Annotated in this window: 53 protein-coding genes (1 of these 53 running past the window's edge); 20 read left to right on the top strand and 33 right to left on the bottom strand. The window is 74.1% G+C overall.

Going from position 1 to position 57,671, the window contains the following annotated elements; genetic code table 11:
• The 3 genes in view from L6E12_RS20830 to L6E12_RS20820 are tightly spaced (at most 35 nt apart) and all read right to left on the bottom strand, a layout consistent with a single transcriptional unit that may run on beyond the window.
• On the bottom strand, positions 1-707 hold the 5' portion of the coding sequence (locus tag L6E12_RS20830) for an ABC transporter permease (RefSeq protein ID WP_236229621.1). Its footprint begins 10 nt before the window's first position; 707 of the gene's 717 nt are visible here — the first part of the coding sequence; its start codon is at positions 705-707; its stop codon lies off the left edge, out of view.
• A 35-nt stretch (positions 708-742) separates the two neighbouring features.
• Complete coding sequence (locus tag L6E12_RS20825) at positions 743-1,969, bottom strand: ABC transporter ATP-binding protein (RefSeq protein WP_236229598.1); 1,227 nt, start codon at positions 1,967-1,969, stop codon at positions 743-745.
• On the bottom strand, positions 1,962-2,609 hold the full coding sequence (locus tag L6E12_RS20820) for an ABC transporter permease (protein ID WP_236229597.1): 648 nt from the start codon (positions 2,607-2,609) through the stop codon (positions 1,962-1,964). Before L6E12_RS20820 ends, L6E12_RS20825 begins: the two co-directional genes overlap by 8 nt.
• A 145-nt stretch (positions 2,610-2,754) precedes the next feature.
• Here L6E12_RS20820 and L6E12_RS20815 point away from each other — a divergent pair, with 145 nt between their 5' ends.
• The gene (locus tag L6E12_RS20815; protein ID WP_236229596.1) at positions 2,755-7,320 is read left to right on the top strand and encodes an ATP-dependent helicase; all 4,566 of its coding nucleotides are present in this window, start codon (positions 2,755-2,757) and stop codon (positions 7,318-7,320) included.
• A 205-nt stretch (positions 7,321-7,525) separates the two neighbouring features.
• Here L6E12_RS20815 and L6E12_RS20810 read toward each other — a convergent pair whose 3' ends face one another.
• From L6E12_RS20810 to L6E12_RS20790, 5 genes are all read right to left on the bottom strand, one after another.
• Positions 7,526-8,440, bottom strand: a complete 915-nt coding sequence (locus L6E12_RS20810) for an SGNH/GDSL hydrolase family protein (RefSeq protein ID WP_236229595.1) — start codon at positions 8,438-8,440, stop codon at positions 7,526-7,528.
• Positions 8,441-8,688: 248 nt separating this feature from the next.
• Positions 8,689-9,426, bottom strand: coding sequence for a VOC family protein (locus L6E12_RS20805; protein WP_236229594.1), 738 nt, complete (start codon positions 9,424-9,426; stop codon positions 8,689-8,691).
• Between the two features lie 189 nt (positions 9,427-9,615).
• Positions 9,616-10,359, bottom strand: coding sequence for a VOC family protein (locus tag L6E12_RS20800; RefSeq protein ID WP_236229593.1), 744 nt, complete (start codon positions 10,357-10,359; stop codon positions 9,616-9,618).
• Between the two features lie 603 nt (positions 10,360-10,962).
• Entirely contained in the window at positions 10,963-11,730 is a 768-nt protein-coding gene (locus tag L6E12_RS20795; RefSeq protein WP_236229592.1) for a maleylpyruvate isomerase family mycothiol-dependent enzyme, read from the bottom strand.
• Positions 11,727-12,149: an SAV_6107 family HEPN domain-containing protein gene (locus L6E12_RS20790; protein ID WP_035280338.1), complete on the bottom strand. Its 423-nt coding sequence runs from the start codon at positions 12,147-12,149 to the stop codon at positions 11,727-11,729. Before L6E12_RS20790 ends, L6E12_RS20795 begins: the two co-directional genes overlap by 4 nt.
• Before the next feature lie 221 nt (positions 12,150-12,370).
• On the opposite strand from L6E12_RS20790, the gene L6E12_RS20785 reads away from it, so the two are divergent.
• Positions 12,371-12,892 carry a YbaK/EbsC family protein gene (locus L6E12_RS20785; protein WP_236229591.1) on the top strand — a complete coding sequence of 174 codons (522 nt, stop codon included), beginning with the start codon at positions 12,371-12,373 and terminating at the stop codon, positions 12,890-12,892.
• The gene (locus tag L6E12_RS20780; protein WP_236229590.1) at positions 12,889-13,458 is read left to right on the top strand and encodes a GNAT family N-acetyltransferase; all 570 of its coding nucleotides are present in this window, start codon (positions 12,889-12,891) and stop codon (positions 13,456-13,458) included. Before L6E12_RS20785 ends, L6E12_RS20780 begins: the two co-directional genes overlap by 4 nt.
• A 335-nt stretch (positions 13,459-13,793) precedes the next feature.
• On the opposite strand, the gene L6E12_RS20775 is transcribed toward L6E12_RS20780, so the two are convergent.
• Positions 13,794-15,467: a DUF885 domain-containing protein gene (locus tag L6E12_RS20775; protein WP_236229589.1), complete on the bottom strand. Its 1,674-nt coding sequence runs from the start codon at positions 15,465-15,467 to the stop codon at positions 13,794-13,796.
• A gap of 100 nt (positions 15,468-15,567) precedes the next feature.
• On the opposite strand from L6E12_RS20775, the gene L6E12_RS20770 reads away from it, so the two are divergent.
• Positions 15,568-16,263: a DUF3153 domain-containing protein gene (locus tag L6E12_RS20770; protein ID WP_236229588.1), complete on the top strand. Its 696-nt coding sequence runs from the start codon at positions 15,568-15,570 to the stop codon at positions 16,261-16,263.
• Between the two features lie 6 nt (positions 16,264-16,269).
• On the opposite strand, the gene L6E12_RS20765 is transcribed toward L6E12_RS20770, so the two are convergent.
• Positions 16,270-17,154, bottom strand: coding sequence for a methylenetetrahydrofolate reductase (locus L6E12_RS20765; protein WP_236229587.1), 885 nt, complete (start codon positions 17,152-17,154; stop codon positions 16,270-16,272).
• A 176-nt stretch (positions 17,155-17,330) separates the two neighbouring features.
• Between L6E12_RS20765 and L6E12_RS20760 the strand changes: the two genes are divergently transcribed.
• The 3 genes from L6E12_RS20760 to L6E12_RS20745 all read left to right on the top strand — a co-directional run bounded on the left by L6E12_RS20760 (position 17,331) and on the right by L6E12_RS20745 (position 21,421).
• A complete protein-coding gene (locus L6E12_RS20760; RefSeq protein WP_236229620.1) occupies positions 17,331-18,419 on the top strand; it encodes a polyprenyl synthetase family protein in 1,089 nt (362 codons plus the stop codon).
• A 2-nt stretch (positions 18,420-18,421) separates the two neighbouring features.
• A complete protein-coding gene (gene crtI, locus L6E12_RS20750) occupies positions 18,422-19,957 on the top strand; it encodes a phytoene desaturase family protein (protein ID WP_304523900.1) in 1,536 nt (511 codons plus the stop codon).
• A 63-nt stretch (positions 19,958-20,020) separates the two neighbouring features.
• Positions 20,021-21,421, top strand: coding sequence for a hypothetical protein (locus L6E12_RS20745; protein WP_236229586.1), 1,401 nt, complete (start codon positions 20,021-20,023; stop codon positions 21,419-21,421).
• 15 nt (positions 21,422-21,436) lie between these two features.
• Here the strand turns inward: L6E12_RS20745 and L6E12_RS20740 are convergent, their stop codons facing one another.
• Entirely contained in the window at positions 21,437-21,805 is a 369-nt protein-coding gene (locus tag L6E12_RS20740) for an Rv2175c family DNA-binding protein (RefSeq protein WP_236229585.1), read from the bottom strand.
• A gap of 98 nt (positions 21,806-21,903) precedes the next feature.
• Between L6E12_RS20740 and L6E12_RS20735 the strand changes: the two genes are divergently transcribed.
• A complete protein-coding gene (locus L6E12_RS20735) occupies positions 21,904-24,276 on the top strand; it encodes a PASTA domain-containing protein (protein ID WP_308075101.1) in 2,373 nt (790 codons plus the stop codon).
• Positions 24,277-24,345: 69 nt separating this feature from the next.
• Here L6E12_RS20735 and L6E12_RS20730 read toward each other — a convergent pair whose 3' ends face one another.
• Complete coding sequence (locus tag L6E12_RS20730) at positions 24,346-25,734, bottom strand: class II 3-deoxy-7-phosphoheptulonate synthase (RefSeq protein ID WP_236229584.1); 1,389 nt, start codon at positions 25,732-25,734, stop codon at positions 24,346-24,348.
• Between the two features lie 141 nt (positions 25,735-25,875).
• On the opposite strand from L6E12_RS20730, the gene L6E12_RS20725 reads away from it, so the two are divergent.
• Entirely contained in the window at positions 25,876-26,889 is a 1,014-nt protein-coding gene (locus L6E12_RS20725) for a DUF2891 domain-containing protein (protein WP_236229583.1), read from the top strand.
• On the opposite strand, the gene L6E12_RS20720 is transcribed toward L6E12_RS20725, so the two are convergent.
• The 5 genes from L6E12_RS20720 to L6E12_RS20700 form a co-directional block, all read right to left on the bottom strand.
• On the bottom strand, positions 26,890-29,490 hold the full coding sequence (locus L6E12_RS20720; RefSeq protein ID WP_236229582.1) for an NACHT domain-containing NTPase: 2,601 nt from the start codon (positions 29,488-29,490) through the stop codon (positions 26,890-26,892). It abuts the gene before it with no gap.
• Positions 29,491-29,524: 34 nt separating this feature from the next.
• Positions 29,525-30,346 carry an aminoglycoside phosphotransferase family protein gene (locus L6E12_RS20715; RefSeq protein ID WP_236229581.1) on the bottom strand — a complete coding sequence of 274 codons (822 nt, stop codon included), beginning with the start codon at positions 30,344-30,346 and terminating at the stop codon, positions 29,525-29,527.
• A gap of 70 nt (positions 30,347-30,416) precedes the next feature.
• Positions 30,417-31,781 carry an amidase family protein gene (locus L6E12_RS20710; RefSeq protein ID WP_236229580.1) on the bottom strand — a complete coding sequence of 455 codons (1,365 nt, stop codon included), beginning with the start codon at positions 31,779-31,781 and terminating at the stop codon, positions 30,417-30,419.
• Positions 31,782-31,811: 30 nt separating this feature from the next.
• On the bottom strand, positions 31,812-32,306 hold the full coding sequence (locus tag L6E12_RS20705; protein ID WP_236229579.1) for a TspO/MBR family protein: 495 nt from the start codon (positions 32,304-32,306) through the stop codon (positions 31,812-31,814).
• 93 nt (positions 32,307-32,399) lie between these two features.
• Positions 32,400-33,425 (bottom strand): 6-phosphofructokinase, encoded by a 1,026-nt coding sequence (locus tag L6E12_RS20700; RefSeq protein WP_236229578.1) that lies wholly within the window; start codon positions 33,423-33,425, stop codon positions 32,400-32,402.
• Positions 33,426-33,800: 375 nt separating this feature from the next.
• Between L6E12_RS20700 and L6E12_RS20695 the strand changes: the two genes are divergently transcribed.
• Both L6E12_RS20695 and L6E12_RS20690 read left to right on the top strand, forming a co-directional pair.
• Positions 33,801-34,928: a hypothetical protein gene (locus L6E12_RS20695; protein WP_236229577.1), complete on the top strand. Its 1,128-nt coding sequence runs from the start codon at positions 33,801-33,803 to the stop codon at positions 34,926-34,928.
• A 165-nt stretch (positions 34,929-35,093) separates the two neighbouring features.
• Entirely contained in the window at positions 35,094-36,515 is a 1,422-nt protein-coding gene (locus L6E12_RS20690; RefSeq protein WP_236229576.1) for a PepSY domain-containing protein, read from the top strand.
• Positions 36,516-36,574: 59 nt separating this feature from the next.
• On the opposite strand, the gene L6E12_RS20685 is transcribed toward L6E12_RS20690, so the two are convergent.
• Complete coding sequence (locus L6E12_RS20685; RefSeq protein WP_236229575.1) at positions 36,575-37,075, bottom strand: polyadenylate-specific 3'-exoribonuclease AS; 501 nt, start codon at positions 37,073-37,075, stop codon at positions 36,575-36,577.
• A gap of 13 nt (positions 37,076-37,088) precedes the next feature.
• Positions 37,089-37,832: a 1-acyl-sn-glycerol-3-phosphate acyltransferase gene (locus L6E12_RS20680; RefSeq protein WP_236229574.1), complete on the bottom strand. Its 744-nt coding sequence runs from the start codon at positions 37,830-37,832 to the stop codon at positions 37,089-37,091.
• Positions 37,833-38,069: 237 nt separating this feature from the next.
• On the opposite strand from L6E12_RS20680, the gene L6E12_RS20675 reads away from it, so the two are divergent.
• The 3 genes from L6E12_RS20675 (at position 38,070) to L6E12_RS20665 (ending at position 39,685) form a co-directional block, all read left to right on the top strand.
• A complete protein-coding gene (locus L6E12_RS20675) occupies positions 38,070-38,837 on the top strand; it encodes a carboxylesterase (RefSeq protein ID WP_236229573.1) in 768 nt (255 codons plus the stop codon).
• A complete protein-coding gene (locus L6E12_RS20670; protein ID WP_236229572.1) occupies positions 38,834-39,307 on the top strand; it encodes a hypothetical protein in 474 nt (157 codons plus the stop codon). The genes L6E12_RS20675 and L6E12_RS20670 overlap by 4 nt, the downstream gene beginning before the upstream one ends.
• A 189-nt stretch (positions 39,308-39,496) precedes the next feature.
• Positions 39,497-39,685, top strand: coding sequence for a hypothetical protein (locus tag L6E12_RS20665; protein ID WP_236229571.1), 189 nt, complete (start codon positions 39,497-39,499; stop codon positions 39,683-39,685).
• Positions 39,686-39,824: 139 nt separating this feature from the next.
• On the opposite strand, the gene L6E12_RS20660 is transcribed toward L6E12_RS20665, so the two are convergent.
• The 7 genes from L6E12_RS20660 to L6E12_RS20630 all read right to left on the bottom strand — a co-directional run bounded on the left by L6E12_RS20660 (position 39,825) and on the right by L6E12_RS20630 (position 45,308).
• Positions 39,825-40,718: an IS982 family transposase gene (locus L6E12_RS20660; RefSeq protein ID WP_236229570.1), complete on the bottom strand. Its 894-nt coding sequence runs from the start codon at positions 40,716-40,718 to the stop codon at positions 39,825-39,827.
• A gap of 411 nt (positions 40,719-41,129) precedes the next feature.
• Positions 41,130-42,071: an ROK family protein gene (locus L6E12_RS20655; RefSeq protein WP_236229569.1), complete on the bottom strand. Its 942-nt coding sequence runs from the start codon at positions 42,069-42,071 to the stop codon at positions 41,130-41,132.
• Positions 42,068-42,448 (bottom strand): hypothetical protein, encoded by a 381-nt coding sequence (locus L6E12_RS20650; protein ID WP_236229568.1) that lies wholly within the window; start codon positions 42,446-42,448, stop codon positions 42,068-42,070. The genes L6E12_RS20655 and L6E12_RS20650 overlap by 4 nt, the downstream gene beginning before the upstream one ends.
• Positions 42,445-43,629, bottom strand: a complete 1,185-nt coding sequence (locus tag L6E12_RS20645; protein WP_236229567.1) for an ArsA family ATPase — start codon at positions 43,627-43,629, stop codon at positions 42,445-42,447. The genes L6E12_RS20650 and L6E12_RS20645 overlap by 4 nt, the downstream gene beginning before the upstream one ends.
• Positions 43,630-43,639: 10 nt before the next feature.
• Positions 43,640-44,077 (bottom strand): SRPBCC family protein, encoded by a 438-nt coding sequence (locus L6E12_RS20640; protein WP_236229566.1) that lies wholly within the window; start codon positions 44,075-44,077, stop codon positions 43,640-43,642.
• A 52-nt stretch (positions 44,078-44,129) separates the two neighbouring features.
• Positions 44,130-44,918, bottom strand: coding sequence for a metallophosphoesterase (locus tag L6E12_RS20635; RefSeq protein WP_236229565.1), 789 nt, complete (start codon positions 44,916-44,918; stop codon positions 44,130-44,132).
• Between the two features lie 9 nt (positions 44,919-44,927).
• A complete protein-coding gene (locus tag L6E12_RS20630; protein WP_236229564.1) occupies positions 44,928-45,308 on the bottom strand; it encodes a polyketide cyclase / dehydrase and lipid transport in 381 nt (126 codons plus the stop codon).
• A gap of 96 nt (positions 45,309-45,404) precedes the next feature.
• Here L6E12_RS20630 and L6E12_RS20625 point away from each other — a divergent pair, with 96 nt between their 5' ends.
• From L6E12_RS20625 to L6E12_RS20605, 5 genes are all read left to right on the top strand, one after another.
• A complete protein-coding gene (locus tag L6E12_RS20625; RefSeq protein ID WP_236229563.1) occupies positions 45,405-47,225 on the top strand; it encodes a long-chain fatty acid--CoA ligase in 1,821 nt (606 codons plus the stop codon).
• A gap of 121 nt (positions 47,226-47,346) precedes the next feature.
• Positions 47,347-47,775, top strand: coding sequence for a type VII secretion target (locus tag L6E12_RS20620; protein WP_236229562.1), 429 nt, complete (start codon positions 47,347-47,349; stop codon positions 47,773-47,775).
• A 9-nt stretch (positions 47,776-47,784) separates the two neighbouring features.
• Positions 47,785-48,870, top strand: coding sequence for a CHAP domain-containing protein (locus L6E12_RS20615; protein ID WP_236229561.1), 1,086 nt, complete (start codon positions 47,785-47,787; stop codon positions 48,868-48,870).
• Positions 48,867-49,154 carry a YbaB/EbfC family DNA-binding protein gene (locus L6E12_RS20610; RefSeq protein ID WP_236229560.1) on the top strand — a complete coding sequence of 96 codons (288 nt, stop codon included), beginning with the start codon at positions 48,867-48,869 and terminating at the stop codon, positions 49,152-49,154. The genes L6E12_RS20615 and L6E12_RS20610 overlap by 4 nt, the downstream gene beginning before the upstream one ends.
• Positions 49,151-49,585: a hypothetical protein gene (locus L6E12_RS20605; protein WP_236229559.1), complete on the top strand. Its 435-nt coding sequence runs from the start codon at positions 49,151-49,153 to the stop codon at positions 49,583-49,585. Before L6E12_RS20610 ends, L6E12_RS20605 begins: the two co-directional genes overlap by 4 nt.
• Positions 49,586-49,618: 33 nt before the next feature.
• On the opposite strand, the gene L6E12_RS20600 is transcribed toward L6E12_RS20605, so the two are convergent.
• Entirely contained in the window at positions 49,619-50,500 is an 882-nt protein-coding gene (locus tag L6E12_RS20600) for an NAD(P)-dependent oxidoreductase (protein ID WP_236229618.1), read from the bottom strand.
• A gap of 94 nt (positions 50,501-50,594) precedes the next feature.
• Between L6E12_RS20600 and L6E12_RS20595 the strand changes: the two genes are divergently transcribed.
• The gene (locus L6E12_RS20595; protein ID WP_308075098.1) at positions 50,595-50,945 is read left to right on the top strand and encodes a helix-turn-helix domain-containing protein; all 351 of its coding nucleotides are present in this window, start codon (positions 50,595-50,597) and stop codon (positions 50,943-50,945) included.
• 15 nt (positions 50,946-50,960) lie between these two features.
• Here the strand turns inward: L6E12_RS20595 and L6E12_RS20590 are convergent, their stop codons facing one another.
• The 6 genes from L6E12_RS20590 to L6E12_RS20565 all read right to left on the bottom strand — a co-directional run.
• Positions 50,961-52,109: a glycosyltransferase family 4 protein gene (locus L6E12_RS20590; RefSeq protein WP_236229558.1), complete on the bottom strand. Its 1,149-nt coding sequence runs from the start codon at positions 52,107-52,109 to the stop codon at positions 50,961-50,963.
• Positions 52,110-52,126: 17 nt separating this feature from the next.
• The gene (locus tag L6E12_RS20585) at positions 52,127-53,467 is read right to left on the bottom strand and encodes a hypothetical protein (protein WP_236229557.1); all 1,341 of its coding nucleotides are present in this window, start codon (positions 53,465-53,467) and stop codon (positions 52,127-52,129) included.
• A 117-nt stretch (positions 53,468-53,584) separates the two neighbouring features.
• Entirely contained in the window at positions 53,585-54,616 is a 1,032-nt protein-coding gene (locus L6E12_RS20580; RefSeq protein ID WP_236229556.1) for a C40 family peptidase, read from the bottom strand.
• A 483-nt stretch (positions 54,617-55,099) separates the two neighbouring features.
• Entirely contained in the window at positions 55,100-55,288 is a 189-nt protein-coding gene (locus L6E12_RS20575; RefSeq protein WP_374201918.1) for a hypothetical protein, read from the bottom strand.
• Positions 55,289-55,408: 120 nt separating this feature from the next.
• A complete protein-coding gene (locus tag L6E12_RS20570) occupies positions 55,409-57,202 on the bottom strand; it encodes a D-alanyl-D-alanine carboxypeptidase family protein (RefSeq protein ID WP_236229555.1) in 1,794 nt (597 codons plus the stop codon).
• A 54-nt stretch (positions 57,203-57,256) separates the two neighbouring features.
• Positions 57,257-57,671, bottom strand: a 415-nt coding sequence (locus L6E12_RS20565; protein WP_236229554.1) for an NYN domain-containing protein, incomplete at its 5' end; no start/stop codon positions are given.

Genomic DNA, 57,671 nt, shown 5'->3' with positions numbered 1-57,671 from the left:
CCCTTCGGTCCGAGCCCGCGCTCGGCGACCGCGCCGAGCCAGTCCACCAGCAGCGCCAGGCCGACGGCCAGCACCGCGCCGGTGACCAGGACGGTCGGCCGGTTGAGCTTGTAGCCGGTGTCGATGAGCAGGCCGAGGCCGCCGCCGTTGACGAACGCGCCGAGGGTGGCGGTGCCCACCGCGAGCACCAGCGAGGTGCGCAGCCCGGCCAGGATCAGCGGCACGGCCAGCGGCAGCTCGATGCGGCGCAGCACGGCGCCGCCGGACATGCCGATGCCGCGACCGGCCTCCACCAGCGCCGGGTCGACCGACTGGATGCCGACGACGGTGTTGCGCAGCACCGGGAGCAGCGAGTACAGCGCGATCGGCAGCGCCGCGGCCCAGAGCCCCTCCCACTCCGTCCACAGGAAGAACAGCACCAGCACGCCCACCGCGGGCGCGGCCTGCCCGACGGTGGCGATGCCGAGCACCACCGGCGCCGCCCAGCGGGCCCAGCGGCGGGTGACCGCGACGCCCACCGGCACCGCGACCACGACCACCAGGGCGGTGACGACGACCGACAGGACCAGGTGGTCCCAGGTGTCGCGGAGCAGCTTGGCGGCGTTGATGTTGGCGCGCTCGATGGAGTCGAGGTCGCGGGTGAACGCCCAGGCCAGCACCCCGCCGACGAGCAGCACGACGGCGACGGGCTGCCCGAGCAGCCGCATCCGGTCCGCCCGCCGGGCGCGGGCCTCCAGGGCGGTCACGGGGTCACCCCCTCCTCGCTGCCCGCCCGCGCGTCGGTGTGGTTGTCACCGTGGTCGTCGCTGTGATCGCCATTGTGCTCCTCGCGCAGCGCGGCGATGGCGTCGGTGACCGTGCCCAGCCCGATGGTGCCCAGGTACTCGCCCCGGGAACCGGTGACCGCGGCGTTGCCGCCCTCGGTGAGGATGGCCTCCAGCGCGTCCTGGAGGGTGGACTGCACCGAGACCGAGTCGCCGACCGGCTTGCCCGCCCCGGCCAGCGAGGTGGCCGCGTTCAGGTCGCGCACGTGCACCCAGCGGACCGGCCGGTTGCGCCGGTCGAGCACCAGGGCGAACTTCGTCCGGCTGTCCGCGAGCCTGCCCCGCAGTTCGGGCACGGGGTCGTCGATGCCCGCGGTGACCACGCCGGTGCGGTCGATCTCGACGTCGCGCACGCGCAGCAGGGTCAGCTGCTTGAGCGAGGCGCCCGCGCCGACGAAACCGGCGACGGTGTCGTCGGCCGGGTTGGCCAGGATGGCCTCGGGGGTGTCGAACTGCAGGACCTTCGACCGCGGCCCGAGCACGGCGATGCGGTCGCCGAGCTTGACCGCCTCGTCGAAGTCGTGGGTGACGAACACGATGGTCTTGCCCAGTTCCGATTGCAGGTTGAGCAGCTCGTCCTGCAGGTTGCCGCGGGTGATCGGGTCGACCGCGCCGAACGGCTCGTCCATCAGCAGCACCGGCGGGTCGGCGGCGAGCGCGCGGGCCACCCCGACGCGCTGCTGCTGGCCGCCGGAGAGCTGCCGGGGGAAGCGGTCGGCGAACTCGGCGTCCAGGCCGACCAGGTCCAGCATCTCGGCGGTGCGGTCGGCGGTCCTGGTCCGGTCCCAGCCGAGCAGGCCGGGGACCATGCCGATGTTCTGGGCCACGGTCAGGTGCGGGAACAGGCCCGCCTGCTGGATGGCGTAGCCGATGCCCCGGCGCAGCCTGTCCGGGTCCATCGACAGCACGTCGGCACCGCCCACGGTGATCGTCCCGGAGGTCGGCTCGATCAGCCGGTTGATCATCTTCATGGTGGTGGTCTTGCCGCAGCCGGACGGTCCCACGAAGACGGTGATCCGCCCGGCGGGCAGCACGATGCTGACGTCCTCGACCGCGGCCTCCCGCTGCCCCGGGTAGTGCTTGGTGACGTGGTCGAGCGTGATCTCCACACCCGACCGCTCGCCTGCGCTGTGCTGCTCAGTCACGGATCCCCCTCGAAACGGTCAGTCGGCCGATGAGCACGAAGACCCCGTCGACCAGCAGTGCAAGCACCACGATCCCGAGCGTGCCCGCCAGGGCCTGGTTGGTGGCGTTGGCGCTGCCCGCGCGGGCCAGCCCGGAGAAGATCTCGGTGCCCAGGCCGGGCCCCTTGGCGTAGGCGGCGATCGCCGCGATGCCCATCAGCAACTGGGTGCTGACCCGGATGCCCGCCAGGATCGCGGGCCAGGCCAGCCGCAGCTCGATGCGGGTGAGCACGCGCAGCCGGTTCATCCCGATGCCGCGCGCCGCGTCGGTGATCGCGGAGTCCACACCGGACAGCCCGACGATGGTGTTGCGGACGATCGGCAGCAGGGCGTAGAGCACCAGCGCCACCACCGTCGGCGGGACGCCGAGGCCGAGGACCGGGATCAGCAGGCCCAGCAGGGCGAACGACGGCACCGTCAGGATGGCGCTGGTGAGCGCCGTGGCCAGCGCCGAGCCCGCCGGGCTGCGGTAGACGGCCACGCCCAGCGCCACACCCGCGATCGCGGCGATGATCGTGCACTGGATGACCGCGCTCGCGTGCAGAGCGGCCTCGGGCAGGAGTCGATCCCATCGCTGGACGATGAAATCCCACAGGTCCACCGGCCACCTCCCTTCGTTTGACCGAGCAACCTTCCCTACTCGCGGCCGGTGGGCAACTCACCGTCCACAGGGTCAGCCTGGCAGCCGCCCCCGGGCCTGTGGATGGTTTCGGGCGAATGTCGGTGTCTTCGGCGACCATGGGCCCATGCCAGCCGACGCGCTCGACCTGTTCACCCCGGCCACCCGCCAGTGGTTCACCGGGGCGTTCGCCGCGCCAACGGACGCCCAGGCAGGGGCTTGGCGGGCGGCCGCGGCGGGCGAGCACGCGCTGGTGGTCGCCCCGACCGGCTCCGGCAAGACCCTGGCCGCCTTCCTGTGGGCCCTCGACCGGCTCGCCGAGAGCGGCCCGCCGGAGGAGCCGAAGCACCGCTGTCGTGTGGTGTACGTCTCACCGCTGAAGGCGCTGGCGGTGGACGTGCAGCGCAACCTGCGGGCCCCGCTGGCCGGGATCCGGCAGGCCGCGCACCGGCTGGGCGCCCCCGAGCCGGACATCACCGTCGGCACCCGCACGGGTGACACCCCGGCCGACGAGCGCCGGGCGTTCGCCCGCACCCCACCGGACGTCCTGGTGACCACCCCGGAGTCGCTGTTCCTGATCCTCACCTCGGCCGCGCGCGAGTCGCTGCGCGGGGTGCGCACGGTGATCGTCGACGAGGTGCACGCGGTGGCGGGCGCCAAGCGCGGCTCGCACCTGGCGCTGTCGCTGGAGCGGCTGGACGCGCTGCTGGAGCGGCCCGCCCAGCGCATCGGCCTGTCGGCGACGGTGCGGCCGGTGGAGGAGGTCAGCTCGTTCCTCGGCGGTGGCAGGCCGGTGACGCTGGTGCAGCCGGAGCTCGCCAAGACGATCGAGGTCAGCGTCGAGGTGCCGGTGGAGGACATGTCCGCGCTGACCGAGCAGCCGCGCGCGGTCCCGGACGACCCGGACTCCCCCGAGGCGCCGCAGCAGGCTTCCATCTGGCCGATGGTGGAGCGGCGGGTGCTGGAACTGGTCCGCGCGCACCGCTCCACGATCGTGTTCGCCAACTCCCGGCGGCTGGCCGAGCGGATGACCGCCCGGCTCAACGAGCTGGCGAGCGAGGAGGCCCCGGTCCCGGTGAGGTTCCCGGCCGAGGCGATCGGGCAGTCGGGGCAGAGCACCGGGGCGGAACCGGTGGTCGCCAGGGCGCACCACGGGTCGATGTCGCGCGAGCAGCGCACCCTGGTGGAGGAGGACCTCAAGTCCGGCAGGCTGCCGTGCGTGGTGGCCACCTCGTCGCTGGAGCTGGGCATCGACATGGGCGCGGTCGACCTGGTGGTGCAGATCGAGGCGCCGCCGACGGTGGCCGCCGGGTTGCAGCGGGTCGGGCGGGCCGGGCACCAGGTGGGCGCGGTGTCGCGCGGGGTGATGTTCCCGAAGTTTCGCGGCGACCTGGTGTCCTGCGCGGTGGTGGCGGAGCGGATGTCGGCGGGGGCGATCGAGGCGGTGCGCTACCCGCGCAACCCGCTGGACGTGCTGGCCCAGCAGGTCGTGGCGATGGTGGCGCTGGAACCGTGGGCGGTCACCGACCTGGCGGCGCTGGTGCGCCGGGCCGCGCCGTACGCGTCGCTGCCGGACTCCGCGCTGTACTCGGTGCTGGACATGCTGTCCGGGCGCTACCCCAGCGAGGAGTTCGGCGAGCTGCGCCCCCGGGTGACCTGGGACCGGCTGACCGGTGAGCTGCGCGGTCGGCCGGGGGCGCAGCGGTTGGCGGTCACCTCCGGCGGCACCATCCCCGACCGCGGGCTGTTCACCGTGATGACCCCGCCGAACGAGCGCGGCGCGGGCTCGCGGGTCGGTGAGCTGGACGAGGAGATGGTCTACGAGTCCCGGGTGGGTGACACGTTCCTGCTCGGCACCTCGTCCTGGCGGGTGCAGGAGATCACCCACGACCGGGTGATCGTCACCCCCGCACCGGGTGAACCGGCGCGGATGCCGTTCTGGAAGGGCGATTCCCCGGGCAGGCCGCTGGAACTGGGCCGGGCACTGGGGAAGTTCGTCCGCGAGGTGTCCTCGATGGACGGCGAGCGGGCCAGGGTGCGCACCGCGGCGGCCGGGCTGGACGCGTGGGCGAGCGACAACCTGCTGGCGTACCTGGGCGAGCAGCGGGAGGCCACCCGGCACGTCCCCGACGACCGGACGCTGCTGGTGGAGCGGTTCCGCGACGAGCTGGGCGACTGGCGGCTGGTCGTGCACTCGCCGTTCGGCGCGCAGGTCAACGCGCCGTGGGCACTGGCGATCGCGGCCAGGCTGCGCGAGCGCCGGGGGGTGGAGGCGCAGATCGCGCACGCCGACGACGGCATCGTGCTGCGGCTGCCGGACGCGGTCGACGACACCGGGCAGGAGGTGGTGGCGGGCGCGGAGGACGTGTTGCTGGAACCGGACGAGGTCGAGCAGATCGTGGTGGCCGAGGTGGGCGGCTCGGCGCTGTTCGCGGCCCGGTTCCGCGAGTGCGCGGCCCGGTCGCTGCTGCTGCCCAAGCGCGACCCGCGCAGGCGGTCGCCGCTGTGGCAGCAGCGGCAGCGCTCGGCGCAGTTGCTGTCGGTCGCGGCGAAGTACGAGCAGTTCCCGGTCGCCCTGGAGGCGATGCGGGAATGCCTGCAGGACGTGTACGACATCGCCGGTCTGCGCGAGCTGATGGCCGACGTGCGCGGGCGCAGGGTGCGGGTGGTGGAGGTGGAGACGCCGTCCCCGTCGCCGTTCGCCCGCAGCCTGCTCTTCGGCTACGTCGGGATGTTCCTCTACGGCGACGACGTCCCGCTGGCCGAGCGGCGGGCGGCGGCGCTGTCGCTGGACAGCGCGCTGCTGGCGGAGCTGCTCGGCTCGGAGGCGATCCGCGAACTGCTCGACCCCGGCGTCCTCGACGAGGTCGAGCGCTCCCTGCAGCGCCTCGACCCGGCGCGGCACGCCCGCCACGCCGAGGACGCCGCCGACCTGCTCCGCTTCCTCGGCGACCTGTCCGAGGCCGAGGCCGCCGAACGCGGGGTGCGCCCGGAGTGGCTGACCGAGCTGACCGACGCGCGCCGCGCCCTGCGGGTCCGGATCGCGGGCGTCGAGCGCTACCTCGCGGTGGAGGACGCGGGCCGGGTCCGCGACGCGCTGGGCACCGCGCTGCCGGTGGGCGTGCCGGAGGTGTTCACCGAACCGGTCGCCGACCCGCTGGGCGACCTGCTGTCGCGGTACGCGCGGACCCACGGGCCGTTCCCGGCCGTCGAGGCGGCGACCCGCTTCGGCCTGGGCGTGTCCGTGGTGACCGGTGTCCTGGAACGCCTGGCGGGCAGCGGGCGGCTGGTCCGCGGCGAGCTGCGCCCGGGCGGCACCCACACGGAGTACTGCGACGCGGACGTGCTGCGCCGGATCCGGCGCGGGTCGCTGGCCAAGCTGCGGGCCGAGGTCGAACCGGTGGAGCAGGCCGCCCTCGGGCGGTTCCTGCCCGGCTGGCACGGCATCGGCCGCAGCAGGCGCTCCACCCCGTCCGCCGACGACGTGCTGTCCGTCGTGGAACAGCTGGCCGGGGCGCCACTGCCCGCGAGCGCGCTGGAGTCGTTGGTGCTGCCCTCGCGGTTGCCCGGCTACTCCCCCGCGCTGCTCGACGAGCTGACCGCGGCCGGGGAGGTCACCTGGTGCGGCAGCGGAGCGCTCGCGGGCGGGGACGGCTGGGTCGCCCTGGCACCGGCCGACGTGGCGGACCTGCTGCTGCCGGACGTCGAGGAGGCCGTGCCGGACACCCCGCTGCACGCGGCCGTGCTGTCGTCTTTGGACGGTGGGGCGCTGTTCTTCCGCCAGGTCGCGGACCGCACCGGCGCGGTGCTGCTGGACGGTGGCGCGGAAGCACCGTCCGACCAGGACGTGGTGTCGGCCCTGTGGGACCTGGTGTGGGGCGGCCTCGTCACGAACGACACGATCGCCCCCCTCCGGGCGCTGGTGTCGGGGAGGGGCGCGGCGCACAAGCCCCGCGCCACCGCCCCCCGAGGCCGGTACGCCCGCCTGCGAACAGCGCGGCCCGCCATGCCGAGCCGATCCGGCCCACCCACCGCGGGCGGCCGGTGGTCCCTGGTGGTCCCCCGAGAACCGGACGCGACCCGGCGGGCACACGCCAGGGCGGAGGCGTTCCTGGAACGGCACGGCGTGCTGACGCGCGGCGCGCTGGACACCGAACGGGTCGTCGGCGGGTTCAGCGGGGTGTACAAGGTGCTGCGGGCCATGGAGGAGTCCGGCCAGATCGTGCGCGGGTACGTGGTGGAGGGCTTGGGAGCGGCCCAGTTCGCGGCCCGCGGAGCCGTCGACCGGCTTCGCTCCCTGTCCCGGGTGGACTCCACCGAGGTGGGCGAGGCCGTGGTGCTGGCAGCCGCGGACCCGGCCCAACCGTACGGGGCCGCACTGGGCTGGCCCACGGTCCTCGGCGAGGGGAAGCACCGCCCCGGGCGTAAGGCCGGGGCACTGGTGGTCCTGGTGGACGGAGTGCCCGCGCTGTACGTGGAGCGCGGTGGGCGTTCACTGCTGTCGTTCACGGAAGACGCGGCGGTGTTGCGAACGGGGGCCGAGGGGTTGTCCCGGGCCGTGCGGGAGGGGTGGTTGGGCGCGCTGTCGGTGCAGAAGGCCGACGGGGAGGTGGCGTTGACGTCCGCACTGGGAGACGTGCTGCGGGAGGTGGGATTCCGGGCGACGCCGAAGGGGTTGCGGCTGCGGGCTTGAGCGATTGCGCTTGGGGGCGGGCTCGCGCGCGAGCACCCGGTCACGGGTGTGCAACCGCTCCGGAGCCGGGCGTGGGTGTGGACCCGCGCCCGGCCTCGGAGCGCGGGCGGGGTGCCTGGCGACCGCGGCCCGGCTTCGGGTGGCTGGACGGCTTGGCAACGTCGTTGCGGGGCTTGGGTTGCCGTCGCGGGTGTGGCGGTGGGGGCTACTCGGTGATCTCGGCCTGCACCAGGTGGGCCACGTTCTCCATGCCCAGGGCGTTGGGGTGGACGGGGGCGGCGTCGACGACGTCGACGACGCCTTCGATCCAGCGGGTGCCGGGGGCGGTGCAGGTCTCGTGACCCTCGGAGGCGGTGCGGGTGTCGACGAAGGTGGCGTTGTTGGCGGAGGCGGTGGCGGCGAGGATCTGGGCGAAGGAGCGTTCCTTGGCCGCGAGGTAGGGGAAGTCGTTCTCGGCGACGATGTTCCTGTTGGGGTTGGCGGGGTCGCAGGCGGCCTTGGTGGCCGGGAGGATGGCCTGGTAGCCGACGAGGACGACCTCGGCGTTCGGGGAGCGGTGGTGGATGCCCTGGAGGACCGCGGCGATCCTGGGGGCCTTCTCGGCGAAGGTCTGCTCCAGTCGGTCGACACCGCCCGCGGTGTAGTGGTCGGTGCAGGGGCGGCCGGTGGGGTCGGACGCCGCCAGGGTGACGCAGGTGCCGATGATGCTCCCGAAGCCCACGTCGTTGCCGCCGATTCCCACTGTGACCAGGGTGGTTTCGGGGGTCAGGGCGTCGAACTGGGGGGCGGCGGAGCCCTGGGGGCTTTCCATGTGGGCGGTGACCGCTCCGCTGCAGCTGACGTCGACGAACTCCGCGGGGTGGGTGGCCCGGGCCAGCAGGGAGGGGTAGTTGTGGTCGGAGCGGGCGCAGGCGCCGCCGCTCTGGGCGGGGATGCCGGGGCCCGCGGTGAAGGAGTCGCCCAGGGCCACGTACCTGGTCGTCGCGCCCTGCGGTTGGGCCGCGCCCGCGAGGGGGGCCGCGGCCAGCGCTGTGGCGGCCACGCCCGCCGCGACGGTCAGGGCCGCGCCTGCGCCCAGCAGTGTTCGGGACTTCGTCGTGCCGAACCGCGAGAAAATCACGACTGACCTCCACAACCCGGGAATTGGTGCCGAACGTGACAGGTTTCTTCCCCGCCCGCGTGGAAGTCAACCGGCGCCCGGGGGGAATCGGAGAAATCGGGCCTCGGGAGACAAGGACTTCCGCCGCTTTGCTCGTGGGGAGACAACGGTGGGCGGGATCGGCGAGGCGGCCTCGACCGGTCTGGTCCGCGAGGTGCGTTCTGGGTCCCGGGACCGGCGTGACACCCGGTCGGTGGTGGACCTCCGGGTCAGCGGGAGGTGAGGACGCAGAACTCGTTGCCCTCCGGGTCCGCCAGCACCACCCACGGCACGTCGCCCTGGCCGATGTCGAGAGGGGTGGCGCCCAGGTCGCGCAGGCGGGCCACCTCGGCGAGCTGGTTCTCCCCCGGGTGCGCGGCGACGTCGATGTGCAGGCGGTTCTTGGCCGACTTCGGCTCGTCGAGGGCCAGGAACTCCAGCCACGGGCCCCGGCCGTCGGCGGCGCGGAGGGAGGCGACGGTGCGGTTGTCGCGGACGATGCGGTGGCCGGTGGCGGCTGCCCAGAAGTCGGCCAGGGCGCTGGGGGTGGTGCTCTGGACGATGATGGCCGCGACCGAACCGGTGTCGGCGTACTCCGGGCGCGGGTCGAGGACGCAGAACTCGTTGCCCTCCGGGTCCGCCAGCACCACCCACGGCACGTCGCCCTGGCCGATGTCGGTCGGGGTGGCGCCCAAGGCGACCGCCCGGTCCACCAGGGCCATCTGGTCGGCGGTGGAGACGCTGGGCAGGTCCAGGTGCCAGCGGTTCACCCCCGCCTTGACCCGGTTGGCCGGGTCGACCGGGACGAAGACCAGGTCGCCCTGCCAGCCGTCCTCGGCCGGGGCGCGCACGTCGACCTCGTCGGGGGTGGTGGCGGTGATCGACCAGCGCAGCAGTTCGGCCCAGAAGCGGGCGAGCGCGGCCGGGTCGGCGGCGTCGACCACGAGGTTGACCATGCGGGTGGGCATGGGGCGGACGCTAGTGCAGCGCGGGGCCGACCGGTACCCGGTTCCGGCACGACGACCACCGGGAACCGGTGCGGGCAGGCAGCCGCTCCGCGAACGGGTGCGGGGGCGGCGACGCTTCCGGTGCGGCAACCACCGGGAATCGGTGCGGGAACGGGTGCAGCCCCGGCCGGTGCCGCGGGCGGCGGGCGCTCAGGTGCGCACCCGGGCGGGCAGCAGGCGGAACTCGTTGCCCTCCGGGTCGACGAAGGCCAGCGCGCCGTCCGGGTCCGGGCCGCCGGGCAGTTCGGTGGCGCCCAGCGCGATCAGCCGGGCCGCCTCGGCGTCACCGTCCGGGCGGTCGGCGATGACCGCCACGTCGAACCGGATGCGGTTCGGACCGCGCTTGGTGTCGGGCACCCGCAGGAACTCCAGCCACGGGCCGCTGGTGCCCGCCGACCGCAGCGCCGCCGCCCCCGCCCCGGTGTGCACGCTGGGCCAGCCGGTGGCTGCCGCCCAGAAGCCCGCCATCGCCGCCGGGTCCGCCGAGTCCACGACCAGCGCGGCCAGCGGACCGGTGCGCTGGTACAGGTCGCCGGGCTCCAGGATGCAGAACTCGTTGCCCTCGGGGTCGTGGAAGACCGTCCACGGCACCTCCGGGCCCTGCCCGACCCGGCCCTCGCGGGCACCCACGTCGACCGCGAGGGAGGTGAGGACCTGGTACTCGTGCGGGCTCTCGGTCGCCAGGTCCACGTGGATGCGGTTCTTGGCGGACTTGCCCGAGGGGACCCGCCGGAACACCAGATCGATGCCGCTGCCGCCGACGTCGGGGGCGAGGAGGCGGTAGCCGCCGTCGCGCTCCGGGGTCGCGGTCCCGCCGAGCATGATGTACCAGAACTGGGCGACCGCGGCCGGGTCGGTCGCGTCGATCACGAGACTCGCCAACCGGGTGGACATGGCCGACACGGTAGCCGCGTTTCCCGGGGGGCCGCCGGGCAACGCCGGTCACCTGCGGTGATGCGCACGTGCTCCGAGCGGTGCCCGGGGCACCGGGCACCGCTCGGGCACCGGACCGGCGCGGGCCGGTCCTGGCGTGTGTTCTGCGAGGGGCTGGGGTTTCGGGTGGATGCGCGGGGCTGGCTGCTCGGCTTGAAGCGCCGGGATTGTGGTGGTGGTGCCTGGGTTGGTCCGCTTCGCCGGGGCTATGCCGTGTGCTGTCGGCTCAAGTGCCGGTCGTTTGGTGGGGGTGCCCGGGTGGGTGGATCCGCTTGGGCGGGGCCCCTACGCCGATCATGCGCCCAGTGTGACCGAGTGGGGCTGAAAAGATGCCCCACAGCCCAAGCAGGCTTGCACATGATCGGCACCCCCACCCAAGCAAATCCACCCACCCGGGCATTTCCGTAGCCAGGCCGGCGGTTTTGGGAGTGGTCGGCAGCTACGCCGGTGGGGTTCGGGTGGCTGGCCGCCAGGCTTGCGGTTGCGGGGGTGGTTGGCCGCTGCGCTGGTGGGTTCGGCGTGGCGGGTGGCCGGGTCGGCGGTTTTGGTGTGGTTGGCCGGGTCCTAGCGGGTCGCCAGGCGTAGGAGGGCCCAGAGTTGGGCCACCGCGTCCATGTCGCCCTGGCGGTGCAGACCTTGGTCGAAGACCGCTGAGCGGCCCCAGAGCCACAGGTAGAGCGCGGTGGGTTCGGCGGTGACCACGGCGTCGGCGGACTCGGCGGCCTCGGGTGGCGCCGGGGACGCGGCGGTTCGGTCCACGCCCATCTCGGCGAGCCAGGAGCGGCCCGCGGCCTGCACCACCACGGTGGCCGCCCGGGTGCCGACGACCCCCAGTTCGGCCAGGCGGCGGGTGAACCAGACGGTGAGCACCTCATCGATGCCGTCGAGGGCCACCGACTCCGGGATGGGGTCGTGGCCGCCGCCGTTGGCCGCGCTCTGCACGTCGACCCGGTGCACGGTGGACTCGTGGGCCATCCGTCGCCTCCAGAACAGGTAGGTGTGCTGGTCCGGGTGCCAGGTGGGGCAGGGTTCGCCGGGGGCGTGGGCGGCGAGTTCGCCGAGCAGGGCCCGCAGGCCGTCGCGCAGCCAGTCCTCGACCGCCTCGCCCTGGGCTGGTTCGCGGTCCCAGTTCACCGGGCGTTCCCCGGTGCGGATCCAGGTCAGGACCATCCGCTGGACGCTGCCCAGGTGGCGGGCGGTCTCGCCGACGGTCAGGCCGGGGCAGGCGGGCACCGGGCGGTCGTGGTCGGCCGCGGCGGCGGATGCCGCCAGCAGCAGGGTTTCGGTCTCCAGCACGTCGAGCAGTCGGTCCTCGTCGACCGGTCCCGTCATCGCCCGGTGCCGTGCACGGCGCGGTGGACGAGGGCGACGAACTGCCGGGTCTGGCGGAACAGGTCGTCCGCGGCGCGCGGGCCGACCCGGTTGGTGATGCCCGCCTGCACCTCGGCCCGGGTGGCCGAGCAGGAGGCGAAGAACGCCGCCCACTCGCGGAACTCCGGGGCCACCGACGAGGTCAGCGTCCACACGCTGGTCGGCTTGGCCCGGCCGCGGTGCGGTCGGCCGCGCACGGCCAGCAGCGCCGCGGCGGCGCGCAGGGCGCACAGGTAGGCGTCGGCGAAGCGGTGCGCCGGGTCGGTCTCGGCGGCCACCGCGAGCAGGCCCTGCTCGGCCTGCTTGAGCAGGGCGATCGCCGAGGGCGGGACGGGGGCGGGTGGGGTGGGCGTGACGGGGAAGTCCAGCGTGCTGGTCATCGTGGCCTCCTCGCGGTCGTGCCGACGGGGCGTGGCGCTGCGCCGAGGGGAGCCGGCGGTGTCCGGTGGTGAGGCGCTTCCCCCGCCCCACCACCGAACCGCCTCGAACACGTGTTCGAGTAAGACCAGGATAGCCCCTGGGTGCCGGTGCTTCAAGCCGATCACGGTGTGACCCGCCCACCGGTTGCCCGGCAGGTCACCCGGGGTGGTGAGATGGAGCGGTGAGCACACTCGAACACCCCGCGGTGGCGCGGGTGGCGGCCGCACTGCGCGCGGCCGGGATGGACGCCGCCGCCGACGGGATCCGCGTCCTGGACGACGAGGTCCGCACCGCCGCGCTCGCGGCGGCCGCGCTGGGTGTGCCGGTGGGGGCCATCGCCAACAGCCTGGTCTTCGCCGCCGCGCACGGCGGTGAGAAGCGTCCGCTGCTGGCGCTGACCTCCGGGGCGCACCGGGCCGACACCGCACTGCTGGCCGCGTTGGTGGGCGCGGACTCCGTCGGCCGGGCCGACCCGGCGTTCGTGCGCGAGCACACCGGGCAGGCCATCGGCGGCGTCGCCCCGGTCGGGCACCCCGCGGCGCTGACCACCGTCGTCGACACCCACCTGCGGCGGTACCCGGTCGTCTGGGCGGCGGCGGGGCACGCCAAGTCGGTCTTCCCGACCACGTACGACGATCTGGTGACGCTCACCGGGGGTGTGGCTGCGGATGTGTCCGGCCAGGAGGATGATCCCTCTTCGTGACCGCCGCTCCGTCCCCCCGTGTCGCCCGGTTCGTGGAGCTGTCCGCCGACGAGCTGCGCGGACGGCTGCGCGAGGCACTCGCGCTCTACGTCGCCGCCATGGACTACCCGAAGGGCACCGCCGAGCAGCGGGCGCCGATGTGGCTGGCGCACATGCTGCGCGCGGGCTGGCGCTGCGTGGCCGCCTTCGACGACGACGGCGCCATGGCGGGCATCGCCTACGGCTACCTCGGCGCACCCGGCCAGTGGTGGCACGAGCAGGTCCGCCGCGGGGTCACCGAGCGGCGCGGGGCGGAGGTCGCCGACTCCTGGTTGGACGACTACTTCGAGCTGACCGAGCTGCACGTGCGGCCGGACAGCCAGGGGCAGGGCATCGGGGGGGAACTGGTGCGGCTGCTGATGGCGGGGGCGGGGAGCGCGCACGTGCTGCTGTCGACGCCGGAGGGGCCGTCGCGGGCGTGGCGGCTGTACCGGCGGCTCGCGTTCGCGGACGTGCTGCGCAACTACCAGTTCGCAGGCGATCCGCGGCCGTTCGGGGTGCTGGGCAGGTCGCTCCCGATCGAGTGAACTTGGGCTGGTGATGGTGCTCGGGTGATCTGCTCGGCCGTGTCCAGGTTTCAAAGCCCGGGATTTTTCAGGGCGTGCCCGGGTGGGTGGATCTGCTCGGGCGGGGCCCCTACAGCGATCATGCGCCCAGTGTGACCGAGTGGGGCGAAAAGATGCCCCACAGCCCAAGCAGGCTCGCACATGATCGCTACCCCCACCCAAGCACATCCACCCACCCGGGCATTGGCGTAGCCGGGCCGCCGGTTGGCAGGGTGGTCGGCAGCTGCGCCGCTGACGGCTCGGAGTGGCTGCCCGTGGAGGAGCGGCCCGCCCCGGATCGGGGCAGGCCGCTGGGGTCACAGGGCGGCGAGGCGCTCGGTGAGGGTGTCCAGGCCCATCGCGCCCATTTCCAGGACTTGCCGGTGGAAGCGCTTGAGGTCGAAGTCGGCGCCCTGGCGGGCCTTCGCCTCGTCGCGGGCGCGCAGCCAGAGGCGTTCGCCGAGCTTGTAGGTGGGGGCCTGGCCCGGCCAGCCCAGGTAGCGGTCGATCTCGTCGTGGACGTGGGCGGGGTCGGTGATGGTGCGGGTGAGCATGAACTCCAGACCCAGGTCCGGGGTCCAGCGCTCGCCCTCGTGGAAGCCGGTGCCGCGGGGGATCTCCAGCTTCAGGTGCATGCCGATGTCGACGACCACCCTGGCGGCGCGGAACAGGTGGGCGTCGAGCATGCCCAGCAGGTCGCCGTCGTCGTCGAGGTAGCCGAATTCGCGCATGAGGCGTTCGGCGTAGAGGGCCCAGCCCTCGCCGTAGCCGGGGACCCAGGCCAGCAGGCGCTGGAACTTGTTCAGGCTCGCGGCCTGGTTGACCGCGGTGGCGATCTGCAGGTGGTGGCCGGGGGCGCCCTCGTGGTAGACGGTCGTGACCTCGCGCCAGGTGGAGAACTCGGTCCGGTCCGCGGGCACCGACCACCACATCCGGCCCGGCCGCGACCAGTCCTCGGTGGGGGGGTTGTAGTAGGCGCCGACCGGGCCGCCGGGTGGGCTGATCCGGCACTCCAACCGCATCAGCCGGTCCGGGATGTCGAAGTGCACGCCGCGCAGGTCCGACAGCGCCTGGTCCGACAGGCGCTGCATCCACTCGCGCAGCGCGTCCTGGCCGACGACCCGGTAGCGCGGGTCGGCGTCGAGGTGGGCCGCGGCCTCGGCGACCGTGGCCCCGGGCTTGATCCGGTCCGCCACCTGCTTCATCTCGGTCTCGATCCGGGTGAACTCCGCCCAGCCCCACTCGTAGGCCTCGGCGAGGTCGACCCTGGCGCCGGTGTAGAGCCGCGAGAACAGCCGGTAGCGCTCCTCCCCCACCGCGTCCTCGGTGGGTGCGGCGGGGGCCAGTTCGCCGGTGAGGAAGTCGGCCAGGTCCGCGTACGCCTGCTCGGCGGCGGCCACCCCGGCGGCCAGGTCGGGGCCCGCGTGCTCACCCGCCCCCTCGGCGAGGGTGCTGAAGTACGACGGTGCGCCGGAGCGGCCCGCCCAGCCCCGGCACTGCTCGGCGACCTTGGTGACCTGGCGCAGCGCGGCGACGTCGCCGCGGGTGGCGGCGGCGCGCAGCGCGAGCTGGTAGCCCGCGAGGCACTCGGGGACGGCGGCGAGCCGGGTGGCGATGGTGGCCCAGTCCTCGGCGGAGTCGGTGGGCATCAGGTCGAAGACCTCGCGCACGTCCTGGGCCGGGCTGGAGATGATGTTGAGTTCCCAGTCGACCAGGCGGGCCCCGTGCAGTTCGGCGGTGAGGCCGACGCGCTCGGTGAACACCGCCTTCGCGTTGGCCGCGGCCGGGTCGTCGGCGTCGGCGGCCTCCATCTCGGCGAGCGCGGCGGTGGCCAGCGCGCCCCGCGCGGCGACCCCGTCCGGGGAGTAGTCGGGCAGCCGGTGGTCGTGGCCCGGCTGGCCCAGGTAGGTCGCGAGGATCGGGTCCAGCGCGGCCAGCGAGGCGACGTAGGAGTCACTGATCCGGTGCACGTCGTGTGAAGGGGACACCATGCGGCGAACGCTATCCGACCCGCCACCCGGTGACGAAGGGGTGGACGCCGGGGTGGATGCCGGGGCGCGCGGGGGTGGACGGGTACGGCAGGATGGCCCGGTGCCGCACGCCACTTCCCCGTCCCGTGCCCGCCTGCGCAGGTGGGCGGCGCTGATCCCGCTGACCGTGGTGGCGGTGCTGGCGCTGTCGGGGTGCCTGCGGGTGCAGGCGGAGTTCGCGGTGTCGGAGGACGACACGGTCTCCGGTCAGCTCGTGGTGGCCTCGGTGGCGGGCAGGCAGGACGACACGGGCCCGCAGCTGACCGTCGCCCCGGAACTCAAGGGCAAGGTGCGGACGCAGGTCTACACGCAGGACGGCTACGTCGGGCAGACGGTGCTGTTCCAGGACCTGACCTTCGCCGAGGTGTCCCTGCTGGGCGACACGATCACCGTGGGCAAGCAGTACCGGCTGACGTTCCGCCGGGCCGGGGACCTGGTGACGCTGGCCGGGTCGGTCGACCTGACCGAGGTCCCCACCGACCGGGCGGACATCCAGCTCAAGATCGCCTTCCCGGGCACGGTGGGCCGCACGAACGGCGTCAACGACAACGGCACCGTCAGCTGGAAGCCCAAGCCGGGGGCGGTGTCGGAGTTCAGCGCCACGGCGCAGTACAGCGACTCGTCCGGGGTGTCGTGGACGCAGTGGGTGGTGATGGTGGGCGCGGGCGGCGTGGCGGTGTCGATGATCGTGCTGGGGCTGGCGCTGTTCAGCCACCGCCGCACGCAGCGGCAGCTCGGCGACCCCGCCCAGACCTGAGCCGGGTCAGGCGCGGGCGGGCACCAGGCCCAGCCTGCCGACCACCTCGCGGGTGGCCCTGGACTGGTTGAAGGTGTAGAAGTGCAGGTCGTTCACACCCTCGGCGAGCAGGCGCTCGCAGGTCTCGGTGATCAGGTCGATGCCCTCGGCGCGGAAGGCCTTGGCGTCCTCGGCGAGCGGCTCCAGCCGGGCCGCGAAGTGCGGGGGCAGCGGGGCACCGGACAGCTCGACGGTCTTGTAGAGCATCTTCGGCGTGGTCAGCGGCATGATGCCGGGCACGACGAGCTTGTCGGTGCCGCGGGCGGCGACCCGGTCGCGCAGCCGCAGGAAGTCCTCCGGCTGGAAGAACAGCTGGGCGATGGCGAAGTCCGCGCCCGCGGCGAACTTGCGCATCAGGTTGTCGGTGTCCTCGTCCAGGTCGGCGCAGCCGGGGTGGCCGTAGGGGAAGGCGGCCACGCCGACGCAGAAGTCGCCCAGCTCGCGGACGAGGGCGACCAGCTCGTCGGCGTAGTTGAGGCCGCCGGGGGTGGGCACCCAGGGGCCGTTCGGGTCGCCGGGCGGGTCGCCGCGCAGGGCGAGGACGTTGCGGATGCCGTGGGCGGCGTACCAGCCGATGACGTTGCGCAGCTCGGCGACGGTGTGGTCGACGGCGGTCAGGTGCGCCATCGGGACCAGCGTGGTCTCGGTGGCCACCCGGCCGGTGGTGCGGATGGTGCGGTCGCGGCTGGAGCCGCCCGCGCCGTAGGTGACGGAGACGAAGGCGGGGTCCAGGCCCTCCAGTTCGCGGACCGCCTTCCACAGCCGCCGCTCGTCGGCCTCGTCCCTCGGGGGCATGAACTCCACCGAGAAGACCGGCCGGTCGGTGCGCAGCCGCTCCGTCACTGTCGTCATGCGCCAAGGGTAGCGACAGCGCGATCTCCCGGACAGACCTCCTCCGGGCCGCGCGGGCACGACGCGGACGTCACATCGGGACCCCCGGTCCGGCGGGACGCGGCCGGGCACCGCACGATAGGGGCGTGCAGGCGGCAGGCAGGACCCCGGTGATCCACGAGCCCATCGACCGGCCCATCGACGAGCCCATCGACGCGGCGGTGGCCGCGTACGTGGAGCGCGCGCTGGCCGACTACCTGGCGGTGCGGCACGCGGGCATGGCCGACCAGGCCCCGTCCTTCGGGTCGGCGGTGGCCTCGCTGGCCGACTTCGTGCTCGGCGGCGGCAAGCGGCTGCGGCCGACCTTCGCCTGGTGGGGGTGGCGCGGGGCGGGCGGCGCGGGCACCGGCGTGGAGGCCGAGGCGGTGCTGCGGGCGGTGAGCGCGCTGGAGCTGATCCAGGCGTGCGCGCTGGTCCACGACGACCTGATGGACGCCTCGGCGGTGCGCCGCGGCAAGCCGACGGTGCACGTGGAGTTCGCCGCCCGGCACCGCGAGCGCGGTTGGGCCGGGGCGCCGGAGCGGTTCGGCGCGGCCGCGGCGATCCTGCTCGGCGACCTGGCGCTGGCCTGGGCGGACGACATGTTCACCGGGGCCGGGCTGCCCGCGCACCGGCAGGTGGCGGCGCTGCCGCCGTGGCAGGCGATGCGCGCGGAGATGCTGGCCGGGCAGTACCTCGACGTGCTGACCCAGGCGACCGGCGACGAGTCCGGGGAGGCCGCGCTGAGCGTGGCGCGGATGAAGACCGCCGCCTACACCGTGGAGCGCCCGCTGCACCTCGGCGCCGCGCTGGCGGGCGCCCCGGAGCACGTGGTGGCCGGGCTGCGCGCCTTCGGCACCGACATCGGCGTGGCCTTCCAGTTGCGCGACGACCTGCTGGGCATGTTCGGCGACACCGAGGTCACCGGCAAGCCCGCCGGGGACGACCTGCGCGAGGGCAAGCGGACGCTGCTGATGTCCGCGGGCCTGCGCCGGGCGGTGGCCGCGGGCCGTGACGCCGACGCCGAGGCCATGCGGGCCGCGCTGGGCGACGACGCGCTCGACGCCGACGGGGTGGAGCGCGTCCGCGGGCTGCTGCTGGACGTGGGTGCGGTCACCGAGGTGGAGGCCAGGATGGCGGAGCTGACCGAGACCGCGCTGACCGCGTTGGAGGCGGTGGAGCTGGCCGACCCGGCGGGCCGGGTGCTGCGGGAGTTGGCCGTGACGGCGACCAGGAGGACCAGCTAGCCATGCGCGGGCGGCGAACGATCCCGGGGCGGACCGATCACGTGGTGGTGGTCGGGGCGGGCCTGTCCGGCCTGTCGGCCGCGCTGCACCTGGCCTCGGCCGGGCGCTCGGTCACGGTGCTGGAGGCGGCGGACGGCCCGGGCGGGCGAGCCCGCCGCGACCGGATGGGCGGGTACACCGTCGACACCGGGGCCACCGTGCTGACCATGCCGGAGCTGGTGGACGAGGCGCTGGCCGCGGTGGGCACCTCGCTGGCCGCCGAGGTGGACCTGGTGGAGCTGGACCCGGCCTACCGGGCGCACTTCGCCGACGGCAGCACCATCGCGGTGCACACCGACGGCGCCGCGATGGAGGAGGAGGTCCGCCGGGTCGCCGGGCCCGCCGAGGCCGACGGCTACCGGCGGCTGCGTGCGTGGCTGACCCGGATGCACGAGGTGCAGCGCGACCGGTTCATCGGCGCCAACTTCGACTCCCCGTTCGACCTGATCGGCCCGGACCTGGCGCGGTTGGCCGCGCTGGGCGGCTTCGGGCGGCTGGGCCCCGCGGTGGGGCGCTTCCTGTCGGACGAGCGGCTGCGCAGGCTGTTCACCTTCCAGTCCCTCTACGCCGGGGTGCCGCCCAGCCGGGCGCTGGCGGCGTACGCGGTGATCGCCTACATGGACACCGTCGCGGGCGTGTACTTCCCGCGCGGCGGGGTCGGCGCGGTGGCCGAGGCGATGGCCGCCGCCGCGGGCCGGGCCGGGGTGGCGTTCCGCTACGGCACCGGCGCGGCCTGGCTGGAGCGGGTCGGCGGCCGGGTGGGCGCGGTCCGCACGACCGCGGGTGAGCGCGTGCCGTGCGACGCGGTGGTGGTCACCACCGACCTGCCGGTGGCCTACCGGCTGCTCGGGGTGGCGCCGCGCAGGCCGCTGCCGCTGCGGCACTCGCCGTCGGCGGTGGTGCTGCACACCGGTGTGACCCGGTCCTGGGAGATGCTCGACCACCACACGATCCTCTTCGGCGGCGCCTGGGAGCGGACGTTCGAGGAGATCACCCGGCGCGGGGAGCTGATGGGCGACCCGTCGCTGCTGGTGACCCGGCCGACCGCGACCGACCCGGCGATGGCGCCCGAGGGCAGGCAGCAGGTGTCGGTGCTGGCGCCGTGCCCGAACCTGCGGGTGGGCCCGGTCGACTGGGACCGGATCGGCCCGATCTACCGCGACGAGCTGGTGGCGACGCTCCAGGCGCGCGGCCTGACCGGTTTCGACGACGCGGTGGAGGTGCAGCGGCTGGTCACGCCCGCGGACTGGGCGGCGGCCGGGCTGGCCGAGGGCACGCCGTTCTCGCTGGCGCACACGTTCACCCAGACCGGTCCGTTCCGGCCGCGCAACCTGGTGCCGGGGGTGGAGAACGTGGTGCTGGCGGGCAGCGGCACCACCCCGGGGGTGGGCATCCCCCCGGTGTTGATCTCCGGACGACTGGCCGCGCAGCGGGTGGTGGGTAGGCTCCCGGTCGTCGGGCGCGCGGGCGGTCGAGGCGAATCCGTGAGCGGATTGTGAGGCCCGCCGCGTCCTTCGGTGGATAATCCCCGCAGGGGACGGGCAGCAGCAGGGGGTGACCGGTTGTCGAGGCGTGCAGTCGCGGTCTGGGCGGTCTCGGCGGCGGTCGTCGCCTCGGCGTGCTCCCCCGGGGTGAGCGGGACGCCGGTGGCCGCGGCCATCGAGCCGCCGACGGCCACCGAGTCGGTGCGCCAGTCGCTGACCGACCTCGGTGAGGCGGCGGTGCTGCGCTACCAGGGCACCATGCAGGCCGCAGGCAACCACAAGGCCACCTTCGACATCACCGCCGCGGGCAGCGGCGAGATGACCGGCACGCTCGGCCTCGACGGGCGGTCGGCGACCGTGCTGGTGGTCGACCGGTCCACCTTCCTCAAGGCCGCGGCCGACTTCTGGGCCACGCTGCCCGGGATCGCCGACGGGCCGAGCAAGGGCGCGGCGGTGGCCGACCGGTGGGTGAAGGTCCCGGCCGGGCTGATCGGCGTGGAACTGGCCGACGTGTTCACCCCGCAGACGCTGGGGCAGAACCTCGCCGAGGGCGTGGAGGCCGCGGGCGACCGGCCGCTGACCGACGGCGCCCGGACCAAGGTCGGCGACGTCGAGGTGGTGCGGTCGAAGACCGGCCGGGGCGCGGTGAGCACGACCGCGAAGGCGCCGTACGGGGTGGTCAAGGTCGAGCTGGACAAGGCGGGTGACTCCGACTCGACCAGCGTGCGCGACCTGGTCGCCACGGTGACCGACGGGTCGGCGGGGGTGGCGAAGTTCTACCAGGACTTCGCCGCGGCGGCCCAGCAGGTCACCGCGCCGGTGGACGTGCTGACCACGGTCCAGGAGAGCTCGCACAGCTTCGAGGGGTGCGGGGCGCAGAGCTGCTCGATCGTCGTGCAGTTCACCAACAACAGCAAGCTCGCGGTGAAGGTGTCGGTGCGCGGCACCTGGCAGGGCGACGGCGCGGCGCTGGGCGTGTGCGACGCGGTGACCGGCCCGGTGGCCCCCGGCCAGGGCGGCGGGGCGACCTGCACGCTGGCCACCCCGGAGTGGGTGGGCTTCTTCCAGCGGGCGAACTCGGTGCCGGGCAACCACCCGTACAGCGTGCAGTGGTCCACCCTGGTGCTGGCCGACCCGCCGGACCTGAGCAAGGTGGGCGCGCGCGCCGCGGCCAAGCCCGCCGACCCGGGGGCGCGCAAGACCGAGGGCAGCAACTTCGTCTACTCGATCGGCTACACCGAGGGCGGCCGGGAGGTCGTCTGGAAGTACGGGTCGGTCGCCACGAAGTTCTGGGCCGAGCACGCCGAGCAGCAGCTCGCGGTGTGCCTGGGCACCACGGGCAAGGTGTGCCTGTCGAAGCTGGTCACCGCGACCGACGACGCCGCGGCGGCGCAGGGCCTGGTGAAGCAGCTCGTCGACGGCTACCGGGGCACCGCCGAGGCGTGCCCGGCGGGCCAGTGGGTCGGCTGCACGAGCTGACGGCGCGGGCCGGGGTCAGAAGGCGAGGGCCTGGGCCCGGCGCTTGACCTCCCGGCCGCGGTTGTCCCGCAGCGCCTGGATCGGGCTGCCGGGCAGCGACTCGTCCTCGGTGAACAGCCAGCGGAGCATCTCGTCGGTGTCGAAGCCGGAGTCGTGCAGCACGGTGATGGTGCTGGTCAGGTGCTTGACCACGCCGGTCTCGTCGAGGAAGGCGGCGGGCACCATCAGCACGCCCTTGCGGCGCACCGCGATCAGGTGCCGGTCGCGCAGGGCCTGGTGGACGCGGGTGATCGGCAGGTCGAGGGCTTCGGCGACGTCGGGCAGGGGGAGCAGCTCCACCTCGACGCCGAGCGCGTCGGGGGAGGCCGCGGGAATCGAACTCACGGGCGCAACGATGCCACACGGCCGCGGCGGCCCGCCGTTGGTCACAGATTCGCGGGCCTGGGCACGCGCCGCCGCGCCCGTCCGTACGATCGGTTCCCGTGGAGGACAAGGGGCCGGGAGTGATCGGTTCGCTGCTGGAGCAGCGCTACCGCGTGGACGCGCTGCTCGCGCGCGGGGGCATGTCCGCGGTCTACCGCGGCCTGGACACCCGGCTGGACCGCCCGGTGGCGATCAAGGTGATGGACCCGCGCTTCGCCGCCGACCCGGCGTTCGTCGAGCGGTTCGAGCGCGAGGCCCGGTCCGCCGCCAAGATCCACCACCCGAACGTGGTGGCCGTGCACGACCAGGGCCTCGACGGCGACAACGTCTACCTGGTGATGGAGCTGGTCACCGGCGCCACCCTGCGCGACCTGCTGGCCGAGCGCGGCGCGCTGCCCGCGCCGCTGGCCGTGGCGATCATGGAGCCGGTGCTGTCCGCGCTGGGCGCGGCGCACCGGGCGGGCCTGATCCACCGGGACGTGAAGCCGGAGAACGTGCTGATCGGCACCGGCGGGGTGGTCAAGGTCGCCGACTTCGGCCTGGTCCGGGCGATCTCCAGCGTGGGCACCACCAAGAGCAGCGTCATCCTCGGCACGGTGTCCTACCTGTCCCCCGAGCAGGTCACGACCGGGGCGGCGACCGCGCGCGGCGACGTGTACTCGGCGGGCATCGTGCTCTACGAGACCCTGACCGGCAGCGCCCCGTACCGGGGGGACAACGCGCTGTCGGTGGCCTACCGGCACGTCAACGACGACGTCCCGCCGCCGAGCGCGACCGTGCCGGGCATCCCGCCGATGCTCGACGACCTGGTGGTGCGCTGCACCCGGCGCGAGGCGGGGGCGCGACCGGCGGACGGTGCGGCGTTCCTGATGGAGTTGCAGCACGTGCGCACGGCGCTGAACCTGCCCAGGATGCGGGTGCCGGTCCCGACGCCGATGCCGGACGAGACGATGGCGGTGCCGGACGTGGGCACCACCTCCGGGGTGCTGCCGGTGCCGCCGCGCGGGGCGCCCCCCGAGGTGCACGACGGGCAGGACGTGCTGGAGACGGCCGTGGTGGCGCACGCACCCGGGAGCACAGCGGCGCCCGTGCCCGGGAGCACAGCGGCGCACGCGCCGGGAAGCCCAGCGGCGCACGCGCCCGGGAGCCCGGTGGCGCCCGTGCCCGGCGGCATGGCGGCACAGGCGCCCGGCGGCGCGGTGAACACGCCAGGGCACGGGGTGGCGAGCGCGCCAGGGGGCACCCCGGTCCAGGACCTGGACCCGGAGGCGACGGTGCGGGTGCGGCCGGTGGAGTCACCGGTGGCGGGCGCGCAGGCGATGACCCCGGGGCAGTCGGCGACCGTGGTGCGGCACGTGCCGAACGGGTTCAGCGCGGCGGGCCCGCAGGGGACCAGGGCGATGCTGCGCTCGGACCTGGAGAAGGTCGTCGAGCACGCCCGGCAGTACCCGCCTGCGGAGTACCCGCCGAGCGGTCCGCAGCCGTTGCCGTACGCCCCCGGCCACCCGCCGACCGGGCCGCAGGCGGTTCCCCGGGCGCCCGTGCGCAAGCGGCCGAGGTGGCTGGTCCCGTCGATCGTCGGTGTGGTCGTGCTGGCGCTGGTGGCGACCGGGATCTGGTGGTTCTCCGACGGCCGCTACTCGGAGGTGCCGTCGCTGGTGGGGCAGCAGACCGCGGCGGCGGAGCAGGCGGTGCGCGACGCCGACCTGACCCCGAAGACCGTCACCGTCCGGGACAACCGGGTGGCCGCGGGCCAGGTGATCAGCACCGACCCGGGGGCGGGGGCGCAGGTGCTGCGCGGCGACCAGGTGGAGCTGACGGTGTCGGCGGGCCGCCCGGTGGTGCCGGACGTGCCCGCCGGGTCGACCCCGGAGGCGGCCGAGGCCGCGCTGCGCGACGCCGAGCTGCAACCGCAGCGCGACGACGGCAAGAACGTCTACGACGACAAGACCCCCAAGGGCACCCTGGTGCGCTTGGAGCCCCCGTCGGGCACCGAGGTGGACCTGGGCCAGCGGGTGGTGCTGGTGCTGAGCAGGGGCCCGCAGCCCAAGCAGGTCCCGGACGTGCGCGGCAAGACCCGCGACGAGGCATTCCAGGCGCTGACCTCGGCGGGCTTCCAACCCTTCGACGGCCCCGCCGAGTTCAACGGTGATGTGGAGAGCGGCCGGGTGATCCGCACCGACCCCGGCCCCGGCACGCAGGTCGAGGCCGACGGCAACAAGCGGGTGTCGGTGGTGGTGTCGAACGCGGTCACCGTCCCGGACCTCAACCAGAAGACGGTCGACGAGGCCACCGCGATCCTGCGGCCGCTGGGGTTGTCCCTGGCGCTGCGCTTCCCGGCGGGCGGTGGTGGGCGGATCTTCACCCAGGAGCCGAACGCGGGCACGAAGGTCCAGGCGGGCACGACCATCACCGTCTTCGCCTTCGGCTGACGCCCCCCGACAACGCGACAGCGGCGCCCTCCCGGATCCGGGAGGGCGCCGCTGTCGTCGTGCGGGGTCCTACGAGCGGAGCATCTCCGCGACCAGGAAGGCCAGTTCCAGCGACTGCTGGGTGTTGAGCCGCGGGTCGCAGGCGGTCTCGTAGCGGCCGGAGAGGTCGGCGTCGGAGATCTCCTGGGCGCCGCCGAGGCACTCGGTGACGTCCTCGCCGGTCAGCTCGACGTGGATGCCGCCGGGGTGGGTGCCCAGGCGGCGGTGGACCTCGAAGAAGCCCTGGACCTCGTCGACGATGCGGTCGAAGTGGCGGGTCTTGTAGCCGGTGGAGGACTCGTGGGTGTTGCCGTGCATCGGGTCGCACTGCCAGATGACCTTGTGCCCGGAGGCCTCGACCTTCTCCACGATGGCCGGGAGGACGTCGCGGACCTTGCCGTTGCCCATCCGGGAGATCAGCGTCAGGCGGCCGTGCTCGTTGCGCGGGTCGAGCCGCTCGACGTACTCGACGGCCATCTCGGGGGTGGTCGTCGGGCCGATCTTGAGGCCGATCGGGTTGGACAGCAGCTCGGCGAAGGCGATGTGCGCGCCGTCGAGCTGGCGGGTCCGCTCGCCGATCCAGAGGAAGTGCGAGGACAGGTTGTACAGCCGCGGTTCGGGGCCGTTGGTGTCCAGGCGCAGCAGGGCGCGCTCGTAGTCGAGCAGCAGCGCCTCGTGGCTGGCGAAGAACTCCACCGTGTGCAGGGAGCTGTCCTCGACGCCGCAGGCCTGCATGAACCGCAGGCCGCGGTCGATCTCGGTGGCCAGGGCCTCGTAGCGCTCACCGGCGGGCGAGTTCTTGACGAAGTCGCGGTTCCAGTCGTGCACCTTGGTCAGGTCGGCCATGCCCGCCCCGGTGAGGGCGCGGAGCAGGTTCATCGCCGCGCCCGCGTTCGCGTAGGCGCGCAGCATCCGGCCCGGGTCCGGCACGCGGGCCTCGGGGGTGGCGATGAGCGAGTTGACGATGTCGCCGCGGTAGACCGGGAGGCCGAGCGCGTCGGTCTTGGCCGAGCGCGGCTTGGCGTACTGGCCCGCGATCCGGCCGACCTTGACCACCGGCATGCTGGCGCCGTAGGTCAGCACGACGGCCATCTGCAGCAGGGTGCGGATGTTGCCGCGGATGTGCGGCTCGGTGTTGTCGACGAAGGTCTCGGCGCAGTCGCCGCCCTGCAGCAGGAATGCCTCGCCCCTGGCGACCTCGGCCAACCGGCCCTGGAGCTTGTCGATCTCGGCGGGGACGGTGATCGGGGGAACGCTTTCGAGCAGGGTGCGCACCTTGCGCACGTGTTCGGCGTCGGGCCACTCCGGCTGCTGGGCCGCCGGGCGGGAGAGGGCGTCGTCGAGTCGGGTACGCAGCTCAGGAGGCAACGGGGGCAGCTCGGGCAGCGTTTCCACCGGCACATCCACGGTCCAGTTCACCCTCCAAGACTAAGAGGTGCGCGTAACCAGTTCGAAACCGGGACACCTGTTCCACACTGTGAGCTGCTGCACACTGCGAGCCGAGCAATCGACCGGTGGTACCGACAAATACATGCACATTGCATAGGGCAGGATGCGCCGATGACCGAACTGGACGCCCCGACCGCCGACCGGCTGCTGGCCACAGCGGTGGCCAACCTGCGACGCGACTACCCGGTGCACTGGATCCACCTGGTGCACTCCCCGGACGACCTGGTGCCGCAGCGCACCCGCCACCCCGTCTTCGCGGGGTCGTTCGACTGGCACTCCTGCGTGCACCAGACCTGGCTGACCGTCCGCCTGCTGCGCCTGTTCCCCGACTTACCCGGCGCGTCCGCCGCCCGCGCCACCCTGGACGAGCTGATCACCGCCGACGGCGTGCGCACCGAGGCCGAGTTCTTCGCCTCCCCCGAGGGCGCCTCCTGGGAGCGGCCCTACGGCTGGGCCTGGCTGCTGGTGCTCGACTCCGAGCTGCGCACCTGGTCCGACGGCGCGCACTGGGCGCGGCTGCTGCGACCGCTGGTGTCGGTGGTGCGCGACCGGTGGGCGCGGTGGCTGGCGACGGCCCGGCGCCCGGTGCGGGTGGGCACGCACACCAACACCGCGTTCGCCATCGGCCTGACCCTCGACGCCGCCCGCGCGGTCGGCGACACCGCGCTCGCCTCGGCCTGCACCACGGCCGCGCACCGCTTCCACCTGCTCGACAGCGACTACGGCGGCTTCGAGCCCGACGCCGCCGACTTCCTGTCCCCGTCCCTGGTCGAGGCCGATCTGATGCGCCGGGTGCTGCCCGGCCCGGAGTTCGCCACCTGGCTGGACGACTTCTTCCCCGACCTCACCCAGGCCCGCTGGGACGTGCTGCGCAACCCGGTGGAGGTGGACGAACCGGCCGACCCGCACGGCTCGCACCTGGCGGGCCTGGCGCTGTCGCGGGCCTGGTGCTGGGGCGGCATCGCCTCGGCGCTGCCGCCGGGGCACCGCTACACCGAGCTGGCGCGGGCGGCGGAGAAGGCGCACCGGGACGCGGGGTGGCAGTACGTCTTCGGCCACGGCTACGCCGCCGAGCACTGGCTGGGCACCTTCGCCGCCTACCTCGACGTCGGCGCGCTCACCTGATCAGCCGGGCAGCAGCCCCCGCAGCGGGCTGCCCGGCGCCCGGCGTCGCCGCAGGACCGCGAGCACGGCGGCGACCACCGGGACCAGGGCGCAGGCCCCGAGGGCGAACCACGGACCCGCGGCGGCGGCCCCCAGCACCAGCGCGCCCGTGAAGGCGGCCAGGTAGGCGACCGCGCCGCGCTCCCACGCCCACACCGCCGCCAACTCCACGAGCGAAGCGGCCACCACCGCCCCGAGCAGCGCGTACCCGGCCGGGGTGGCGGAGCCGCCGAGCAGCGCCACCCCGCCCGCGGCCTGCCCGAGGGTCAGCACCGCCATGACCGCCAGCAGCACCCGGTGCGCGGCGCTGCCGCGGAACCCGCGCCGCCCGCGGGGTTCGGCCACAGCGGGCCAGTCCGACTCGGTGACGGGCCGGGGCGCCGCGCGCAGCCTGCGCACCAGGTCGAGCCGCACGGCCCGGTCCAGCCCGAGGTAGACCCGCGTCGGCACCGGCCCCAGCCCGCTCTCGCCGCGCTCCACGGCGGCGTCGAAAGCCGCGGCGCCCGGTGTGCGCGCCACGGCCGCGCGCACCTCCTCGCCGAACGGGAAGACCAGCAGGGCGACACCGATCCGGTCGTCGACCCGACCGTCGGGCACGTGGTCGGCTTCCGCGCACAGCTCCACCACCCGCGCGGCGACGGCGGACCCGCCGAACGGCTCCCAGACCCAGCCGTACCGCCGCTCGGGTGCCGCCGACCCGGCGAGTGCCGCCGCCACCTCGGGGTCGGCCAGCAGACCGGCCAGCCGCCACGCGGCCAGGAACCGGCCCGGCCCCTCGGAGTCCAGCAGCGGCACCAGGGCGACCGCCGCGGCCGGGGCGCCGGTGGCGGCGAGGGCGTCGACGACCGGACCCGGGTCGGGGCGGTCGAGCCGGGCGGCGAGGGCGGGCACGGCCACCTCGCCCATGGTCGCCAGCGCCGCCGCGGCCGGTCCGGCGTCGAGGTGGTTGGCCAGCACCGCCGCGGCCCGCGGCAGGCCGGTGGCGGCGAGGGCGCGGTGCGCGGCGGGCACCCCGGCCTGCACGGCGGAGATGAGGAACGCCAGCACCACCTGCCCGCGCGGTCGGGGGTCGGCGGCGACCAGCCCGAACGCGCGCGCGGTCCCGGGGTCGTCGTCGAGCGCGGCGCGGGAGCGGGCGGTGATCCGGTCGGCCACGGCGGTGTCGAGGACCTTGACCTCGGCCAGGCACTCGAAGGCCAGCAGCGGGTCCACCTCGGACACCGCCGCCACCACCGGCCCGGTCTGGGCGGGGGCGAGGCCGCACCACAGCCGCACCACCTCCCGCCAGGTGTCCGGGTCGGCGCGGTGGTGGGCCAGCAGGCCGTCGGGGTCGGTGCGGGCGGACACCGCCACCAGGTACTCCTGCACGCCGACGTGCGGGAAGGCGAACCCGCCCGGCACCCGCAGCAGCAGCCCGTCGCGGTCGGCGAGCTCGTCGAGCACCGCCGCGGGCAGCCCGAGCGCGGTCACCGCGCCGAGCGCCGCGGCGTGGTCGACGGTGCGCCGTTCGGACCGGCCCCCCGCGCGCGTGATCTCCAGCGCGAGTCCGGTGAGGACGGTGCGCTTCGCCGTCGCGGCGGACGGGTCGCCCCCGTCGTCGAGCAAGGCGGTGATGGTGCGCTCGTGGCACTCCACGCGCGAGCGCGGCGGGGCGGTCTCCACGTCGCCCTTCGCCGCGTGCAGGTGGGCGATCATGCCCAGCAGCAACGGGTTCCTGGCCAGCCGCAGGGCTCCGGGCTGCTCGCGCAGCGCGGCCAGCAGCCGTTCGGCCGCGGCCGGGTCGTTCTCGGCGAGGTGGTGCCGGACGCGGCGGTCGTCCAGTTCGCCGATGTGGAGGGTCGTGTCGAACTCGGGGGCCAGGGCGCCGTCGTGGACCGCGGTGCGGCAGGTGACCACGACCCGGCAGCGCGGGTGGCGCACGGCGAACGACCGCAGCGCCAGGGAAACGCGCCCGCGCTCGGTCGAGGCGACCTCGTCGAGGCCGTCGAACAGGGCGGTCAGGCCGCCGGTGGCCAGGGCGCGGCGGACGAACCCGCCCGCCTCCGGGAACCCGTCCTCGCCGAACCGGTCGACCAGGTGCTCCTCCAGCGGGCGCGCGTCCCCGGCGACCCGGTGCAGCTCCACCAGGACCGGCACCGGCTCGCGCCGCCACCGCGGGTCGAGCGCCCAGGTCAGCAGGCACTGGCGCAGCAGCGCGGACTTGCCCGTGCCGGGTCCGCCCAGGACGACCACCCGGTCGAGGTCGCCGAGCCGCACGGGTCGCCCCGGCTCGGCCGGGTCCATGGGCTCGCGGTGCAGCGGGACGCGGATCGCGGCGGTGTCGGGGCCGGGGCCCGCCGGGCCGGGCAGGCGGGCGTGGCGCTCGGCGACCCGGTCGCGGTAGGACCGCAGCGACCGGGTCCGCACCGGGCGGGTGCCCGCCAGCGCCGCGCCGACCCGGCGGCCGAGCGCGCCGAACAGGGTGGGGAGCCACCGCCTGCCGCCCTCCCACAGCACGAGGAGGGCGACGGCGGCCAGCAGGTGCGTCCAGGCGCCGAGGCGGCCCAGGGTCTCGGGGTTCATCGTGCCCCAGTCAAGCGCGCCTGCGCCCGCGCCGCTATGCCCCTGTGGCGTACTCCAGCAGACCGCCGACCGGCAGCCCGCGGCGGAGCTGCCCGACCGCGACGACCGGGGCCAGCGCCCGCGCCCAGGCGTCGAGGCGGTCGGCGTCCAGGGTGGTCGCGGCGGCGAGGGCGGCCACCCTGGCCGGGTGGTCCGGGCCCGCCAGCACGAAGTCGACCGCGTCGAACTCGGGTTCGCCCAGGCATGCCTTGGGGTCGAGCACGACCGGGCCGCGCGGACCGGCGTCGAGCAGGTTGTCCGCGTGCAGGTCGCCGTGCAGCAGGACGGGCGCGCCCTGGGTGCCCACCAGCTCGGCGCAGCGGTCCCGCGCGGTGGCCAGGTGCGCGGTGGTGACCGGGCCGGTGGGGGTGAACCGGGGCAGGAACTCGCCGGTCCACCCGGCCAGGTCGCGGCGGGCGACCGCGGCCGGGTCGGCGACGGCGGCGTGCAGGTCGCGCAGCAGGGCGCCGAACGCGGCGGGCTCCGGCCAGGTGTTGCTGCCGCGGACGTGCTCCAGCAGCACCGCGCCCTCGTCCGGGTCGGCGGCCAGCACCGCGGGCACCCGGCCGCTGGGGGCGAACGCCCGCAGCACCTCGACCTGCTCGGCGGCGAACACCAGGTCCGGCGACACCTTCAGCACCGCGGGTTCACCGGCCCGGGTGACGCGCAGGGTCACCGCGGACGCGCCGTCGGGGAAGACGTCGCCGAGGGTGAGGTCCCAGGCCGCGGCGAGCCGGGCCAGCCGCTCGGGCAGCGCGGCCGTCCAGGACAGGACCCCCTCGCCGAAGCGCTTGCGCATCCGTTCCGCGACGTCCACCGGACCTCCCCGTCCACCCACCCGCGCTGACCGGGGCAGTCCACCACACCGCCCCGATCAGCGCGCGCCATTACAGAGCGGGTGGGCGGGCACCCGCCCACGGGTGGGCGCGCTCGTACTGGGCGGCGAGCGCGAGCAGCCGGGCCTCGCTGTCGGCCGGGCCGACGAGCTGCACGGCGGTCGGCATCCCGGCCGGGGTGAAGCCCACCGGCACGGTCGCCACCGGCAGCCCGAGCACGTTCCAGGTCGGGAAGTACGGCATCCGGGTGATGATGCCCAGGTAGGTGGTGGTCAGGCCGCGGCCGTGCAGGTGCCCCACCGGCAGCGGGGTGCGGGTCCAGGTCGGCTGGAGGATGACGTCGTACTCGGCGAGGAACGGGGCGAGCCGGGCGTGCAGGCCAGCCTCGGCGTCGCGGGCCCAGCGCAGCACCCGGTCGGGCACCAGGCGGCCGAGGGCGGCGACGCGGCGGGTGCGCGGCTCCAGCCACTCCGGGTGCGGCAGCGCGGCCACGTCCTCGGCGGCCCCGCGCAGGTAGCGGACCAGGAACTGCGGCGTCGGCCGGGCACCGAGGCCGGGGTCGGCCTCGGTGACGGTGTGGCCCAGGGCGCGCAGCCGGTCGGCGGCGGTGGAGACCGCGGCCTTCCAGTGCCGGTCCATCGGCGGCCTGCCGACCGGGCAGCGCCACGCCAACGCGATCCGCAGCGGCGCCGGGTCGGTGTCGACGGCCGAGCGGTAGGAGCCGCCCGTCATCGCTTCGAGCATCAGCGCGGAGTCGGCGACGGTCCGGCTGAGCGGGCCCGCGGTGCCCAGGCCGTGCCAGCCCTCCCGCTGCGGGGTCAGCGGGACGAGGCCGCGGGTGGTCTTGAGGCCGAACACGCCGGTGGCCGCGGCGGGCATCCGGATCGAGCCGCCGCCGTCGCTGCCGGTGGCCGCGCCGACGATGCCCGCGGCGACCGCCGCCGCCGACCCGCCGGAGGACCCGGCCGGGGTGCGGGAGGGGTCCCACGGGTTGCGGGTGGCGCCGTAGGTCAGCGTCTCGGTGAACGGCCACAGGCAGCGCTCCGGGGTGAGCGTGTGGCCGACGACGACCGCGCCCGCGGCGCGCAGCCCGGCGACGATGTCGCTGTCGACCTCCGCGGGCGGGAACTGCGGTCGCCCGCCCAGCGTGGTCACGTCCCCGGCCACGTCGGTGTCGTCCTTGACCGCCACCGGCACGCCGAGCAGCGGCGCCCGCTCCCCCGCGTCCAGCCTGCGCTGGGCCTCCCGCGCCTCGGCGCGCGCCGAGTCGGGGTAGAGCACCCGGAACGCGTTCAGCGCCGGTGCGAGCGCGGCGGCCCTGGCCAGCACCGCCTCCAGCAGGTCGGGGGCGGTGACCGAGCCCTCGCGCAACGCCCGCGCCTGGGCGTCGGCCCCGGCCCACAGCAATTCGTCCATGAGCCGAACGTAGTTCACTTCCGGTGAGGTCTAGTTCAGGACGGCGAGGGACGCGTTGAGAACCGAGGCGAACAGGATCCAGCCGAGGTAGGGGACCAGCAGCCACGCCGCGACCGGGCGCACGGCCCTGGCCCGCAGGATCGTCCAGACGACGGCGGCGTCGAGCGCCAGGATGATCGCGAACGCGGGCCAGAGCAGCTCCAGCCCGAAGAACGCGGGCGTCCAGAGCAGGTTGAGCACGAGCTGCACCGACCAGGCGAGCAGGGCGGGCTTGGCGCGGCGCAGCCAGAGCAGCCAGCCGGAGACGGCGATCATGCCGTACAGCACCGTCCACACCGGACCGAACAGTCGGTTGGGCGGGGTGAACGGCGGCTTCTCGGCGGTGGCGTACCAGCCGTCGACGCCGCCCAGGGTCGCCAGCGACCCCAGGCCCGCGACGGCGTAGCAGAGCACGAGGAACCCGAGGAGCACCAGCCAGTCGCGGCCGGTGGTGGTGCGCGGGGAACCGGAGGAGAGCGTGGTCATGCCCCCAGTGCACAGCACCGGGGGCCGACCCGCACCTCGAAACTCAGCGCGCTGAACAATTCGGTGGACCGCCACGCGGACAGCCCGCCGGGCTCAGCCGAAGAACACCTCCGCCTCGGCGTAGCGCTCCACCGGGACCGTCTTGAGCTCGGCGGTGGCCTCGGCCAGCTTGACCCGGACGATGTCGGTGCCGCGCAGCGCCACCATCACCCCGAAGTCGCGGTCGGCCACCGCGTCGACCGCGTGCAGGCCGAACCGGGTCGCCAGCACCCGGTCGTAGGCGGTGGGCACGCCGCCGCGCTGGGTGTGCCCGAGGACCACCGCGCGCGACTCCTCGCCGGTCCGCTCGGCGATCTCCTCGGCCAGCCAGGTGCCGATCCCGCCGAGCCGGACGTGCCCGAAGGCGTCCTTCTCCCCGGTCAGCAGCACCTCGTCGCCGCCCTCGGGCAGTGCGCCCTCGGCCACCACGATGATCGGGGCGTATTCGCGCTCGAACCGGCGCCGCACCCACTCGATCACCTTGTCCACGCTGAAGTGCCGCTCCGGGACCAGGATGACGTTCGCACCGCCCGCCAGCCCGGAGTGCAGCGCGATCCAGCCCGCGTGCCTGCCCATCACCTCCACCACCAGCGCCCGGTGGTGCGACTCGGCGGTGGTGCGCAGCCGGTCGATGGCCTCGGTGGCGATGTGCACGGCGGTGTCGAAGCCGAAGGTGTAGTCGGTGGCGCCGAGGTCGTTGTCGATGGTCTTGGGCACGCCGACCACGCCGATGCCGTCGTCGGTGAGCCGCTTGGCCACCCCCAGGGTGTCCTCGCCGCCGATGGCGATGAGCGCGTCCACCCCCTGCTCGGCGAGCACGGCGCGGATCCGGTCGACCCCGCCGTCGACCTGGTAGGGGTTGGTGCGCGAGGAGCCGAGGATGGTGCCACCCCTGGTCAGGATGTCCTCGACGTCGTCGAGGGTGACGGGGCGTGACCGGCCCTCCAGCGGGCCCTGCCACCCGTCGCGGAAGCCCACCACCTCCCAGCCCAGGGTCTCCACGCCCTTGCGGACCACGGCCCGGATCACCGCGTTGAGCCCGGGGCAGTCGCCACCGCCGGTGAGTACGCCGACTCGCATGGGCAACCCGTCCTTCCGCCGTCGGGGCAGTGATCGGCGTCACTACCTCTCGCCGGCCACCCTGCCAGGGACTGAATCGGTGTAGCAACCGCTGACCGGGCGCCCGGGCGGTCACTAGGCCGAACGTGTCCGTGCTCACAGCGTTATGGAACGGCCCGGACAAATACTTGCGGAAGTGCGTGGAATTATTTTTCCAAGCACGTTGGTACATGCCGGTACTCGCGGTACTCGTTCGTACCCCACAACAACCTCGCACGGCTGTTTTATCAGCCTGACCAGATCTTTGACGAGTTTCCACCACCCTCCTTGTGTGGCACGGGGATTACTCTGTAATTTCCGAAAAAGTAAGGGTTATTCCGGGGAAAGGAGACTCTGGTGCGCCAGAGAAAATTCGGGCGACGGAAGGGCGTGCTGGCGGTGCTGGCCGCCGTCGCGGTCGGCGCGTCACTCATCGTCGCCTCGGGCAGCGCAGGCGCGGGCCAGGCCGCCCCCGCCGCCGCGCCCAAGGCGTTCACCGCGCTGGGCTCCAACGGCCAGCCGCTGGCCAAGGAGGTCAGCTCGCCCACGAAGGTCCTGGGCGTGAAGACCGCGGCGGACGGCACGAAGACCACCACCGTCAAGATCGGTCCGATCAGCCTGGCACCGATGCCCGAGGACGGCGACGACCACGAGCACCCCGGCACCGCCGGTGACGTGGGCACCATGCACGGCCCGAACGACCCCGGGGGCCACCACGGGGCGATGACCCGCAGCATGGCGATCATGCTGCCGCCGTGCAACAACTGCTACATCCGGGGCATCAAGCCGGACATGAAGTTCCCGGACGGCAGCAACGCCAACTACGACTCCGACGTCATGCTGCACCACACGGTGTTCTTCGACCGCTCCCGGTCCGACGTCACCTGCCCCGGCGGCTGGCCGGGCATGGCCGGTCGGCGCATCTTCGCCTCCGGCAACGAGCGCACCGGCGGCACCCTGCCCGACGGCTACGGCGTGAAGCTCGGCTTCCTGCCGCTGACCTACATGATGATCGAGCTGATGAGCATGTCGCACCAGCAGAAGGAGGTCATCATCACGGTCGACCTGGAGACCGTCCCGGACAACACCCCGGGCATGAAGGAGGCCACCCCGGTCTGGCTGGACGCGGACAACTGCGGCCTGTCCGAGCACGCGGTCCCCGAGGGTCCGTCCACCACCACCTGGGACTGGACGTCGACGATCAAGGGCACCTTCGTCGGCGCGGGCGGCCACCAGCACGACGGTGGCGAGAGCATCACCCTGAGCAACGCCACCACCGGTCAGCAGATCTGCACCTCGACCGCGGGCTACGACAACGACCCCTCCTACCTCGGCCACATCGACACGATGAGCAAGTGCCTGGGGCAGGACCTGGGCCGCGTCGAGAAGGGCGAGACGCTGCACCTCGACAGCGTCTACCACACCCACATGGCCGACGAGCACGCCATGTCGATCATGGTCGCGTTCGTCGACGAGAAGGCCTGATCCCCCACGGGGACCCGGGCAGCGAGCACCGAACACCCCGCACCACCTGACCGTCCCTGACGGTCACCGTCCCACGGCCCGGCGGCCCGCCACACCCGCCGCCGGGCCGTCCTTTCGGCTCATCAGGGCCCTTCGGCTCAACTCTCCACGAGAAAGGGTCCGGCGATGACCCGTGCGCGCTCCACGCGGACCGCGGTCCTCCTGCTCTCCCGCAGAGTGCACTACCTCGCGGGTCTGGCCATCGCCCCCTTCCTGTTCCTCCTGGCGCTCACCGGCCTCTGCTACGCCTGCGCCCCCCAGCTCAGCAACACCCTCTACGCGAACCAGCTTTTCGTCCACGACGCCTCCCGCGAACCCGTCCCCCTGAGCACCCAGGTGCGCGCGGCGCTGGCGGCCCACCCGCAGGACTCGGTCCGGCAGGTGACCGTCTTCGAGGACCCCGAGCGCACCACGCAGGTGGTCCTGGCCGACCCGGGCATCCCGGAGCCCCGGGCGCTGGCGGTGCACGTGGACCCGTACACGGCGGTCGTCACCGGCGACTACCCCACCGTCGACGGCCGCGCCCCGGTCCAGGCGTGGCTGGGCCAGTTGCACACCAACCTGCACCTGGGCGAACCCGGCAGGCTGTACGCGGAGTTCGCCGTGAGCTGGCTGCCCGCGGTGATGCTGTTCGGCGTCCTGCTCTGGGTGCTGGGCCCCAAGAAGCGCAGGCAGCGGTTGAGGGCGACCAACCCGAAGATCCGCATCCGCGCCTGGCACGGGCTGCTGGGCGTGGTGGTCGTGGTCGGCCTGCTGGTCATCAACTTCTCCGGCCTGACCCGGGCCATGACCGCGGGCGAGCGCGTCCAGACCGCCCTGGGCACCAAACCGGGAGCGGTGGTCCACCAGGACGTCGTCCCCGGCTCCCCCGGCCCGGTGGACCTCGACACCATCGTGCGCGTCGCCCACGACTCCGGTCTCACCGGCGACCTGACCCTCACCCCGCCGCGCGCCTACGACGAACCGTTCAAGGTGGCCGAGTCCTCGCCGGGGCTCCCCATACGCAAGGGCGTCGTCCTCATCGACCAGTACCGGGGCGTGGCGGTAGGGGTCCAGCACTTCGCGGACTACCCACTCGCAGGCCAATTGCGACTGCTGGCGGTGGCCGCCCACCACGGTCTGCTGTTCGGGGTGGCCAACCAGCTTCTGCTGATCTTCCTGGCGCTGGCGATCCTGGCCGTGCTCGCCATGGGCTACCGGATGTGGCGCCAGCGCAAACCCGCCCCCGCGCCACCGAGGGCGCTGGCGAAGCTGCCCAAGCACGTCCTGGTGCCGCTGGTGCTGGTGTGCGCCCTGTTGGGGTGGCTGCTGCCGGTCTTCGGCGTCACCCTGGTCGCGTTCCTCCTGTGGGACGCCCTGCGCGAAGCGGGGCGCAAGAGCCGCACCCACAAGCCCAGGCGCAGGAGAGCGGCCCACGCGCTGCCGAAGGGGCAGCGGAGCAGCCCCTCCCTGCCCGTGGTCACCGGAACCCGCCGCCGCACCCCGACGCCGCCGCACCCGCAACGCCGGGAAACCAAGCAGGACCGCCGGGTGAGCACGCCCGCGTAGAGCTCCGACTTCTCGGCGCGGCAGCCGGAAACGCACTCCCGGAAACGCTCAGCGGGAGATCACGCCATCTTCTTGCGCCACACCTCGTCGATCACGCGCCACCGCGACAGGTTGTGCCGGGCGTCGGCCAGCGCGTCGTGCGCGTCCGCCGGGGCGGTGGGCAGCGCGGGCTTGCCCACGTCCTCCCACCGCTGCCGCAGGTCGCGGGTGAACCGCGGCAGCACCCTGGGCAGCGCGGGCATCGCGCCCCAGAGCTGCCCCAGCGCCACGTGGTCGTAGGCGGCGAACCACGCCCACAGCTCGACCTTGTCCCGCGCGTGCGGCGGGGTGAGGAACTCCAGCAGCGTCCGCCGGATCTCCTCCCGGCCCCGCCACGCCTTGTCCGCGGGCGACGGGAGCTTGTCCAGCACGTTCGCCCGCACCCACGGCCCGGCCTTGGCCGGGTCGAACTCGGTGGACACCGCGTAGTACTCGCGGCCGTCCTCGTCCACGACACCGATCGACACCAGGTCGATGGTCAGCCCGTCCTCGATGAACTCGGTGTCGTAGAAGAAACGCATCCGCCCAGCCTAGTCAGCCCGCCTCGGTCTCCGGCACGCGGTCGACGGTCCGCGCGGACCCCTGCTCGGGGATCTCCACCGCCGCGGGGCGCTCCTTGGCCTTGGCGGCGTAGACGTCCACGTACTCCTGCCCGGACAGCTCCATCAGGGCGTACATGACCTCGTCGGTGATCGAGCGCTCGACGAACCGGTCGCCCTCCAGGCCCTCGTAGCGGGAGAAGTCCAGCGGCTTGCCGACCTTGATCCGGATGGGGGTGGGCTTCCACATCTTCGACCCGATCGGGTTGGCCTTGTCGGTGCCGATCATGATGACCGGGATCACCGGCACACCCGCCTGCAACGCGATCCGGGCGATGCCGGTCTTGCCCTTGTACAGGCGCCCGTCCGGCGACCGGGTGCCCTCGGGGTAGATCCCCATGAGCTTCCCCTCGCGCAGCAGCCGCACCCCCGTGTCCAGGGCGGCCTGCGCGGCGGAGCCGCCGGAGCGGTCGATGGGGATCTGGCCCATGCCGGTGAAGAACCAGCGCTTGAACCGGCCCTTGAGCCCGCCCTCGGTGAAGTACTCCATCTTCGCCGGGAACGTCACCCGCCGGTCGACCATCAGCGGCAGGAAGAACGAGTCGGACACGGCGAGGTGGTTGCTGGCCAGCAGCGCCCCGCCCTCGGCCGGGATGTTCTCCGCCCCCTCGATCCTGGGCCGGAAGAACAGGTGCAGCAGCGGTCCCAGAAAGACGTGCTTCATCCACCAGTACAGCACCAGTTCTCCCGTTCTCCGTCAATCCCCGACTGATCGATCCCCCATCACGAGCGTACGAACGCGCCCTGACGCGCACAACGACACGTGCACCACGTAACGCCGAACACCACCGACGAGATGCCCAGGTCATCGGAGCACACGACGGCGGGATACCCGACGTGGCCGTGCGCACACCCGCCCGTGTTCGTGCGACGATGGCCACAGCCCATGCTCGCCAGGCTGATCTTAGGAGGCGGGGTGCCCGCGATCGCAGGTGCGGAGAGTTTCACCCACGATGGTTCCACGGACGTCGGCGTGCTGCTCAGCCACGGCTTCACCGGATCACCGTTCAGCATGCGCCCCTGGGCCGACCACCTGGTCGCCGAGGGGTACAGCGTGCGGCTGCCGCTGCTGCCCGGCCACGGCACCGACTGGCGCGAGATGAACCGCACCGGGTGGCCGCAGTGGTACGGGGAGCTGGAGTCCGCGCTGGCGGACCTGCGCGCGCGGTGCGACACCGTGTTCGTGTTCGGCCTGTCGATGGGCGGCGCGCTGGCCCTGCGGCTGGCCCAGGAGCACCCCGACGTCGCCGGGCTGGCCCTGGTGAACCCGTCGGTGATGACGCTGCGCAAAGAGGTGAAGTTCGTCCCGCTGCTGTCGCGGGTCGTGCGGTCCGTGGCGCCCATCAGCGACGACATCGCCAAGCCGGGCGTGAGTGAGCACGCCTACGGGCGGACCCCATTGCGCGCGCTCGCCAGCCTCGCCAAGCTATGGGGGACGGTGCGCCGGGACCTGCCGAAGGTCACCCAACCGGTGCTGGTGCTGCACTCGGCGGTCGACCACGTGGTCGAGCCCGAGAACTCGGCCATCGTGCTCGCCGAGGTCTCCAGCACCGACGTCACCGAGGTCGTGCTGGACAACAGCCACCACGTGGCCACGCTGGACCACGACGCGCCGGTCATCTTCGCCCGGAGCGTCGAGTTCATCCGGCGGGTGCGTGCCGAGCGGGCGGGGGATCGGGTGTGAAGGGACGGCCCGGCGACGGTCCCGAGGACGTGGACGCCGCCTTCGCGGAGATCGTCGCCGACCTGCGGCGCGAGGGCGTGGGCCTGTCCCTGCCCTCCGAGGCCGAGGTCAAGCGCGACCGGTCCGAGGGGGGCGACGAACCCGCCGCCGCCCCACCGCCACCACCGCCGTCACCGCCGGTGGCCTCGACGTGGCGCAACCACGAGACGGACATCGACTGGGCGAACGACAACGCCGACGAGCACTACGAACCCCCGGAACCACCGCCGCTGCCCCGACCGCACGGGCTGACCATCGCGGCGTTCGTGGCGATCGCGGCCGGGGTGGCGCTGCTGGTGCTGGCCGCGACCGTGCTGCCGACGGCGTGGACGCCGGTGGGGCTGATGTGCGTGGCGCTGGGCGTGGGGACGCTGCTGATGCGGGCGCGGAAGACGCCCCGGGACGACGGGGACAGCGGCGCGCAGGTCTGAGGGGGCTGCTGCCCGTTCGTGGCAGGGCGGGCATCGGGCTGCTGGGCTTGAGCGGGGCTGTGGCTCGCAGCGGGCGATGAGAGGCTGAGCTGGACAGCTCCGGCACACCAGTCGTGGTCGGCGGCAAGGGCTCGGACTGCGTGCCGGGACCGCGCTTGCGGCATTGGTCAAAGCAAAGGCTCGGCCTGGGTGGCCATGGCAGACCGGTTGCTCGCGGCAACGGTCAAGAACAAGAGCCCGACCTGGATGGCCATGGCACACCAGCCGCTCGCGGCAACGGTCAAGAACAAGAGCCCGACCTGGATGGCCATGGCACACCAGCCGCTCGCGGCAACGGTCAAGAACAAGAGCCCGACCTGGATGGCCGTGATCATTTAACTCTTCGATCCCGGCGTCAAGGGCGCTTCGCGTCGGCTTCGCCGATGGCCTACGGCCACCCTTGACACCGGGATCGAAGAGCTAACGACGGCCAGGACAAGTTCGGGCCCCTCCCCTAGACGAGTAATGCGTAACTCGGTCAGTGGTCATAGGCGGTCAGAGACCGGGTGATGGGCTGGCTGGTGGCGCGGTTGTGCCAGATGGCGGCGGTGAGGGCCAGGAGGCTTTGGGCGATGCGGACTCCGACGCCCTCGATGGTGCGTCCGCCGTGCTGTTCCAGGTTCAACTGGCCTTTGAGCGTGTCATTGACCGACTCGATGAGCTGGCGGACGGACTTGAGCAGCGGCTCGCCGGGATGCGGGGTCCGGTTGCGGTAGGAAGGTCGGATCAGCCGGACGCCGCGCTCGGCGAGGTAGTGGTCGAGTTCGCGGGAGACATAGCCCTTGTCGGCGATGATCAGCAGTCCGGGGCGTTCGGTGAGCAGGTGGGGTTCGTGGTCGCAGATCGCCATGAGCACCTGCCGCTCGTCGATCTTCGGATCGGCCAACGCCCAGGTGAGCGGCAACCCGGCGGGGGTGCAGACCAGGTGCAGCCGCAGTCCCCAGAACCAGCGGGAGTGGGATCGACAGAAGCCGTATTTCGCCCAACCGGCCAACTCCGAGCGCTTTACGGTGGGCAGGGAGCGGCCGCATTCGACCGGGGTGGAGTCGACGATCCAGGTGCTGTCGGTCCATAGGTCGGTGTCCGCCGCCAACATGCGCATGACCTCCTTGACCAGCGGTAATGCGGCGCGCAGGCGGCGGTTGTAGCCCGACTGGCCCGGCAGGTGGCGGAACGCGCCGGGCATCCGGACGGGCAGGAACCGCAGCCACCGGGCCTCGGAGGTGAACCCCAGCAGCGCCTGACCCACGGCCAGGGTCACCAACTCCGCGTCGGTCAGCTTCGGCGGTCTGCCCATCCGCCACCTACCGGCGAGGTGATCGTCGATCTTGACGTAGAGTGCGGTGAGAAGGGTGTTCAGGTCGGTCGTCACAAACTGATCTTGAACACCCTTCGTCCGTCTCCGGACACCACCCCCACTTACGCATTACTCGTCTAGGCCATGGGGGCTTCGCTCGTGGGGGGCAGGTGGCTCGTGGCGTGGTGGCGGTGCCTCGGGTTCAGTGCGGCCATGGGCGCCGGACGTACGGGGGCTGCGCTTTCAGGTGGGCCTGGCGTTCCTCGCTCTCCGGCCCCCACCGCACCCACACCCCACCGCACCCACACCCCACCGCACCCACACCCCACCGCACCCACACCCCACCGCACCCACACCCCACCGCACCCACACCCCACCGCACCCAGGGGGCCGTGCCCAGGTCCATTCTACCGGCGGAGGGCGTCGGGCAAGGAGATGTGGATCTTGCCTGTGGACAACCGGACGGGCTGTGGATGGCTCAGGGGTTCACGAATGGGTGGCGGCGAGGGTCGCCGCGCCGATCAGGCCCGCGTCGTCGGCGTGGTGGGCGGTGCGGAGGCGCAGCGGGGGGCGGTGGCCGGCTCCGGTGATCAGGTGGTGGTAGCGGTCCCTCGCCTCGTCCAGGAAGAGGGGGGCCGATTCGGAGAGGCCGCCGCCCAGGACGACCAGTTCCGGGTCGTAGACGTCGGCGACCAGGGAGAGGCCGGTGGCCAGCCAGCCTGCCAGGGCGGACATGGCGGCGGTGGCGACCGGGTCGCCCTCGCGGGCGGCGGCGGCGACCGCGCGGCCGGTGATGGCGCCGGGGTCGCGGGCGGCTTCCCGCGACAGGATGGGCGAGTGGGTGCCCGCCCTGGCCAGCAGGTCCGTCGCGGTGGCGGCGAGGGCGGTCCCGCTGCAGTAGCGCTCCCAGCAGCCCGACTTGCCGCACTCGCAGGGGCGACCGCCGGGGACCAGGCACAGGTGGCCCAGTTCGGGGGCCACGCCGTGGGCACCGCGGTACAGCTCGCCGTCCACCAGCAGGGCCGCGCCGATGCCGGTGCCGAGGGCCAGCAGGAGGCCGACCCCGACGCCGCGCAGGGCGCCGAAGCGGTGCTCGGCCAGGCCCGCCGCGTTGGCGTCGTGTTCGAGGACGACCGGCAGGCCCAGGCGGGCGGAGATGCGGTCGGCGACGGGGGCCGAGCGCCAGGCCAGGTGGGGTGCGAACAGGACCGTGCGGCGGTCGTTGGCGATGAAACCCGCGACCGCGAGGCCGACGGCGCTCACCCGGTGCCTGCCCAGCAGTTCCGACACGACAGCGCAGATGGCGTCCTCCAGCGCCGCCTCACCGGGTGGGGTGGTGCCGCGGGCGGTGTCCAGGACGGTTCCGTGCTCGTCGACCACCCCGGCGCGGACGCTGGTGCCGCCGACGTCGACGCCGATGGTCCTCACCTGGGGGCGGGTGCCTTCCGGCGGACCGGGATGTGCTGGACCCTGGTCGAGGTCGGGCGCGGTGGCGGGTCCGGGCGGAAGCCGGGCATGTGCGGGGCGCCGGGTTCCCACCGGTCGGCGAGGACCGCCCGCAGCAGGGCGACCACGTCGGCCAGGCGGTCCAGGGTGGCGGCGGCCAGGGCGTTCGGTTCGCCGCGGATCAGGGCCAGGAAGGCGCAGACCGGGCACGACGTGCACGACCCGGCGGGCGGCTCGTGCTCGTCGTGGGTGCTGGTGGACACCCGGTCGAGCCACGGGCCCGCGCGGTCGGCGACGGCGGCGAGCAGCAGGGTGACCTCGTCGGCCAGTCGGCTGCCGGGGTCCTGGGCGGTGGTCACGGGTGCTCCTCCCCCGCCTCGGTGGTCTGGGCGAACCGCAGGACCAGGCCGGTGGCACCCGCCTCGGCGTCGACGACCGAGCGGCGGCGCAGCAGCGGCGGGAGGGCGACGAGCCTGCGGGTGCCGTCCACGGTGACGGCGAGGTCGTCGCCGACCCGGGCCAGGTCGAGGTCGGCGTGGTCGGTGAGCGGGAGGGCGATCGTCAGCAGCAGGTCGTCGCCGTCCGCGGTGACGTCGAGCAGCGGGGTGCCCGGCGGGGCGCCGATGGCGAGCGGGTCGGCCTCCCCGTAGAGGTCGTCGGCCACGGCCAGGAGGGCGGCAGGGCCGACGGGTTCGGCCGCGCGGTGTTCGACCCGGTGCACGGTCAGGGTGCAGGAGGCCTCCAGTTCGGCGAGCACCCCGTCCTGCTCGCCGCGGCGCACCCGCAGCCAGGACGCCGCCGGGCCGCGCCAGCGGCTGGCCCTGGGCACCAGGCGGTTGGCGACCAGGGCGTCGACGTGCACGCCGCGCAGGGCGAGGGCGCCGAGGGTGCGCCGGGTCTCGGCCACGACGAGGCGCTCCGGGGTCAGCACCAGGCGCACGGACGTCGTCGTCGGGTCGGTCAGCAGGGCGCGCAGGCCGGACAGGTGCCGGGCCAGGGCGCGGATGGAGTCGGTGGCCGCACGGGCCTCGCCGCCGAGCAGGCCGCCTGCGAGCACGCCCCTGGCGCCGCCGAAGGCGCGGTCGAGGTACCCGGCGACCGCCTCGGGCAGCGACAGCAGGCGCAGCGTCTCGGCGGTGGGGCCGCAGTCGACGACCACGACCTCCCACGGGCCCGCCTGGGCGAGGCGGGCGACCTCGGTGAGGGCGAGCAGTTCGTCGACCCCCGGCAGGACCGTCAGCTCCTCGGCGTCGAGGGCGTCGAGGCCGGTGCGGGCCAGCAGGGTGCGCAGGGCGATGCGCAGCTCGGGCCAGGAGCGGTCGGCGAGCACCCTGGCGTCGACGTGCGCGGCGAACAGCGCCGCGTCCACTTCGGAGGGTTCCGGGCCCAGCGGGGTGGCGTAGGCGTCCGCCAGCGAGTGCGCCGGGTCGGTGGACACGACCAGCGTCTTGGTGCCGCGGGCGGCGAGCCGGGCCGCGGTGGCGGCGGCGAGGGTCGTCTTGCCGACGCCGCCCTTGCCGGTGAACAGGAGGATCCGCACTGGCCGCCGCTCAGCCCCGCTCGACGCGGCGCTTGAGCTCCTTGAGCGCGGTGTCCATGATCATCTTCTCCGCCTTGCGCCGGAACAGGCCGATCATCGGCACCGCGAGCTGCACCGACAGGGTGTAGACCACCTCAGTGGACCCGCCGTGCGGGCGGAGCACGTAGCTGCCCTTCTGCGCGCGCTGCATCTGCCCCTCGACCAGCGACCAGCTCACGCTCAGGCCGTCGTCGGCCCAGTCGTAGCCGAGGGTGTACTCGTCCTTGAACGGGCCCGCGTCGAGGGTGAACGCCACCTCCGCGCCGCGGCCCCGCGCGTCGGTGGACCGGACCTCGGCGCTCTTGACCGCGTTGGCCCACTGCGGGTACGCCGCGAAGTCCGCGATCACCGCCATGATCGCCTCCGCGGGCGCGTCGACGGTGATGGACTGGGTGGACTCATCGGCCATGCTGGGAGGCTACCCGGTCAGCGCGACCCCGGCCGGAGGCTGTCCACAACACTCACCAGCGCAACACGTACGGGCGACCGGTCCGCTGGAAGTGGCCCACGTTCACACATTCCGTGCGCCCGAACCGCAGCCGCGGCGCCAGCGGCTGGTGCACGTGCCCGAACAGCGCCAGCCGCGGCCGCTGCTCGCGGATCAGTCCCACCAGCGCCGCCGACCCCAGTTCCGCGCGCCGGGCCACCACGTCGTAGGTCAGCTCGGGCAGGTCCGGCGGCACGTGCGTGCACAGCACGTCGACCTCGTCGAGCTTCGCCACCGACGTGCCGAAGTCCTCCTGGCTGCGCAGGTACGCCCGGAACGCCCCGCCGCGGCGGGGCTCGACGCCCTCGGGCAGCACGGTCCCGCCGACGAAGCCGAACCGCAGCCCGCCCAGCTCGGCCACCTCGCCGTCGAGCATCCGCAGGCCGTCGCGGGCGAACTCCGGCCACAGGTCCGGGGTGTCGACGTTGCCGGGGGTGGCGTAGGTGGGCACGGTCATCGCCGCGAACAGCTCCGCGTACTGCTCGCGGATCGCCTCGTCGACGCGGGACCCCGGGTCGACCAGCCCCGCCCACAGCTCCCTGGCGTAGGTGGTGGCGGCGAGGTGCGAGCGCTCGCGGCGCAGGTCGGCGTAGACGCCGACCTTCTCCGCGCCGAAGATGCGGCCCATGATCCCGCCGCCGTGGTCGTGGTAGTCGACGAAGTCGATCAGGTCACCGAGCACGACCAGCGCGTCGGCGCCGTCGCAGGCGCGGGCCAGCGCCTCGGCGTTGCCGTGCACGTCGGACACCACATGAACACGCACGGGCCAACCCTACGCGGGGACCGGGGCGGTCCCCGGCGCACGACCGTCCTCCAGGGCGGCCTTGAGGCCGAGCGCGACCGACTTGGCGGTCACCTGGCGGGCGTGCCGCTCCTTCTGCGCGACGCGGGGGGCGACGGGCTCGGGCGGGTCGGCGCGCAGGAAGTAGTGCACGACGGTGCCGTCGAGGACCTGCTCCAGCCAGACCTCCATGGTGCCGGTCAGCGCCCCGCGCACGGTCCAGCGCAACCCCTCGGCACCGCGGTCGGCGTAGACCTGAAGCACCAGGTCGGGCCAGAACCGGCGCCACGCGGCCGGGTCGGCGAAGGCGGCGGCCACGGTCCGCGGCGGCGCCACGATGAAGGTCTCGTCCAGGACGTCGACTTGGGGCACCGGGCCAGCTTCGCACGGGGCCGGGTGTGCCCCCACCCGGGGCGGGTCTAGGTTTGGGTGCGCAGTTTCCCAGGCCAGGGCTCAGGGGAGGTCCGCGTGCGGGAGTCGGGTGTTCCCGCGACCGAGGTGGTCGCCGAGCAGGAGAGCCTCGCCGACATGGTGTGGGCCAACGCCGAGCGCTTCGCCGACGTGATCGGGTTCCGGCGCCGCGTCGACGGCTCCTGGCTCGACGTCACCACCAGGGACTTCGCCGCGCAGGTGCTCGCGCTGGCCAAGGGCCTCGTCGCCGCCGGGCTGGCCCCCGGCGACCGGGTCGCGCTGCTGTCGCGGGTGCGCTACGAGTGGACGCTGGTCGACCTGGCGGTGTGGGCGGCGGGCTGCGTCGCCGTGGCGGTGCCGGAGACCTCCTCGGCCGAGCAGGTGGCCTGGCTGCTGCGCGACAGCGGCGCCAGGGCGGTGGTGGTCGAGGACGACGAGCACCGGCGGGTGGTGGAGGGCGTCGTCGACCGGCTCCCCGAGCTGACCCGGGTGTGGCGGGTGGACCCCGGCCCGGACGAGGTGCCCGCGGAGTCCGCGCCCGCGCTGGACGAGCTGGTAGCACTCGGTGCCGGGGTGCCGGACGCGGAGGTGCACCGGCGCAGGCTCGCGGTGGGCTCGGCGGACCTGGCGGCCGTGGCCTACACGGCGGGCACCACCGGTCGCCCCAAGGGCGTGGAGCTGACCCACCGGGCGCTGCTGACGCAGGTGCGCGCCCTGGTCGGCGCCTTTCCCTCGCTGCTGCGCCCGGGGAACTCGATGCTCCAGTCGCTGTCGCAGGCCGCGGTGCCCGCCCGGGTGGTGACGCTGGCCTGCGTCTACACCAGGACCACGCTCGGGCACCTGCCCGACAGCGGGGACCACGCCTCGGACCTGGCCACCTTCCGGCCGACGTTCGTCGCGGCCACGCCCAGGGTGTTCGAGCGGGTGCGCGCCACGGCCCGGCGGCGGGCGGCGGCGCACGACCGGGCGGGCCTGTTCGACCTGGCCGAGGGCGTCGCCGTGCGGTACTCGGTGGCGCTGTCCACGGGCGGGGCGTCCACGGCGCTGCGGGCGCGGCGGCTGCTGGCGGCCCGGGTGCTGGGCCGGGAGCTGCACGCGGAGCTGGGCGGGCGGTGCGTGGCGGCGCTGTGCCACGGCGGCGCGCTGGACGCCCGGCTGGCCCACTTCTTCCGCGGCGCGGGCATCCCGGTGCACTCCGGCTACGGGCTGACCGAGTCGGCGGGCCTGGTGTGCGTGAACACCGAGTCCCGGTTCCGCGCGGGCACGGTGGGCAGGCCGCTGCCCGGGGTCGACGTCCGGATCGACGAGCCGGTGGACGGGGTGGGCGAGGTGCTGCTGCGCGGCGACGCCCTGTTCCGCGGCTACTGGCGCGACGAGGCCGCCACCGCGGAGGCGCTGGTCGACGGCTGGCTGCACACCGGTGACCTGGGCTCGCTCGACGCGGACGGCTACCTGCGGATCAGCGGCAGGCGCCGGGACGCGATCACCACCGCCGACGGCCGCGCGCTGGTCCCGAGCGCCCTGGAGGACCGGGTGCGGCGCGACTCGCTGGTCTCGCACTGCGTGGTGCTCGGCGACCGGCCGCCGCACGTGGTCGCGCTGATCACCGTCGCCGAGGCCGGGCTGGCCGACTGGGCCGCGCGCGCGGGCAGGGCCGAGGTCGACGTGGCGACCGACCCGGACCTGCGGGCGGCGCTGCGGCGCACCGTGGAGGCGGCCAACCGGACCGTGTCCCGGGCGGCGTCCATCACCGCGTTCGCCGTGCTGGCCGGGGACTTCACCGAGGCGGCGGGCGAGCTGACCCCGACGGGCACCCCGCGCCGGGACGTGATCGCCAAGACCCGCGCCGACGACCTGGCAGCGCTGCACCGGCACTGACGCCGTGGGGCCCGTCCATCTGTGCAGTGCGTGTGACCGGGCGTGCAGCGCCCCTGGTCGCCACCCCGGCGCGGGCGCGATGGTGTGCCCGGGCCCGGAGGGGGCCGGAGCGGAGGCGGGGATGGACGAGCGCGAGCTGGCCGAGCTGATCAGCCGGGAGCTGGGCAAGGACGACAAGAAGCCCCGGGACAGGGACAGGGGCCGCGACGGCAAGCCCGGTGGTTCCCGCCCGACCGGGGGCTTCGAGGTCGACGCGGTCGCGCTCGACAAGTACGCCCGCGACACCGCCGCCCTGGCCGGGCAGCTGCGCAAGGCGGCCCGCGCGGAGGTGGGCTCCATCCGGGGCATCGCCGACGACAGCTTCGGCCGGATCGGCCGGGACTCCGGGTTCACCACCGCGCTCACCGGCTTCGCCGCCGCGCTGCGCGCCCAGGTCGACGGCGTGGCCGACAACGCGGCGAAACTGGGCCGGGCGACCGGCAGGACCGCGGACGCCTACCAGCACGAGGACGACGGGATCGCGGCCGACTTCACCAGGCTGCTGGGTTAGGGGGACACGATGGACACCACCAGGATCGCCCGGCAGTTCGCCGAGCAGATGGTCGAGCACCGCAACCGGCTCGCGGGCAAGGCCGAGGACGCCCAGCGCGCCCACGCCGCCCTGGAAGCCACGCACAAGCTGCTGGCCGAACACCACGGCGGCCACAGGTCCGCCGCCGAGGCCGCGTCCGCGCAGTGGTCGGGCAAGACCGCCGACGGCTTCGACAAGCGCGCCCACCGGGTCACCCGGTCCCTCGGCGCCACCGGCTCCGCCGCCGCGGAGGGCGCCACGATCGTCGCCTCGACCGCGCAGGCCCTCGACGGCGGGCACGGCGCGGTGGTGCGGCTGCTCGACGAGTACACGACCAAGGCGGCGCGCACCCTCGACGCCGGGCTCGCGGTCACCGGGGCCGGGCAGCGCGCGGCGATCATCAAGGCCGTCGGCGAGGTCGCCGACCTGGTCCGCGCCTACACCGGCGAGTCGGCCAAGCAGCTCGCCGCCGTGAAGGCGCAGATGACCGACGCGGCCAGGAAGCTCAAGGCCCTGGAGAAGTCCGTCGAGCACGACGGCTACGCGGACCCGAAGGCCAGGCACAAGACCGCTCCCGCCGCGACCGGGAAGTCCGCGGCGGGCAAGAAGCCGGACCGCGACGACAGCAAGCCCGACCGCGGCTCCACCAAGGCCAACGGGAAGGGACACGAGATCACCACCATCGCCCGGTCGCAACTGGGCTACCGCGAGGGCGCGGGCAACGCGAACAAGTACGGCCCCAGCGCCGCTTGGTGCTCCTCCTTCGCCACCTGGGCTTGGCGCAAGGCCGGGGTGAACATCCCGCTGCTGCCCTTCACCGGCGATGTCTACAGGTGGGGCCAGCAGCACGGCACCGCCTACGGCAAGGGCTCGCTGGACCAGGCCCGGCCGGGCGACGTGCTGCTGTTCGGCACCGGCCCGCAGAGCCCGTCGACCAGCACCCACATCGGCATCGTGGAGAAGGTCGAGGGCAACACCGTCACGATGATCGAGGGCAACTCCGGCGACCAGGTCGCCCGCCGCACCCACACCCTGTCCTCGTCCACCTTCTACGGCGGGGTGCACCCGAAGTGACCACCACCGGTTCCGCGCACACGCGCGACGTCGAGGTCACGGTCTTCCCCGGCGGCGCGCTGGCCGGGCTGCGGATCGACGCCCCCGCCCTGCGCCGGGGCGGCCCCGCCCTCGCCGAAACCCTCCTCGGGCTCGTCCGCCGCGCCACCGCCGAGGCCGACCAGCGGGCCCGGCACGCGTTCGCCCTGGACACCGCCGCCGCGAACGCCCTCGGCCTCACCGGCGACACCGACCTGACCGAGGCCGTCGAGGCCACCACCCCCGACTCGTGGAGGCTGCGGTGAACGACCTGTCGACCGACGACCTGCTCGCCCTGGCCGAAGACCTCGACGCCCGCACCCGCGACCTCCCGGCCCGCCTCGCCGCCGTCACCGGTCGGGCCGGTGGCAGGCACGGCATCGAGGTGACGGTGACCATGTCGGGCATGCTCATCGCCCTGGACCTCGGCGAAGCCTGCCGCCACCTGACGGCACCCGAACTGACGCACGAACTGGAAACCCTGATACACCAGGCAACCGACACCGCCCTGGCGGCGGGCGTGGACCTCGTCTCCCCCGTCGCGGGCCCGGAACTGACCGCGGAACTCCAGCGGCTGACCGCGCCACCCGACCGGGCACCGTCCACAGAGAACAACACCCAAGAGAACATCGTGGACAGTCGAGAAACGGGGCCGGAGGAAGACTTCTCCGCACAAACCTTCGCCCTGCGCGACTAGCCCTGCCCTCAAGTCACGCACCCGGAACAACCCCTAACGCGAGGCAGTCAACAGCTCGACAACGCCCGTGGTGTCCTCGTCCCCGTGCCCGCCTGCCAACCGCGCGCGCATCAGGTCGAAGTACGGCAGCAGCAGGTCCGGGCGCACCCCCTGCTCGGCGGCGGTGTCCAGCAGGGCGGCGTTCCCGGCCACCTGCATCGCCAACGAGGACACCACACCACGGCGGTAGTCGCCGGACTCCAGTTGGTCGGCGGCCTTGTGCGCCGTGCCCGCCATCGCGGTGAGCCAGTCGACCAGCAGCGGCGCCAGTTCGGTCGGCCGCACACCGCTGCCGCGGATCAGCGCGAACGCGTGCAGGATGCCCGCGACCATCCCGTTCATGGCGCTGAGCAGTGCCACGTCGTGCAGTGCCGCCGCACCCGGGTCGACGCCCACGAACCGCGCGCCCAACGGCACCTCCAGCACGCCGCGGTGCGCCTCGAACACCTCCGCGGAACCGCTGTAGAACACGTGCCCGTCCCCGGAGCCGACCATGGGCGGAACGGCCATCACCCCGGCGTCGAGGAACCGGGCGCCGCGCAGGTTCGCGGCGTCGGCCTGGGCGCGGGCCCGCGCGGGGGTGGAGGTGGTCAGGTTCACCAGGTCCCGGCCCGCGAGGTCGACCCCGGCGAGGACCCCGGTCACCGAGGCGTCGTCGAGCAGGCAGACGACCACGAGCCGGTGGGCCGCCACCGCCTCGGCCGCGGTGCGCGCGGTGGTGGTGCCCGGTGGGGCGGGGCGCGGGGTGCGGTTCCACGCGGTCACCGGGTGGCCCGCGGCCACCCAGGCGCGGGCGAGCGCGGTACCCATCGCACCGAGGCCGAGCAGTGCCAAGCCGGTGGGGTCGGCGCTCGGCGCCGTGGGGTTGTCGGTCATGGTCACTGGACTCGGGGTGGGGGCAGCGGATCATCAAGTACGCACTCGGAAGTGCGTGCGCACCCCGGGGGAAGCGACCAGGTGAGGGGGACCGGTGGCGGTCACGGGCAGGGCGGGCAGCAGGCCGGGGGCCCACGTCTGCGGCATCGACGCGGCGATCGGCCTGATCGGCGGCAAGTGGAAGGTGTTGATCCTCTGGGAGCTGCACGACCGCACGGCCCGCTTCGGCGAACTGCGGCGCGGCATCCCCGGGGTCACCGAGAAGGTGCTCACCGCCCAGCTGCGCGAGCTGGAGGTCGACGGCATCGTCCACCGCCGGGTCCACGACGAGGTCCCGCCGCGGGTGGAGTACTCCCTGACGCCCAGGGGCCGGTCGCTCAACGAGGCGCTGGGGCCGCTGGGCGCCTGGGGGAGGCGGAACCTGCTCGGCGGCGCCGGCGACTGAGCGCCCGGCCGGGGCTCAGGCGCCGAAGCGGTAGGTCGTCTCGCCGTCCAGCAGGCGGGTGAGGCGGCGGGTCCTGGTGTCCCAGCTCCACTCCTTCTCCATCCACGCCCGCCCCGCCGCGCCCATGGCGGCGGCGCGCTCCGGGTCGGCGAGCAGTTCGGCCACCCGCTCGGCGAGCCTCTCGACCGCGCGGCCGTCGACGACGTGGCCGGTCTCGCCCTCCAGGACCGCTTCGGGGGCACCGCCGGAGTCGCCCGCGACGACGGGGAGGCTGGTGGCGGCGGCCTCCAGGAACACGATGCCCAGCGCCTCCACGTCCAGGCCGCGGCCGTGGGTGCGGCAGGGCATCGCGAACACGTCGCCCGCGGTGTAGTGCGCGGGCAGCTCCGCCCAGGACACCGACCCGGTGAACACGACGTGCCCGGACACGCCCACCTGCTCGGCCAGCGCCGCCAGCCGGGCGCGGTACGGGCCGCCGCCGACCAGCAGCAGCACCGCGTCGGGCACCCGGCGGCGGATGGCGGGCAGGGCCCGGATCAGCGAGTCCTGGCCCTTGCGCGGCATCAGCCGGGACACGCACACCACGGTGGGCCGGTCGCCGAGGCCGTGCCGGGCGCGGATCTCGGCGCGGGCGGCGGGGTCGGGGCGGTACAGGTCGGTGTCGACCCCGGAGGGCAGCAGCTCCAGGGCTGCGGCGCGGCCGAACGCGGCGGCGAACCGGTCGCGGGTGTAGCGGCTGACGTAGGTGACCACGTCGGTGGTGGACCCGATGCGGCGCAGCGCCTGCCGGGCCGCGGGCAGCATCGACCAGCCCACCTCGTGGCCGTGGGTGCTGGCCACCACCCGGCGCGCCCCGGCCGCGCGCAGCGCCGGGGCGAGCAGCGCCAGCGGGGCGGCGGCGCCGAACCACACCGTGTCGCAGCCCTCCGCGCGCAGCACCTGCCGGGCCCGGCGGGCGACGGCGGGGGTGGGCAGCATCAGACCGCCGGGGTGGCGGACCACGGTGAACGGCTGGGCGGCGTCGAACTCCTCGTGCCCGCGCCACGCCGGGGCGTAGACCACCAGTTCGCGGCCGGGCAGCCGGGAGGCGAACGAGTGGAGGTAGGTCTGGATGCCGCCCGGCCTGGGCGGGAAGTCATTGGTCACCAGCAGGGTCCTGCGCACCGACCCAATCTAGGGGTTCAGCGCAGCGCGTCGCGCAGGTAGTCCTGCCAGGCGCGCAGCAGCCCGCCCCGGTCCAGTCCGATCGCCCCGCGCAGCAGCTCGTCGGTCTCCCCCGCCGACACCGGGCCCGCGCCCGCGAGGCTGCGGTAGAGCTGCACCAGCTCGCGCTCGCCGAACCGGTCGGCGACGAACCGGGCGATCGACCAGGACCGCTGGTAGGCCAGGTCCAGGTCCCGCTCGCGGAAGTCGCGGTCCTGCGGCAGCGCCCGCGGCAGCCCACCCGCGCGCACCGAGCGGGCCAGGTCGGGGGCGCCCTGGGCGAGGCCGAGGCCGCTCTCCCGGTAGCCGACGTAGTCCGCGAAGCCCTCCAGCAGCCACATCGGCGACCCGTCGACGGTGTCCACCCGGGCCGCGACGTGGGTGATCTCGTGCCGCAGCACCACCCGCAGCGAGGCGATCGACAGCGCCCGCGACCCGGTGGGGCTCAGCACGACCCGCTGCCCGGTGGCGGTGCGGCGCGCGGTGTCGACCCGGTCGGCGACGGCCACCGCCACCACCGACTCCACCGGGAAGTCCGGGCCGACCAGTGCGCGCATCTCCGCGGGGCTGTCCGGCAGCAGCAGCGCCACCCGGCGCGGCCACCGGTCGCCCCAGACCCGGCCGACCGCCTCGACCGCCGGGTCCAGTTCGCGGACGAGCCGGTCGACCATCGCCTGGTTGCCGGGGTGGGCCAGGACCAGCCCGTTGGCCGCCGGGGCGACCACGACCGGGCCGAAGTCCCACGGGCCGCGCCAGGTGCGCCTGCCCAGCTCGCCCAGCGCGGTGTCCGAGCGCAGGAACCACTGCTCGCCGCGGCGGACGAACAGGTAGCCAAGGGACCGGTCGGTCGGGGTCGGGTCGATGCCGCGCAGCGCGTAGTGCAGTTCCACGGCGGGCGCCCACTGCTCGGTCGCGGTGGGGTCGGCGGCGGGCGCGGTCAGGCTGCCCAGGTCCAGGGAGTCCTCGGCGCGCACCGTGTACGACCAGGCGTCCAGCGGCACGGCGGCCAGGTTGGTGAAGTACTCCTGCTGCGCGGCCAGGAACGCCGGTTCGGCGGCCGGGTCGAGGGTGGCGGTGAAGGCGGCCTGGTCGCGGCGCAGCAGCGCGTCGGCCCGCCTGCCCAGCAGCTCGGCGACGGCGTCGGCGCGGCGGGCGTCGGCGGCGCCCGCGGCGGGCTGCACGGCCCCCATGGGCCTGCCCTGGCCCGCCTGCCCGTGCTGGTCGGCGGGGTGCTCGGGCAGTGCGACGACGGTGACGCCGAACAGGGCGGTCGCGGCCACCGCCGCGGCCAGCCAGCCCCGCACCCGCTCCCTGCGCACGTGGCGATCGTAGGGGAGAACGGGGAGAACGCAGCCGGGACCGGAGCCAACAGGCCCCGGTCCCGGTCGGTGCTCACCCGGCTGAGCGCAGCAGCCGGGGGTCGATCAGCGGTGTTGTCACCCCACGATGCGCTTGGCACCCAGGTAGTCGCGGCCGCCGCCTTCGATGGAGTCGGTCTTCACCGGCACCCCGGAGGTGGAGGCGTGCACGATCTTGCCGCCGCCGATGTACATCGCGACGTGGTGGATCGAGCCGACGCTGCCGCCGTAGAACAGCAGGTCACCGGGCTGCAGCTCGCTGCGCGAGACCGACCTGCCGTAGCCGTACTGCGCGCGGCTGGAGTGCGGCAGGCTGATGCCCGCCGCCCGGTAGGCGTAGAGCACCAGACCGGAGCAGTCGAAGCTGCCCGGGCCCTCGGCACCCCACACGTACGGCTTGCCGCGCTGCGCGAGCGCGACATCCATGGCCCTGCCCGCGGCACCGGAGCCGGAGGGCGCCAGGTACACGCCGTCGTCGACCGGGCCGACCAGGTCGGACTTGTCCTTGGCCGAGAGCCTGGTGCGGGCCTGCTCCAGGGTGGTGAGCTGGGCCCTGAGGTCCTGCTGGGTCTTGCTGATGTCCGCGGTGAGCTTCTCCGCGGCGGCCTTGGCCTCCGCGGCGCGGCGCTGGCCGTCCTCGGCGAGCTTGCGCGCGTCCGTGGCGGTGGCGACGGCCCTGGTGTACTTGTCCAGGGCGTCCTGGTTGTCGCTGGCCAGCACGTTGAGCGCAGAAGCGCGCTCCAGGAAGTCGTCGGCCGAGGAGCCGGTGAGCAGCGCGGAGATCTTGTTGAACCGGGCGCCCTGGAAGGAGGCGCTGGCCAGCGCGTCGACCTGGCCGCGGAACTGCTCTTCGAGCGCCTTGGCCTGCTTCTCCGTCTCCGCGGCCATGGCCACGTCGGCGTTGGCCTTGTCGAAGTCGGCGTTGCGGGCCTGCAGGTCGACCTGGGCCTTGAGCAGGTCCTCGTTCACCTGCTCCGCGCGCTTGGCGACGTCGTTGTACTGCTGCAGCGCCTCCGAGGCCGTGGTCGGCGGGGCGGGGGGCTGCGCGGGTTGGGCCAGAGCGGGGGTCGGGGAGAAGGTCACGACGGCTACGACCGCCGCGACGCTCATGGCGCCACGCACTGCACGTTTGAGTCGATGCGACGACACAGTCGCGCGTACTCCTTCGTCCGTCTTACCGCCGACGGGCCGCCGGTGCCGGGCCTGGAGATCGCACCCAGTCCTGTCGGGGGCGAGCGGGATTGCCGCTCACTTCCGAATCACTCGACGACCCCACCGTGGGGGAATCCGGTCCGGCCCACGAGCGGGTCGGATCGGCGGCGATCTCGCGTGCCACCCTCGGGGTGGGTGGCTTGCCGCCACGAGATCTCGGACAGGTTACGAAAAGTAGGACCGGCCGTCCACCAGCTAGGCGGAAAAACAGGTGTGGGTGGCTCGAAAACACCAACGGAGCAGTGAGGATTGCACCCTGTGACGACGCCTACACCTGCACCACTCGTAAGCGTGAACCGTTCGGCGACAGAACCGACCACTCGGCGCGCGCGAGTTTCCCGCGCCGCGTTCGGGTCCGCCCCGGGGGCCGCGCGGGCCGGTTCAGGCCGATTTCTCGATCGGGATCAGGCGCAGCCTCGGCACCATGCCCGCCTCCGCCAGGGCGTCGATCGCCAGCTGTTCCGCGGCGTCCAACTCCAGCCCGGGCGGCGGCCCCAGCAGCACGCTGACCACACATTCCTTGCACGCGTCGCCGCGGACCTCGCAGCTGTCGCAGTCGATGAGCATCATCGCCCCTTCCGGTGCTTTTGATCTCCTGTCGACGACACTAGGCAAGGGGTACGACACTTTTCGCTCACCCGTTCGAAAAACTCTTCCGACCTGCGGGCGAACAGGAGGTGACAGCGGCTTTCAGGCCCCGGTGAATTCCCAGTGCCAGGGCTCTTCGCGGCCCCGGCCCGGTTGTGCCCACTGCGGGTTCGACCACCCGAACAGCGGCGCGTTGGCCACCATCCACGCGTACTGCGCCGACCCGAACGACTGGATGCCGCCGCACAGGTCGACCGCCAGCCCCCAGCCGTGGTTGCTGGTGCCCGGGACCGCCGCCAGCGCGGGTTTCACCTGGTAGAGGCGCACCTGGGCGGCGAAGGAGCGGTAGGAGTCGGTGATGCACACCGGGCCGCCGAACCGCGCCGCGTAGGCCGAGGACAGCGCCTGGTAGGCCTGCGCGGCGTCGCAGCGCAGCAGGTGCGACGCGGACCCGATCAGGCACAGCGCGGCGGGCGGGATCAGGCCGTTGGGGTAGCCGCCCCAGGCGCCCGCCGCCTCGCCCGCGCCCCGGGCAGGCACCTGCACACCGCCGCAGCGCCAGGTCAGGCCGCCGTCGGTGGCCTGCGGCACCGGCTGCGCGGGCCGCTGGAGCAGGGTCGGCCTGCCGACGCCGAGCACGGTGTCGCCGCCGGGCAGGTCCTGCACCACCACCCCGGCGAGCCGGGCGTCGGCGGTGAGCACGGTCCGGCCGTCGAGCACGATCCCCACGCCCTGCACCCCGAGCCGGGCGGGGCCGAGGAACACCACGTCGCCGGGCTGGGCGTCCGCGGGGGCGACCGGCGCGAGCACGCCCATCTGCTCCCCCGCCGACCCGGGCAGGGTGATCCCGCCCGCGGCGAACGCCGAGCGCACCAGCCCGTCGCAGGAGTAGGCCGTGGGCCCCTCCCCGCCCCTGCCGGGCACGTACGGCCTGCCCAGGGCGGCCACCGCGGCGTCGACCGCGCCGACGGCCTCGGCGGGCAGCACGAGCAGCCGCTCCCCCGACGCCGGCACCGCCTGGGCGACCCCGGCCTGCGGTGCGCCACCCGACCCGGCGAGCGGGGTCAGACCGGCGGGCAGCCGCGCCGGGTCGCGCAGGGCCGCGGCCCGGGGCGGGGTGATCCCGGCGGCGGCGAGCCGGTCGGTGTAGACCTTCCAGTTGGCCGCGGTCTTGTCGTTGCGCTCCTTCTGGGCCTTCTGCTGGGCGACCACGGCGGCGTTGGTGTCGTCGACCTGCCCGCGCAGCTCCGAGGACACCGCGGCGGCCCGGTTCGACGCGTCGTCGCTGCTGCGGTCGAGGTCGGCCTTGCGGTCGGCCGCCGAGCGCTCGGCGCCCACGGCGGACTCCTCCGCGCGCTGCGCCGCCTGCTGCCTGCGGACCGAGGCCGCCAGCCGGGAGTCCTGGTCGGCCCGGATGCGGCCGATCAGGTCGTTGCCGCGCAGGTAGTCCTCCGGGCTGGTGGCGGTGAGCAGCATCTGCACCGAGCTGGGCTGCGCCAGCGCGGCGTAGAGGGCCTTGGAGTACTCGTCGACCTCGCCCTGCTGGGCGGCGACGACCCGATCGGCCTCGGCGCGCTCGGCGCGGGCGGCGGTCACCCGCTCGGTGGCGGCGGCCAGGTCCCGCTCGGCGCCGTGCAGCCGGTCGGACAGGTCGGCCAGCTCGCGCTGCACGTCGGTGGCGGTGCGCTGCAACTCGGCGACCCTGGGGTCGGCGAACGCCTCGCCGGGCCTGGGGTCGGGCACCGGCGCCCCGGGGGCGACCCCGGCCTCCACCTGCGGTGGGTCCGACGGCGCCGGGGGCTGCTGGGCCGCGACCGGGCGCACCAGCACCGCCGCCGCCAACAGCACCCCCAGCCCGACCGCCCCGGAACCCCGGCCGAACACCCTGCTGCGCACTCCCCCGACCCTCCCTGTCCCAGCCGCCCGGCTCCCGCGGGCCCGGCGGCGCTGTCAGACCCGGCCGAGCCGCATCAGCAGCACGGCCGAGGGCACCGTGTAGGCGCCCCGGTCGCGCACCGCGTCCGCGACGGCCTTGTCCGAGGTGACCACGACCAGCGGTCTGCCCCGCGGCTCGTCGGCCACCAGCGACCGGATGACGTCGTCGGCGAGGACTCCCGGGTCGCTGAACATGACCCGGACCCCGCGCGGCTTCGCCACCGGGACGACGACGACCCCCGCCCCGTCGAAAACGAGCGTGACCTCCGCGGAGGTGCGCGCGGCGAGCGCCGAGAGCTGCCGGATGAGCCGTTCGCGCTGGTCGGCGAGGGAAAGATCGGAGTAACCGGTTTTGGTGACGTTGTAACCGTCGACGATCAGGTGGACCGCGCGCAGCGCCAGCAGCCGCTCCAGGTGCACCGGGTCGTCG

Origin of the sequence: Actinokineospora sp. PR83 (genome assembly GCF_021056305.1) — a bacterium.
GTDB lineage: Bacteria > Actinomycetota > Actinomycetes > Mycobacteriales > Pseudonocardiaceae > Actinokineospora > Actinokineospora spheciospongiae.
The sequence above is the reverse complement of the archived record's forward strand: the minus strand, read 5'-3'. Positions and strand labels throughout refer to the sequence as shown.

Coding starts and splice junctions, on each gene's coding strand:
- L6E12_RS20640 (WP_236229566.1), bottom strand. CDS start 44,077: ATGGCCGATGAGTCCACCCAGTCCATCACCGTCGACGCGCCCGCGGAG.
- L6E12_RS20600 (WP_236229618.1), bottom strand. CDS start 50,500: ATGACCGACAACCCCACGGCGCCGAGCGCCGACCCCACCGGCTTGGCA.
- L6E12_RS20800 (WP_236229593.1), bottom strand. CDS start 10,359: ATGTCCACCCGGTTGGCGAGTCTCGTGATCGACGCGACCGACCCGGCC.
- L6E12_RS20720 (WP_236229582.1), bottom strand. CDS start 29,490: ATGAACCCCGAGACCCTGGGCCGCCTCGGCGCCTGGACGCACCTGCTG.
- crtI (WP_304523900.1), top strand. CDS start 18,422: ATGCGCGGGCGGCGAACGATCCCGGGGCGGACCGATCACGTGGTGGTG.
- L6E12_RS20775 (WP_236229589.1), bottom strand. CDS start 15,467: ATGGTGTCCCCTTCACACGACGTGCACCGGATCAGTGACTCCTACGTC.
- L6E12_RS20615 (WP_236229561.1), top strand. CDS start 47,785: ATGGACACCACCAGGATCGCCCGGCAGTTCGCCGAGCAGATGGTCGAG.
- L6E12_RS20710 (WP_236229580.1), bottom strand. CDS start 31,781: ATGGACGAATTGCTGTGGGCCGGGGCCGACGCCCAGGCGCGGGCGTTG.
- L6E12_RS20705 (WP_236229579.1), bottom strand. CDS start 32,306: ATGACCACGCTCTCCTCCGGTTCCCCGCGCACCACCACCGGCCGCGAC.
- L6E12_RS20725 (WP_236229583.1), top strand. CDS start 25,876: ATGACCGAACTGGACGCCCCGACCGCCGACCGGCTGCTGGCCACAGCG.
- L6E12_RS20805 (WP_236229594.1), bottom strand. CDS start 9,426: ATGCCCACCCGCATGGTCAACCTCGTGGTCGACGCCGCCGACCCGGCC.
- L6E12_RS20815 (WP_236229596.1), top strand. CDS start 2,755: ATGCCAGCCGACGCGCTCGACCTGTTCACCCCGGCCACCCGCCAGTGG.
- L6E12_RS20700 (WP_236229578.1), bottom strand. CDS start 33,425: ATGCGAGTCGGCGTACTCACCGGCGGTGGCGACTGCCCCGGGCTCAAC.
- L6E12_RS20575 (WP_374201918.1), bottom strand. CDS start 55,288: ATGATGCTCATCGACTGCGACAGCTGCGAGGTCCGCGGCGACGCGTGC.
- L6E12_RS20790 (WP_035280338.1), bottom strand. CDS start 12,149: ATGACCAGCACGCTGGACTTCCCCGTCACGCCCACCCCACCCGCCCCC.
- L6E12_RS20685 (WP_236229575.1), bottom strand. CDS start 37,075: ATGCGTTTCTTCTACGACACCGAGTTCATCGAGGACGGGCTGACCATC.
- L6E12_RS20580 (WP_236229556.1), bottom strand. CDS start 54,616: ATGAGCGTCGCGGCGGTCGTAGCCGTCGTGACCTTCTCCCCGACCCCC.
- L6E12_RS20795 (WP_236229592.1), bottom strand. CDS start 11,730: ATGACGGGACCGGTCGACGAGGACCGACTGCTCGACGTGCTGGAGACC.
- L6E12_RS20620 (WP_236229562.1), top strand. CDS start 47,347: ATGGACGAGCGCGAGCTGGCCGAGCTGATCAGCCGGGAGCTGGGCAAG.
- L6E12_RS20690 (WP_236229576.1), top strand. CDS start 35,094: ATGACCCGTGCGCGCTCCACGCGGACCGCGGTCCTCCTGCTCTCCCGC.
- L6E12_RS20765 (WP_236229587.1), bottom strand. CDS start 17,154: ATGACGACAGTGACGGAGCGGCTGCGCACCGACCGGCCGGTCTTCTCG.